Origin of the sequence: Bacteroides gallinarum DSM 18171 = JCM 13658 (genome assembly GCF_000374365.1) — a bacterium.
Lineage (GTDB): Bacteria > Bacteroidota > Bacteroidia > Bacteroidales > Bacteroidaceae > Bacteroides > Bacteroides gallinarum.
On sequence record NZ_KB894121.1, the window covers coordinates 57672 to 115342 of the forward strand.

The 57671-nt window shown below is 51.9% G+C and carries 42 protein-coding genes, 1 pseudogene and 4 riboswitches (2 of these 47 cut by a window edge); of the genes and pseudogenes, 20 read left to right on the top strand and 23 right to left on the bottom strand.

Going from position 1 to position 57671, the window contains the following annotated elements; all coding sequences use genetic code 11:
- Positions 1-146: the final stretch of an MFS transporter gene (locus tag C233_RS0105550; protein ID WP_026314745.1), read on the top strand. It extends 832 nt beyond the left edge of the window; the window shows 146 of its 978 coding nt (coding positions 833-978); its start codon lies off the left edge, out of view; its stop codon occupies positions 144-146.
- Between the two features lie 4 nt (positions 147-150).
- Here the strand turns inward: C233_RS0105550 and C233_RS0105555 are convergent, their stop codons facing one another.
- On the bottom strand, positions 151-528 hold the full coding sequence (locus C233_RS0105555) for a diacylglycerol kinase family protein (RefSeq protein ID WP_018666576.1): 378 nt from the start codon (positions 526-528) through the stop codon (positions 151-153).
- A 27-nt stretch (positions 529-555) separates the two neighbouring features.
- Positions 556-2778 (bottom strand): RelA/SpoT family protein, encoded by a 2223-nt coding sequence (locus tag C233_RS0105560; protein ID WP_018666578.1) that lies wholly within the window; start codon positions 2776-2778, stop codon positions 556-558.
- A gap of 105 nt (positions 2779-2883) precedes the next feature.
- On the opposite strand from C233_RS0105560, the gene C233_RS0105565 reads away from it, so the two are divergent.
- Positions 2884-4401: a DUF4301 family protein gene (locus C233_RS0105565; protein WP_018666580.1), complete on the top strand. Its 1518-nt coding sequence runs from the start codon at positions 2884-2886 to the stop codon at positions 4399-4401.
- Positions 4402-4584: 183 nt separating this feature from the next.
- Positions 4585-5751, top strand: a complete 1167-nt coding sequence (purT, locus tag C233_RS0105570; protein ID WP_018666582.1) for a formate-dependent phosphoribosylglycinamide formyltransferase — start codon at positions 4585-4587, stop codon at positions 5749-5751.
- A 225-nt stretch (positions 5752-5976) separates the two neighbouring features.
- On the opposite strand, the gene C233_RS0105575 is transcribed toward purT, so the two are convergent.
- From C233_RS0105575 to ispE, 3 genes are all read right to left on the bottom strand, one after another.
- Positions 5977-6462, bottom strand: a complete 486-nt coding sequence (locus C233_RS0105575) for a PepSY-like domain-containing protein (RefSeq protein WP_025068656.1) — start codon at positions 6460-6462, stop codon at positions 5977-5979.
- An 89-nt stretch (positions 6463-6551) separates the two neighbouring features.
- Positions 6552-7472: a DUF5694 domain-containing protein gene (locus C233_RS0105580; protein WP_241217420.1), complete on the bottom strand. Its 921-nt coding sequence runs from the start codon at positions 7470-7472 to the stop codon at positions 6552-6554.
- Positions 7473-7519: 47 nt separating this feature from the next.
- Positions 7520-8350, bottom strand: coding sequence for a 4-(cytidine 5'-diphospho)-2-C-methyl-D-erythritol kinase (gene ispE / locus C233_RS0105585; protein ID WP_018666588.1), 831 nt, complete (start codon positions 8348-8350; stop codon positions 7520-7522).
- Positions 8351-8564: 214 nt separating this feature from the next.
- Between ispE and dnaB the strand changes: the two genes are divergently transcribed.
- Positions 8565-10139, top strand: a complete 1575-nt coding sequence (gene dnaB / locus C233_RS0105590) for a replicative DNA helicase (protein ID WP_018666590.1) — start codon at positions 8565-8567, stop codon at positions 10137-10139.
- 21 nt (positions 10140-10160) lie between these two features.
- Here dnaB and C233_RS0105595 read toward each other — a convergent pair whose 3' ends face one another.
- From C233_RS0105595 to C233_RS23485, 7 genes and pseudogenes are all read right to left on the bottom strand, one after another.
- Positions 10161-10982 carry an N-acetylmuramoyl-L-alanine amidase-like domain-containing protein gene (locus tag C233_RS0105595; RefSeq protein WP_018666592.1) on the bottom strand — a complete coding sequence of 274 codons (822 nt, stop codon included), beginning with the start codon at positions 10980-10982 and terminating at the stop codon, positions 10161-10163.
- 11 nt (positions 10983-10993) lie between these two features.
- Positions 10994-14209 carry a beta-galactosidase, LacZ type gene (gene lacZ, locus C233_RS0105600; RefSeq protein ID WP_018666594.1) on the bottom strand — a complete coding sequence of 1072 codons (3216 nt, stop codon included), beginning with the start codon at positions 14207-14209 and terminating at the stop codon, positions 10994-10996.
- Positions 14210-14236: 27 nt separating this feature from the next.
- Complete coding sequence (locus C233_RS0105605; RefSeq protein ID WP_018666596.1) at positions 14237-15106, bottom strand: alpha/beta hydrolase; 870 nt, start codon at positions 15104-15106, stop codon at positions 14237-14239.
- Between the two features lie 196 nt (positions 15107-15302).
- Complete coding sequence (locus C233_RS0105610) at positions 15303-17288, bottom strand: OPT family oligopeptide transporter (protein ID WP_026314747.1); 1986 nt, start codon at positions 17286-17288, stop codon at positions 15303-15305.
- A 244-nt stretch (positions 17289-17532) separates the two neighbouring features.
- Positions 17533-17928, bottom strand: coding sequence for a DUF1573 domain-containing protein (locus C233_RS0105615; protein WP_018666600.1), 396 nt, complete (start codon positions 17926-17928; stop codon positions 17533-17535).
- An 89-nt stretch (positions 17929-18017) separates the two neighbouring features.
- The gene (locus tag C233_RS0105620; RefSeq protein WP_373278730.1) at positions 18018-18740 is read right to left on the bottom strand and encodes a precorrin-2 C(20)-methyltransferase; all 723 of its coding nucleotides are present in this window, start codon (positions 18738-18740) and stop codon (positions 18018-18020) included.
- A 354-nt stretch (positions 18741-19094) separates the two neighbouring features.
- Positions 19095-19478, bottom strand: a pseudogene (locus C233_RS23485) (GNAT family N-acetyltransferase); the annotation flags it as partial.
- Positions 19479-19647: 169 nt separating this feature from the next.
- Here C233_RS23485 and C233_RS0105625 point away from each other — a divergent pair.
- The 6 genes from C233_RS0105625 (at position 19648) to C233_RS0105650 (ending at position 26555) form a co-directional block, all read left to right on the top strand.
- Positions 19648-20505, top strand: a complete 858-nt coding sequence (locus C233_RS0105625; RefSeq protein ID WP_018666604.1) for a helix-turn-helix domain-containing protein — start codon at positions 19648-19650, stop codon at positions 20503-20505.
- Between the two features lie 510 nt (positions 20506-21015).
- Positions 21016-21606 carry a DUF417 family protein gene (locus C233_RS0105630; protein ID WP_018666606.1) on the top strand — a complete coding sequence of 197 codons (591 nt, stop codon included), beginning with the start codon at positions 21016-21018 and terminating at the stop codon, positions 21604-21606.
- A 4-nt stretch (positions 21607-21610) separates the two neighbouring features.
- Positions 21611-22966, top strand: a complete 1356-nt coding sequence (locus C233_RS0105635) for an FAD-dependent oxidoreductase (RefSeq protein ID WP_018666608.1) — start codon at positions 21611-21613, stop codon at positions 22964-22966.
- 155 nt (positions 22967-23121) lie between these two features.
- Positions 23122-24291: an ABC transporter substrate-binding protein gene (locus C233_RS0105640; protein WP_018666610.1), complete on the top strand. Its 1170-nt coding sequence runs from the start codon at positions 23122-23124 to the stop codon at positions 24289-24291.
- The gene (locus tag C233_RS0105645; protein WP_025068658.1) at positions 24291-25355 is read left to right on the top strand and encodes an iron ABC transporter permease; all 1065 of its coding nucleotides are present in this window, start codon (positions 24291-24293) and stop codon (positions 25353-25355) included. The genes C233_RS0105640 and C233_RS0105645 overlap by 1 nt, the downstream gene beginning before the upstream one ends.
- A gap of 180 nt (positions 25356-25535) precedes the next feature.
- Positions 25536-26555, top strand: a complete 1020-nt coding sequence (locus C233_RS0105650) for an ABC transporter ATP-binding protein (RefSeq protein ID WP_018666614.1) — start codon at positions 25536-25538, stop codon at positions 26553-26555.
- A gap of 332 nt (positions 26556-26887) precedes the next feature.
- Here the strand turns inward: C233_RS0105650 and C233_RS0105655 are convergent, their stop codons facing one another.
- The 6 genes from C233_RS0105655 to C233_RS0105680 form a co-directional block, all read right to left on the bottom strand.
- Positions 26888-27565 (bottom strand): outer membrane beta-barrel protein, encoded by a 678-nt coding sequence (locus C233_RS0105655; RefSeq protein ID WP_018666615.1) that lies wholly within the window; start codon positions 27563-27565, stop codon positions 26888-26890.
- Positions 27562-29451, bottom strand: a complete 1890-nt coding sequence (gene cbiD, locus C233_RS0105660) for a cobalt-precorrin-5B (C(1))-methyltransferase CbiD (protein ID WP_018666616.1) — start codon at positions 29449-29451, stop codon at positions 27562-27564. Before cbiD ends, C233_RS0105655 begins: the two co-directional genes overlap by 4 nt.
- A gap of 23 nt (positions 29452-29474) precedes the next feature.
- Positions 29475-31328, bottom strand: a complete 1854-nt coding sequence (gene cobM / locus C233_RS0105665) for a precorrin-4 C(11)-methyltransferase (protein WP_026314749.1) — start codon at positions 31326-31328, stop codon at positions 29475-29477.
- A gap of 266 nt (positions 31329-31594) precedes the next feature.
- Positions 31595-33052, bottom strand: coding sequence for a bifunctional cobalt-precorrin-7 (C(5))-methyltransferase/cobalt-precorrin-6B (C(15))-methyltransferase (locus C233_RS0105670; protein ID WP_025068659.1), 1458 nt, complete (start codon positions 33050-33052; stop codon positions 31595-31597).
- Positions 33053-33085: 33 nt separating this feature from the next.
- Complete coding sequence (gene cobJ, locus C233_RS0105675) at positions 33086-34522, bottom strand: precorrin-3B C(17)-methyltransferase (protein WP_025068660.1); 1437 nt, start codon at positions 34520-34522, stop codon at positions 33086-33088.
- Positions 34523-34687: 165 nt separating this feature from the next.
- Positions 34688-35632, bottom strand: coding sequence for a sirohydrochlorin cobaltochelatase (locus tag C233_RS0105680; protein ID WP_025068661.1), 945 nt, complete (start codon positions 35630-35632; stop codon positions 34688-34690).
- A gap of 76 nt (positions 35633-35708) precedes the next feature.
- Positions 35709-35942: riboswitch (cobalamin riboswitch) on the bottom strand.
- A 180-nt stretch (positions 35943-36122) separates the two neighbouring features.
- A riboswitch (cobalamin riboswitch) is annotated at positions 36123-36318 on the top strand.
- A gap of 110 nt (positions 36319-36428) precedes the next feature.
- Between C233_RS0105680 and C233_RS0105685 the strand changes: the two genes are divergently transcribed.
- The 3 genes from C233_RS0105685 to C233_RS0105695 all read left to right on the top strand — a co-directional run bounded on the left by C233_RS0105685 (position 36429) and on the right by C233_RS0105695 (position 41701).
- Complete coding sequence (locus C233_RS0105685; RefSeq protein ID WP_018666628.1) at positions 36429-38810, top strand: TonB-dependent receptor; 2382 nt, start codon at positions 36429-36431, stop codon at positions 38808-38810.
- Between the two features lie 21 nt (positions 38811-38831).
- On the top strand, positions 38832-40142 hold the full coding sequence (locus tag C233_RS0105690; RefSeq protein WP_018666630.1) for a hypothetical protein: 1311 nt from the start codon (positions 38832-38834) through the stop codon (positions 40140-40142).
- Between the two features lie 98 nt (positions 40143-40240).
- Positions 40241-41701 (top strand): PepSY domain-containing protein, encoded by a 1461-nt coding sequence (locus C233_RS0105695; RefSeq protein WP_034777435.1) that lies wholly within the window; start codon positions 40241-40243, stop codon positions 41699-41701.
- Positions 41702-43377: 1676 nt separating this feature from the next.
- On the opposite strand, the gene C233_RS0105710 is transcribed toward C233_RS0105695, so the two are convergent.
- Positions 43378-44577 carry a sirohydrochlorin cobaltochelatase gene (locus tag C233_RS0105710; protein WP_018666635.1) on the bottom strand — a complete coding sequence of 400 codons (1200 nt, stop codon included), beginning with the start codon at positions 44575-44577 and terminating at the stop codon, positions 43378-43380.
- 203 nt (positions 44578-44780) lie between these two features.
- The gene (locus C233_RS0105715; protein WP_018666637.1) at positions 44781-46841 is read right to left on the bottom strand and encodes a TonB-dependent receptor plug domain-containing protein; all 2061 of its coding nucleotides are present in this window, start codon (positions 46839-46841) and stop codon (positions 44781-44783) included.
- Positions 46842-46985: 144 nt separating this feature from the next.
- A riboswitch (cobalamin riboswitch) is annotated at positions 46986-47190 on the bottom strand.
- A 55-nt stretch (positions 47191-47245) separates the two neighbouring features.
- Positions 47246-47455, top strand: a riboswitch (cobalamin riboswitch).
- 62 nt (positions 47456-47517) lie between these two features.
- Between C233_RS0105715 and C233_RS0105725 the strand changes: the two genes are divergently transcribed.
- The 5 genes from C233_RS0105725 to C233_RS0105745 all read left to right on the top strand — a co-directional run bounded on the left by C233_RS0105725 (position 47518) and on the right by C233_RS0105745 (position 53098).
- Positions 47518-47757: a cysteine-rich CWC family protein gene (locus tag C233_RS0105725; RefSeq protein WP_025068662.1), complete on the top strand. Its 240-nt coding sequence runs from the start codon at positions 47518-47520 to the stop codon at positions 47755-47757.
- The gene (gene accC, locus C233_RS0105730; RefSeq protein WP_025068663.1) at positions 47723-49234 is read left to right on the top strand and encodes an acetyl-CoA carboxylase biotin carboxylase subunit; all 1512 of its coding nucleotides are present in this window, start codon (positions 47723-47725) and stop codon (positions 49232-49234) included. The genes C233_RS0105725 and accC overlap by 35 nt, the downstream gene beginning before the upstream one ends.
- A gap of 14 nt (positions 49235-49248) precedes the next feature.
- Entirely contained in the window at positions 49249-49764 is a 516-nt protein-coding gene (locus tag C233_RS0105735; RefSeq protein WP_018666642.1) for an acyl-CoA carboxylase biotin carboxyl carrier protein subunit, read from the top strand.
- 2 nt (positions 49765-49766) lie between these two features.
- The gene (locus C233_RS0105740; protein WP_025068664.1) at positions 49767-51299 is read left to right on the top strand and encodes an acyl-CoA carboxylase subunit beta; all 1533 of its coding nucleotides are present in this window, start codon (positions 49767-49769) and stop codon (positions 51297-51299) included.
- A 110-nt stretch (positions 51300-51409) separates the two neighbouring features.
- Positions 51410-53098, top strand: a complete 1689-nt coding sequence (locus C233_RS0105745) for a putative transporter (protein WP_018666644.1) — start codon at positions 51410-51412, stop codon at positions 53096-53098.
- Positions 53099-53110: 12 nt separating this feature from the next.
- Here C233_RS0105745 and C233_RS0105750 read toward each other — a convergent pair whose 3' ends face one another.
- Together C233_RS0105750 and C233_RS0105755 are read right to left on the bottom strand one after the other, a co-directional pair.
- Complete coding sequence (locus C233_RS0105750) at positions 53111-53854, bottom strand: nucleotidyltransferase family protein (protein WP_018666645.1); 744 nt, start codon at positions 53852-53854, stop codon at positions 53111-53113.
- 30 nt (positions 53855-53884) lie between these two features.
- Positions 53885-55315 (bottom strand): RapZ C-terminal domain-containing protein, encoded by a 1431-nt coding sequence (locus C233_RS0105755; protein WP_025068665.1) that lies wholly within the window; start codon positions 55313-55315, stop codon positions 53885-53887.
- Between the two features lie 130 nt (positions 55316-55445).
- Between C233_RS0105755 and C233_RS0105760 the strand changes: the two genes are divergently transcribed.
- Entirely contained in the window at positions 55446-56897 is a 1452-nt protein-coding gene (locus C233_RS0105760) for a cobyrinic acid a,c-diamide synthase CobB (protein WP_018666647.1), read from the top strand.
- A gap of 17 nt (positions 56898-56914) precedes the next feature.
- The gene (locus C233_RS0105765; RefSeq protein ID WP_018666648.1) at positions 56915-57484 is read left to right on the top strand and encodes a cob(I)yrinic acid a,c-diamide adenosyltransferase; all 570 of its coding nucleotides are present in this window, start codon (positions 56915-56917) and stop codon (positions 57482-57484) included.
- On the opposite strand, the gene C233_RS0105770 is transcribed toward C233_RS0105765, so the two are convergent.
- Positions 57479-57671, bottom strand: partial view of a TapB family protein gene (locus tag C233_RS0105770; protein WP_018666649.1) — the 3' portion only. The gene runs 515 nt beyond the window's last position; the window shows 193 of its 708 coding nt (coding positions 516-708); its start codon lies off the right edge, out of view; it ends in the stop codon at positions 57479-57481. The genes C233_RS0105765 and C233_RS0105770 overlap by 6 nt on opposite strands.

The following is a 57671-nucleotide window of genomic DNA, read 5'->3' on the forward strand; positions in this document are numbered from 1 at the left end:
CCGGGCTTCTGGCAGGTCTGGCAACAGCTTGCCGGCTGGCGGATGCTTATTTGCTCTATCATGCGGCTTGCGTAGCCGCACTGCTTGCCTTGTTCTTTTTCGTCTTGCTCACATACCCTTATTATAAGAGGAAAAGGGTAAGATAAAACCTTAGGAACTTACCATGCTCCCGAAAACGTACGGCATAAAGATAATGATGCCTACGATTATCGCCGCAACAGCGCATACCAGTACTGCTCCGGCAGCGATGTCTTTTACCTGCCCCGCAAGGGGATGTCGCTGGGGAGATACCAAATCTACCAGCCTTTCAATGGCGGTATTGAACAGCTCGGCGGCAATCACTGCGCCGATGCACAGGATAACCGCTATCCACTCGGTACGGGTAATCTCCCAAGTAAATCCCGCCACAACTACTGCTGCCGTGACAATCAGGTGAAAGCTCAGGTTCTGCTCTTTGCCTACACAGTTCCGGATGCCTTTCCAGGCATAGCCGAAACTGCGGAGTTGTTTCTTAAAATCGTACTTCATAGGTCGTCGAATTGGAGATAGGGGATTTCAGTTTCGCGAAACCTGCTTCACCCCCTTCACCGTCCTCAGCTTCTTGATAAGCGCCTCCAGCCGTCCGGTATCACCTACCATGACGGTAAGCGTGCCCGAGAACAAGCCGTCGTGCGAATCGATGCCGATACTTCGCAGCGTGATGCCGGTTTCCTTGGAGATTATGGAAGTGATGTTGGTTACGATGCCTATGTCGTCGTGCCCCACCACACGCAGCGTAATGGGGTATTGCGTGCCTTGCGACTTACCCGCCCAGCGTGCCTTGACGATACGGTATCCGAAGCGTTCGCGCAGGTCGCTTGCGTTCGGACAGTCGCAGCGGTGTATCTTGATACCGCCGCTCACGGTGACGAACCCGAACACCTCGTCGCCGTAAATCGGGTTGCAGCAGCGTGCCAGCTTGAAGTCCAGTCCTTTCAGGTTCTGGTCGATAACGAGCACATCCTCTTTGGCGCCCGTCTCCTCGGGCAGGGCGGCGGTTTGCAGGTTGTAACCCTCGGCACTGCGGTAAACGATGTCGTCGTGCGTGTCGTTCTCGCGCTTCTGCTGTTCCAGGTACTTGTCTATGATGTCGTTTACATCGAGCGTTTCATCGGCGATGCTCTGGTAGAAGTCCGTCACCACTTTGAAGCCGAGACGTTTGATGAGGCGCATCATCGTACCCTCATCGTATTCTATCTTCCGGTTTTTGAACTTGCGCTCCAGCGTCTCTTTGGCGAATGCATGCTGGCGTGCCGCCATTTCCTTGAGCGCCTGCCGTATCTTGGTACGCGCCTTGGAGGTGGTGACGATATTCAGCCAGTCCTGCTTCGGCGTCTGGGTGTTGGAAGTCATGATTTCCACCTGGTCGCCGCTGTTCAGTATTTGCTTCAACTGCGCATTCCTGCCGTTCACTTTCGCGCCGATACATTTGCAGCCCAGTTTGGTGTGAATGTGGAATGCGAAATCGAGCACGGTGGAGCCTTTGCCCAGCTTGAACAAATCCCCCTTGGGGGTGAATACGAATACCTCGTCCTCGTATAAGTCTAGCTTGAACTGGTCCATGGCTTCCAGTCCGTTGCTGTCGGAGTTCTCCAACGCCTCACGTACGGAAGTGAGCCATTCGTCCAGTCCGTTTTCGCCTTTCACGCCTTTGTACCGCCAATGGGCGGCAAGGCCGCGTTCGGCAATCTCGTCCATGCGCTCGGTACGTATCTGTACTTCCACCCATTTGCCCTCGGGACCCATAACGGTGATGTGCAGCGACTCGTAGCCGTTGCTCTTGGGCACGGACAGCCAGTCGCGCAGGCGTTTGGGGTTGGGCTGGTACATATCCGTTACAATGGAGTATGCCTGCCAGCATTCCAGCTTTTCCTTTTCCAGCGGAGAGCTCAGGATTACGCGGATAGCGAACAGGTCGTACACGCCTTCGAAGGGACACTTTTGCTTCTTCATCTTCTGGTAGATAGAATGAATGGACTTGGTACGCCCCTTGATGTGGAAGTGCAGGCCTGCATCTTCCAGCTTCTTCTGTACCGGAGCTATGAAGGCGGCTATATATTTGTCGCGCGCAGCTTTGGTTGCGTTCAGTTTCTCCTTGATATGGTAATATACCTCTTTCTCCGTATATTTCAGCGAAAGGTCTTCCAGTTCCGATTTCAGCTTGTACAGACCCAGCTTGTGGGCGAGGGGGGCGTACAGGTAAGCGGCTTCATTGGCAACCTGCTTGCGTGCCTCGTCGTTCTCGCAATCCTTTATCTGGCGCATGATGTTTACGCGGTCGGCAATCATAATGAGGATAACGCGCATATCCTCCGCAAAGGAAAGCAACAGGTTGCGGAAATTCTCCGACTCGATAGTAGGGCTCTTGGAGTAAAGCTCGTTTACCCGTATCAGCCCGCGTATGATGCCTGCCACGTCCTCGCCATAGTCCTGCTCCACCTCTTCGGAGGTACAAGTACCGCAGCGTACCGAGTCGTGAAGCATCAGCCCCAGGATAGAAGCCCGCTTCATTCCGATTTCCTCCGCAACGATGACGGCGGTCTGCATGTCTTTGATAACCGGGTTCAGCCCGAAGATGTCCCGTTGTATGCGGTTGTTCTGTATAGAGTTTACAAGATGCGTTTTCAGTTTCTTACAGTCTCCCTTGTGGAGCGTTTCTCCGGAAAGCTGCAATAATTTCCGGTAGAGCAGGAAAAGTAGGTACTTCTCTCCGGTAGTGAAAAATTCATCTGTTGCCATAATCGTCCGTATTTTCTGCTGTAAAGGTAGTTTTTTTCTTCCTTTTCTTGACGGCACTTGCGGTTTTTTTGTATTTTTGGGCATCAATTAATAAATTTAGATATTATGATAACACTCCAAGACAAAGAACTGCTTGCCAAGAAAGGCATATCGGAAGAACAGATTGCCGAACAACTGACCTGTTTCGAAAAAGGATTTCCCTATTTGAAGTTATCTGCTGCCGCTTCCGTGGAGCAGGGCATATTGGCTCCGGATGCCGATGAGCAGAAGAAATACCTGAACGCATGGGAGGCATACACCCAGACAGACAAGACGGTCGTGAAGTTTGTTCCGGCATCGGGCGCTGCAAGCCGTATGTTCAAGAACCTGTTCGAATTTCTCGGAGCGGAATACGATGCTCCCCAGTCGGCATTCGAGAAAACGTTCTTCGAGAAAATCGAAAAGTTCGCTTTCTACGACGATTTGAATGCCGCTTGCCGGGAAACGGCGGGCAAGGATATTCCCGCATTGCTTGCCGCCGGCAATTACAAGGCGGTGGTTGCCGCATTGCTCGAGTCGGCAGGGCTGAATTACGGTGCGCTTCCGAAGGGGCTGTTGAAGTTCCACAAATACGAAGAAGGTAGCCGTACCCCCCTGGAAGAACACCTGGTGGAAGGTGCGCTTTATGCAGCCAACAGAAATGGCAAGGTGAATGTACATTTCACCGTGTCTCCCGAACACCGTGCGCTGTTCAAGGCGTTGGTGGACGAGAAGGCGGCAGCTTATGCCAAGCGGTACGGCGTGGATTACAACATCAGCTTCTCCGAACAGAAGCCCAGCACCGACACCATTGCCGCCGATATGGAGAACAAGCCTTTCCGCGACAACGGCAAGCTCCTGTTCCGTCCGGGAGGCCATGGGGCGCTGATTGAGAACCTGAATGACCTCGATGCCGATGTAATCTTCATTAAGAATATAGACAACGTAGTGCCCGATAAGCTGAAAGGCGATACCGTATTATATAAGAAACTGATTGCCGGTGTGCTCATTACATTGCAACAGCAGGCGTTCGCCTACCTGCAACTGCTGGACAGCGGCAAATACACGCACGAGCAGATACTCGACATCCTGCAATTCGTACAGAAACGGCTTTTCTGCAAGAACCCGGAAACGAAGAACCTGGAAGATGCCGAGCTGGTGATTTACCTGAAAGAGAAGCTGAACCGTCCGATGCGCGTTTGCGGTATGGTGAAGAACGTGGGCGAGCCGGGCGGCGGTCCGTTCCTCGCTTATAACAACGACGGTACGATTTCCCTGCAAATCCTCGAAAGCTCGCAGATTGATATGAACGACCCCGAGAAGAAGGATATGTTCGAAAAGGGTACGCACTTCAATCCGGTAGATTTGGTTTGCGCCGTACGCGATTACAAAGGACATAAGTTCGACCTGGTGAAATATGTGGACAAGGCAACGGGCTTTATCTCTTACAAGTCGAAGAACGGCAAAGACCTTAAGGCGCTGGAGCTTCCCGGACTTTGGAACGGTGCGATGAGCGACTGGAACACGGTATTCGTAGAAGTGCCCCTTACCACTTTCAACCCGGTAAAGACCGTCAACGATTTATTGAGAGAACAGCACCAATAATAGCGGCGGCACTAAGTTAACTTCACAGCTTCGATGAAGTTAACTTGAAAGGTGCCGATATGTTAACATCATAATTGCGGGAAGTTAACTTCGTAGAGAGAATGAAGTTAACTTCCCGTATTTCTTTTTATATCGTTTTTTTCTCCCTATCTTTGCCGTAATTCTATAATAACTGATACTGAAATGAAAAAGATTTTACTCTTAGGTTCCGGTGAGCTGGGTAAGGAATTCGTAATTTCCGCCCAGCGTAAAGGTCAATACATCATTGCCTGCGACTCTTATGCCGGAGCGCCCGCCATGCAGGTGGCGGATGAATGCGAGGTGTTCAGTATGCTGGACGGCGACGCATTGGAACGTGTGGTGCGCAAGCACCGGCCGGACATCATCGTACCGGAAATAGAAGCTATCCGTACGGAGCGCTTGTACGATTTCGAGAAAGAAGGTATTCAGGTTGTGCCCAGTGCGCGTGCAGTAAACTTTACCATGAACCGTAAGGCTATCCGCGACCTTGCCGCTAAGGAACTGGGGCTGAAAACCGCCAGATATTTTTATGCCAAATCCCTGGACGAGCTGAAAGCCGCTGCCCAAAAAATCGGTTTCCCCTGTGTGGTGAAGCCGCTGATGTCGTCTTCCGGCAAAGGGCAGTCGCTCGTGAAGAGCGCCGACGAGCTGGAACATGCCTGGGAATACGGTTGCAATGGCAGTCGCGGTGATATCAAGGAGCTTATCATCGAGGAGTTCATCAAGTTCGACAGCGAAATTACCCTGCTGACAGTTACTCAAAAGAATGGCCCCACTTTGTTCTGCCCGCCTATCGGCCACGTACAAAAAGGCGGGGACTATCGCGAGAGCTTCCAGCCTGCCCATATCGACCCTGCCCATTTAAAGGAAGCGCAGGATATGGCAGAGAAAGTAACCCGTGCCCTGACAGGCGCCGGCTTGTGGGGAGTGGAATTTTTCCTGAGCCATGAGAACGGTGTTTACTTCTCCGAACTTTCACCGCGTCCGCACGATACGGGTATGGTAACGTTGGCAGGCACGCAGAACCTGAACGAGTTCGAGTTGCATTGCCGCGCCGTATTGGGTTTGCCCATTCCGGGTATCAAGCAGGAGCGGATAGGGGCGAGCGCCGTTATCCTTTCGCCCATTGCCAGCCAGGAACGTCCCAACTATCGCGGTATGGAGGAGGTAACGAAAGAGGAAGATACTTACCTGCGCATCTTCGGCAAGCCGACCACCCGCGTCAACCGTCGTATGGGCGTTGTATTGTGCTATGCTCCGCTGAACGGCGACCTCGATGCATTGCGCGATAAGGCGAAACGGATTGCCGGAAAGGTGGAGGTGTACTGAAACTGAACATAAACATAAGCATAAGGCATTTTGTATTATGCGTATAATGCTAAGTATAAAGCATAAGGTTTAAGGTATAGGAATGAGGTATGAAGAATGAGGTGTGAGGTATTCTTCGTACCTCATTCTTTAATGTCTCCGATATACTTTAATGTCTCCGATATACTTTAATGTTGCCGACATACTTTAATGTTTTCGATTTACCTTAATATCTCCGATTTACAGCTATTCGAATAGCCCCGGATAAATCTCCCCACCCAGTTCGCTCACATTCAGTTGTTGCCGTAACTTCCCGTCCGGCGAATAGAATAATTGGAATTCTTCATCGGAATTGTAACCTTCTACCTCGATAACGATTACCGTAGGATGTTTGGGGAATGTGATTATCCTCACATCTTTTAGTCTCATGGAAGCCATGATGTTTTTCATAAAAGCGTCTGCAACGGGAGCGGGAATTTTCTCCAACGATTCGACATCATCTTCCGTCATTACCCATTGGGCATTTTCATCGAACCACACATCCGTCTCCCGGTTGTCCGTAACGAACTCTGCCACATAGCAACCCGCCATTTGTTCCCATTCGACATTCATAGCCTGCGGGTATATCTTCTCAAAAGCAGCTTGTACCTTTGCAGGAACTTCTTTTGCAAAGGTGGAAATGGAAAAAAGCAGTAGCATACTTGCTGCGATACAAAATCTAAATCTTTTCATTGCGCCTAAGGATGAAATAAGTGTAAAATATGAAGTATAACAACGCCTTGTCCGCATAGTTCATACCTTATGCCTCTTGTTTTAGATTTTTATCGGTTGGATACGACTGGTTGAGGAGTAGGCTTTAGCGAATTAGTTGAGAGGTAATGGCAATGATTCGACAACCGTTCCTTTTCCGAAGGTATCAGTTGCTTCAAATATTTATTCGTATCCTCTAAACGGTACTCGGGAGAGCACTCAAAAAGATAGTTTAAGATATTCAAGTGTCCCGCCCCGAAAATGACAAGTATCCGGTCGGTCGAACCGGTTTCGATTCGCTGGATATTTCGGAATATACGCAGGTTCCGGTTGAACCAACGCCCCGTTTCGAAGTCGGTTCCGATAAAATCGTATGGAGAGGATTCGTACTTGAAATGGCCTATCAGGTAATTTCCCAAGCTTCGTCGGACGTTTTCCGGATTGTTCAGCGCAATGAGTTCGGCAATGATTCCCTGTTTATTGAAAACGGATTGAGGGGTGAATTCTTTCACCGAGTCCGGATGATTATAGAAACTTTCGTCAAAGCGGGCAAAATCATCGCTGTCTTGATTGTCCAGTAATTCGGCTATATTCTCATAATGCCTGCCCCATTCGTCTGCACAATAAATCCGGTCGATGCCCAGCCGTTTTGCCAGGCGGAAGCCGACCTGCTCGTACTCGCCACGTTGTAGAACGTAACGGCCGGCTCGGTATTCACAAAAAAGGGAATCTATTTCACCCTGCATCCCGACCGGCCGTTCAATCACGATAATTGTCGGAGAAAATGCTGTCAGTGAATTTACCAAAGCTTCAATCTCTGTCTGATAAGCCGGTTCTAAAACATTTATCTGTTCATCATCGCCATATTGCACCCTATCCAAATTGGGAAAATCGAAATGAAACGTTCCCAATGTAAGTACGGGAATGGTATCTTGTGCATATACGAGCGAAACCGCCAGCATGCACCATATTGAAAGGAATATTTTTTTCATTATAGAAACCTTATTGAAAAACTTCGTACTTCACTTTATCCCCGCAATTAAACGGTCAGCCTTCCTTTATATACGAATGCCTTCTCGCCGAAGTCGATATCCGGCAATACGGTATCGGCATCGAACAGCCCGTAGACGGACGAGCCGGAACCGCTCATCGACGCATAAATGGCGCCTTGCCGGTACATTTCATCCTTGATTTCACCGATAGCGGGAAACTGCGGGAAAACACTCTCTTCGAAGTCATTCACCATATATTTTTTCCATTCCCCGACGGGCAACCGTACCGCCTCCTTTAGCGGATACTCCGGACGGTGCGACTTTATCAACGAAAAGGCATCCCGTGTAGAGACGAATATATCCGGCTTTACCAGCCAGAGCTGATACCCTTTCAACGATAGGGCGACGGGGGAGAATATATTGCCGATACCCTCCGCGTAAGTAGGTGCATTCCGGATGAAAAAAGCGCAGTCCGCTCCCAAACGGGCTGCATACTCCTCCAACTTGTCGTAACCTAAGCCGAGGCCGAACTTCTCGTCCAATAGTTTCAGCATGAACGCTGCATCTGCCGAACCGCCGCCCAGCCCTGCCCCCGAGGGGATACGCTTGAACAAATGGATATCCACCGGCGGCAGGTCGAACAATTCGTCCAGCAGCTTATAAGCTTTTACAACCAGGTTGTTTTCCGCTTCTCCCGCTATTTCGATTCCCGCCTGGTGCAGGCAGTACTTTCCGCTGCCCCCGTGCAGCAGATTGATTTCCAGCGCATCTTCAATGGGAATAGGGTAGAAGATAGTCTCCAGGTTGTGGTAACCGTCCGGACGTTTCTCCGTGATGTTCAGTCCCAGGTTTATTTTGGCATTCGGAAAGGTAAGCATCGTTAATTGAGAATTAAGAATTGAAAAATGAAAATTAAAAAATAACCCGTCAAAGTAGGCTTCGGAGACAAAGTTAATGAATTCTGTTTATAGTAGATTGAAAACTTAACAACGATTTATTGATAGCTATCAATAAAATCGTTTATCTTTGCTCTCCCTTTTGAAAGGCGGACTATTATTTCTTGATTTTTTAATTTCAATTTTAATTCCAAAAGTGGCAGAACAAAGACGAACTTCACGCACCTCGAAGGCAAAAGCCCCGCAGCCCGTCAATGACTACGGGCGCATCCAGCCGCAAGCTCCGGAACTGGAAGAAGCCGTGCTCGGCGCATTGATGATTGAGAAAGACGCTTACTCGCTGGTGAGCGAAATTCTCCGTCCGGAATCTTTTTACGAGCACCGGCATCAACTGATATATTCCGCAATCACAGACCTGGCGGTCAACCAGAAACCGGTGGATATCCTCACCGTGAAAGAACAGCTTGCCAAGCGCGGTGATTTGGAAGAAGTGGGCGGCCCGTTTTATATAACCCAGCTCAGCAGCAAGGTCGCATCTTCTGCACACATCGAATACCATGCCCGCATTATCGCCCAAAAGGCGCTGGCGCGCGAGCTGATAACCTTCACCAGCAATATCCAGTCCAAAGCATTCGACGAAACGCTCGATGTGGACGACCTGATGCAGGAAGCCGAAGGCAAGCTGTTCGAGATTTCCCAGCAGAACATGAAGAAGGATTATACGCAAATCAACCCGGTCATTGCCGAGGCGTACGACCTTATTCAGAAAGCCGCCGCCCGTACCGACGGCTTGAGCGGTCTTGAGAGCGGATTTACGAAGCTCGACAAGATGACCTCCGGCTGGCAGAATTCCGACCTTATCATCATAGCCGCCCGTCCTGCCATGGGTAAGACGGCGTTCGTGCTTTCCATGGCAAAGAACATTGCCGTGAACTTCCGCAACCCCGTAGCCCTGTTCTCCCTCGAAATGAGCAACGTACAGTTGGTAAACCGCCTTATCTCCAACGTATGCGAAATACCGAGCGAGAAGATTAAGAGCGGACAGCTTGCCGACTACGAATGGCAGCAGTTGGACTACAAGCTGCGCGACCTGCTGGATGCACCGCTATACGTAGACGATACCCCCTCGCTTTCCGTATTCGAGCTTCGCACGAAGGCGCGCCGCCTGGTGCGCGAACATGGGGTGAGGGTGATAATCATCGACTACCTCCAGTTGATGAATGCCAGCGGCATGTCGTTCGGCAGCCGCCAGGAGGAGGTAAGTACGATTTCGCGTTCGTTGAAGGGGTTGGCAAAGGAGCTGAACATCCCTATCATCGCCCTGTCGCAGTTGAACCGTGGTGTGGAGAACCGTGAAGGCGAGGAAGGCAAGCGCCCGCAGTTGAGCGACCTTCGCGAGTCCGGAGCCATTGAACAGGATGCCGATATGGTATGCTTCATTCACCGTCCCGAATACTACAAGATTTATACCTCAGCCGACGGCAGCGACTTGCGCGGTATGGCGGAAATCATCATAGCCAAGCACCGTAACGGCGCTGTGGGCGATGTGCGCCTGCGTTTTATCGGCCAGTACACCCGTTTCCAGAATCCGGAGGACGATATGATTATTCCACCGCCTACCGAGGGAGTCGGAGGAGCCACGTTCGGTTCGCGTATGAATGCACCTATCGGAAGTCCTTCTACACCGCCTCCACCGTCTGCCACCGACTATACGCCGCAAACGGACAATCCGTTCGGCGGGGTAGGGTCGGACGGGCCGTTGCCGTTCTAAGGGCTCGATGATAAGGAAGGACTATTCCTTTTTCATCCTCAGCACCCTTATCCCCGTAAACCTCTTGTTGTTTTTCAGCATCTGTGCCAACGGTACTTGCGTAATCACCACCATTTTCCGGGTAGAAGAAGCGTGGAGTAGTTTCAACACTCCCTTCTCATAATAGGCAAGCCCCAAATGGGCTACATCCAGCCCCGGGATATTGGTGGTGATAGCTATGATGTCGCCGTTCTTTATCCAGCTAAATCCCTTATCCGGCAATCTGTCCTTGGGGACATAATGGAATACCTGTCCGGACAGCGCCTTTTCTATCTCCTTGATTTTACCGATATTTTGGGGAGACGATGCCAACTGCCGGTATGCTTTGGGGTGCGTAGACATGAAACAGAGGGATAATCTCACCGTATCGGAGCTGTGGATAGCAGCCACATCCTCCATGAAACCGTGCCTGATGCCGTTGTTTACCCAGTCGGCAATGTAATGCAGGCGGGAAGTATAACCGTTGATTTTGCCGTTGCGGTAACGGATGTTTTGCAGCGTCCGTGCATAGTCGGCCTTGTCTATCGTGCCGTTTTTTACAGGAGCGAGCGCCAGGGCAAGCACATACTCTACAAAAGTGGTGCAGTCTACCTCGTCGAAGTTGATTACGAGCTTTTCCTCATCATTCACTTCCAGCGTATGCGCCACGTAAGGAGTTTTGAGGAAACTCAATCCGTACTTCAGCATGGCATTGTCCGTCTCTTGTGCAGAGACGGACGATGCTATTGCCAAAATACAGAATATGCCGGATAAAGCAGAGGGCATACCGGATAAAACACGGGCTTTGCCGGATAAGACTTTCATTGTCGAACGGCTTAGTATTTATATATCAGACTCTTGAAGTCCGTTTTCTTATCGAACGGCACAATCGTGAAACCGTAGTCGATAGCATGCTCCTTGCCGGGACGTATCAGATAAGGCTCGTGTGCCAGGGCTCCCCAGGCATTGTCGCCGCCTACGCCCATCATGCGGTAGTCGATGAAGAAATCTACCAGGCGTTCCGGTTGCGGGTCGGTAAGGTGGCGGTGATTGGTCTTGTCGGTACGCGGAGCGCCGTTCTCCAGGGAGTCGCCGCTATCCAGGCTTTCCAGCGGATAGTTGGATACGTTCATTTCGAAAGTACGGTCGGCTACGAACAGCAGGCCTTCCTTGGACTTGTCGGTGAGCGTACACCAGTATATATCCGTGCGGTGGTTGTTCTCCTGCGGGCGGATGTAAGGCTCGTACATATCCTTGATGCCCGACGTATATTCGCCGATGAACTGCGAGGTGCGGCGGTCGCGGTAATTCTCTTCCGGGCCCCGTCCGTAGTAGGTCAGCGAGGCAATACGGTCGGGGAGCTGCATGCGCAGCCCTACGCGCGGTATCATCGGCACTTGGGTGGCGGCTGCAACGAAATGGTTGTCTACCTTGATAACACCGTTGCTGTACACCTTGTACGTAATGTCCCAGCGGGCATCGGTCTGCGGGAAACGGTAGGTAACTTTTACTGCCGTAGTATCTTTGTCGCACACTACGTTGAAGCTCTCGGCTTTCGGTTCCTGGTAACTTGCCTCTTTCCACGCTTTCAGCCGTACGGGTAGCTTGGCTCCGTAATCGTTGTCGATAGGCGCGCGCCAGAAGAAGGGACGCAGACCCTGCCCGTCACGGATGAACTCTTGTTTCTTGTACTGGTAGGATACCAGCAAACCGCTTTGTTTGTCGAAGGTTGCCTTGAAGTCGGCGCCGGAGAAGGTGAGCTGCCTGCCGTTCTCCTCCGGAACGGCGAATGCCTGCTTCGGGGCATCCTCCTTATGGAAAGTATATACATAAGTCTGCTCGCGGGCGATGACCGTACCTGCCGGCAGGAACGGCTCCGGCTTGCGGATAGCGGCGTAGAACTCTATGCGTACATCTCCCGTGGAATGGTTGACTACGGGGATGCCATGCAGGAACGGGCTGGTAACGGTTTCTCCCGGTTCCGCCTCGATACCCTTGATGCGCCCTTTGTAAATCTCCTCACCATGACGGCGGACAATGTAATAGAAGTCGTACTTGTCGAGGTTGGTGAACGAGAAGTCGTTGCGTATCTTGACGACGAAGGCTATGCGGTCGAAGTCGAAGAACTTGATGTTCTGGTACACCTTTCTCATTTCCTCGGTCTGCGGCTTTACGCTGCGGTCGGGATATACCACGCCATTGATGCAGAAATCGCCGTCGGACGGAGTGCCGTGTTCGCCGTAGTCGCCGCCGTACGTCCAGTATTTGCGTCCGTCGGAGGTCTTGGCTGCAAAACCCTGGTCTACCCAGTCCCAGATGCAGCCGCCCTGTAGGATAGGATACTTCTCGATGATATCCCAGTATTCCTGGAAGTTGCCCAGGCTGTTGCCCATGGCATGGGCGTATTCACAGAGAATGAGCGGGCGGGTCATTTCGGGGTTCTGCGCATATTTCTCGATGTGGTCGGGGCGGTGATACATGGGGCAGTAGATGTCCGTGTTCCATTCCAGTTGGGCGCGTTCGTACTGCACGGGGCGGCTGTCCAGCGTTTTCAGCGTGTTATAGGTAACGTAGAAGTTCAGCCCGTTGCCCGCCTCGTTGCCGAGCGACCAGATGATGACGCTGGGATGATTCTTGTCGCGCTCGTACATGTTCATGGTGCGGTCTATGTGGGCGTTCATGAACAGCGGGTTATTCCCCAGCGTTCCGCCTGCATTCAGGTCGTAGCCCATTCCGTGGCTCTCGATGTTGGCTTCGTCGATAACGTAGAAGCCGTACTGGTCGCACAGCTCGTAGAAGCGCTCCTGCTGCGGGTAGTGGCAGGTACGCACGGTGTTTATGTTATATTGTTTCCACAGCTCGAAGTCTTTCAGCATGAGCTCCTCGGGAACGTAATGCCCGGTGTACTCGTTGTGTTCGTGGTAGTTGACACCTTTTACGAGAATAGGTTTGCCGTTCACCATAAGCTGCTTGTCCTTTATCTCTACGGTGCGGAATCCCACTTTGCAACTGGTGGCTTCGATAACGTCTCCGTTGATGTGTTTCAGGCTGATAACGAGCGTGTAGAGATTCGGTGTTTCTGCCGTCCATTGCTTCGGTTTCCTGATTGTCTTGGGCGTGAATTCGACCTCCTTCTGTCCGTAGCTGACGCGTACCGAGGACTGGGCTACCTGCTTGTCTTTGCTGTTCAGCAGGCGGTAACCTATCACGAAAGGCACTTCCTTGTTGGTTTCGTTGGCAAACTTCACTTTCAGCTTCAGGATGCCGTTGCGGTAATCTTCGTCCAAAGGCGTTTCCGCCTTGAAGTCGGTAATATGTATTTGCGGCTGGGCATACAGGTAGATGTCGCGTTCGATACCGCTGATGCGCCAGAAGTCCTGGCATTCCAGGTAGTTGCCGTCGGAAAAGCGGTGCACCTGTATGGCTATCACGTTCTCGCCTCTGCGGGCAAGGGAGGTGACATTGAATCGGGCAGGGGTCTTGGAGTCCTTGTTCATGCCCACAAACTTGCCGTTGAGGTAGTAGAAAGCCGCTCCGCGCACTCCGTCGGCGCTCAGGAAGATTTCCTTGTTATCCCAGTCGGCAGGCAGGGTGAAGGTACGGCGGTACGTGCCCGTGGGGTTCCACTCTTTGGGAACGTACGGAGGGTTGGGCTTGTCCCAGTAGGGGGCATGGCCGGGGGAGCAGAACTCGTACGGATGGTTAACGTAGATAGGAGTGCCGAAACCTTGCAGCTCCCAGTTGCCGGGTACGTCGATGTCCGGCCACCGGCTGACGTCCGTACGGGTCTCCATAAAGTCGGTGGGGCGGTCGGCGAAGTTCTCTACGTAGTTGAACTTCCACTTCCCGTTGAGGGAGATGCGGAAAGTACCGTTCTGGCGGTCGTTGATAACGGCGTCCGCCTCGTTCGTGTAAGAGGTGAATGTACTGCGGGGCGGTTCTTTATTGATACTTGTCAGCTTGGGGTTGGTGATTTGCCCGTACCGGTCTTCCTCTGCCGCGAGGGCGAGGGGAAGAAGGGCGGCGACAATCAGCAGTCTTTGTATTTTCATAATAGGAAAGTTTAAAGGCTTGTATTATCATTTTTCCGGAAAGACGAGCCCTTCTCTCAACCATTTCTCCAGCTCGCCGGTCCATTGGCGCTTGTACGTGAAGCTGTCGCGGAAGCCCCAGCCGTGCTTGCCGGTGGGGTAGACATGCAGTGTAGCGGGTACTTTCTGCTCGCGCAGGGCGAGGAAGTAGCCGATGCCGTTGGCGGGCGGTACGGCTCCGTCGTCTGCCGACAGCATGATGAATGCCTGCGGAGTGCGGGGAGACACTTGCCGCTCGAGCGAGTACTTCTGTTCCAGCTCGGCGGAGGGAGCTTCTCCGAGGAGGTTCTTACGCGAGCCGCCGTGGGTGATTTTTTTCTGCATGGAGATAACGGGGTAGAACAGGACTTGAAAGTCGGGGCGGGTGGCGTCGCTGCTGTATAGCGTGGCAAGGGAGGCGGCAAGATGTCCTCCTGCGGATGCTCCCATGATGCCGATGCGGTTCGGGTGGATACCCCATTCTTTGGCATGGCTGCGTACCAGGCGGATAGCTTGCTCGGCATCCGACAGGGGTACTTCGTTGTGTCCGTTCGGCATCCGGTACTTCAATACCGCGTAGGTGATACCTTGTGCCGTGAACCAGGCTGCCATGTCGTGCCCCTCGTGATTCATGGCAAGACGGGCGTATCCGCCGCCGGGACACATGATAACTGCCATGCCGTTCGGCTTTGCCGGGCGGTAAACGGTAATGGAAGGATTAACTACGTTGGCTACGCGGCCGCCTTTCAAATCTTCCTGTTTGCCGGTCAGCCCGTTGGTGTTGGGTGCTCCGTCAGGCCATAACGGTAGCTCCACGGGCTTTTGGGCAGACAACATGGTTGTTGCGAGTAAAAGGGATAAAGCTAAAATCTTCTTCATAACGTATTCGTTTTATTTCTTCCGGTTATTTCTTCCGGACTTGCTCCGGTAAGTTTTCCGGTTGTTTCTTCTCCGGTTATTTCTTTTCCGGCCGTTTTTTTTCCGGTTGTTTCTTCTCCGGTCGTTTTTTTCCGGTTATCTCTTCTCCGGTCATTTCTTCTTCAGTCGTTTCTCCGGAAAATTTCTTCTTCGGAATTTATTTGGTTTTCATCGAAGCTTTGACGAAATAGCATATCAGGATAGCGTAAGCACCCAGCGCCAGTACCTCAGACCATGTATTGTTGAGCCATGCGTCGTTCACCAAATTTACGCCGCCGAAGCGCATCGCCGCGCTTACCACGCCCATCAGCGCACCGCCGGCAATGAAACCGGATGCCAGCAGCGTACCTTTCTCGCCGCGCTCGGTGTTGAGGGCTGCATCCTTGCTACGGCTGGTTACATACCAGTTTATAGCGCCGCCCACTACCAGCGGAACGTTCAGCTCCAACGGGATGAACATGCCCAGCGCAAAGGCAAGCGCCGGTATCTTACAGGCATTCAGTATGATAGCCAGCACTGCACCGATGCCGTAAAGCAGCCACGGTGCACCTACGCCGTTCATCAGCGGCTCGATAACCGCTGCCATGGCATTGGCTTGCGGGGCGGCTAATTGCCCGCTGGTAAATCCGTACGTCTTGTTCAGGATAATCATCACACCGCCTACGGTGGCGGCCGAAACAATCGTTCCGAGGAACTTCCACGTTTCCTGCTTCACAGGGGTGCTTCCCAGCCAGTAACCAATCTTCAAGTCGGTGATGAAAGCACCTGCCATAGACAACGCCGTACATACCACACCGCCCATAACCAGTGCTGCCACCATGCCGCCGGGACCTTTCAGCCCTACCGCTACCATTACTACCGAGGCAAGGATAAGCGTCATCAGCGTCATGCCCGAAACCGGGTTAGTACCTACAATGGCAATGGCGTTGGCAGCTACGGTGGTAAAGAGGAACGAGATGCCTGCAACGAGCAGGATAGCCACTACCGTGTGCAGCAGGTTACCCTGCATCACGTCGAAGTAGAAAAACAGTGCAACCAGTATGAGGGTGAAGATAGAGCCGATAGCGATAATCTTCATGGAGAGGTCGCGCTGCGTGCGCTTCACTTCGGCATCGGCCTTGCCGCCCATTTCCTTGGCAGCCAGTCCTACGGCGCTCTTGATGATACTCCACGACTTGATAATGCCTATGATACCCGCCATGGCGATGCCGCCGATGCCGATGCTCTTGGCGTAGTATTTGAAGATTTCTTCCGGGGACATAGCGCCTACGGTGGCGGTGATTTCCGGATTCCACTGGTTCAGCACGCTGTCTCCCCAGATAAGGGACATGCCGGGGATGATAATCCACCATACGGCGAGCGAGCCGGCGCAGATGATAGAGGCGTATTTCAGCCCGACAATGTATCCCAATCCCAGGACGGCGGCGCCGGTATTTACCTTGAACACTAATTTCGCCTTTTCTGCCAGCATCTCGCCGAGGCCGCATACGCGGGTGGTGAAGTTCTCGTTCCACCACCCGAAGGTAGCCACGATGAAGTCGTACAACCCGCCGATGATACCTGCCAGCAGCAGCGGTTTAGCCTGACTGCCGCCTTTCTCGCCCGACACGAGCACTTGTGTCGTTGCAGTGGCTTCGGGGAAGGGGTATTTGCCGTGCATGTCGCTTACGAAATATTTACGGAACGGAATGAGGAAAAGAATGCCTAGTGCGCCTCCCAGCAACGAGCTGATGAATACTTGTGCGAATGTCACGGTGATTTCCTGCGGATAGCTCTCTTGCAGGATATACAGTGCGGGCAGGGTGAAGATAGCGCCTGCAACGATAACGCCGGAGCTGGCGCCTATGGACTGTATGATGACGTTCTCGCCCAGGGCGTTCTTGCGTTTGGCTGCCCCCGACACGCCCACGGCGATAATGGCGATAGGAATGGCTGCCTCGAACACTTGTCCCACTTTCAGCCCCAGGTAGGCTGCTGCTGCCGAGAACAGGATTGCCATGGCGATACCCCACAGCACCGACCAGAGGCTTACCTCGGGGTATTTCCTGTCGGGGCTCATCAGGGGATTGTAGACTTCTCCCGGCTTCAGTTCGCGGAACGCGTTTTCCGGCAGGCCGGTCAGTTTCTCTTCTTCTTGTTTCATAATAGTTGTTTTATTGTTATTGTTATGATTGCGATATGTGTTGAATTCAGGCGGATACATAAGTTCATCCCGTGGGACGAGCCAGGCCGTACCGTAAGACGGAGGGCGTTTATCCCGTGAGATGATTTTCTTCGTTCCGGGGACGGATGTTTTCATCTGGCGGAACGAATCCGTTTAGGCTTCAAAGAAAGCAAAAAAAAAGGAGAATTGAAAAATTCTCCTTTATTCTGTATCATAAAAACGATTATTTAGCGTCTTTGGCGGTCATATCCCCTTCGACGAACAGCCGCATCATTTCGCTCTTGGCGTTGGTGCGCAGCGTAATGGACTTCTTGAAGTGTCCGGGATATTTGCCCGTACCGTTGTAGGTTATCTTGATAGTTCCCGTCTTTCCGGGCATTACGGGCTCCTGCGTGTATTCGGGTACGGTACATCCGCAAGATGCCACGGCTTGGTGGATTACCAGCGGAGCGTCTCCTACGTTGGTGAAGGTGAACGTACAGCTTACCACCGGGCTGTTCTCGGAGAATGTGCCGAAGTTGTGGGTGGTCTTATCGAATTTGATGTCTGCCTGGCCTTGTGCGTAGGCATAACCGATGCCCATAACCAGCATCAGCATATAAAAAGCAAGTCTTTTCATGTCTTTATTTTTTTATTACACAAAGTGCAAAGGTAAAGTTTTTCTGCAAAAATAGCTCGTTCTCTGTGCGAAATTGTATTAAATCGGTGTCAGAACCCGGTGTAGCGGATGATGAGCAGCGAGAAATAGGGGAAGCGGAGGGCTGCAATCTGCTGCCCGTCACTGAGGTACTTCTCTTGCGGAGTACCTACATTCTCGAAATAGCGGTAGTCGTATTCGGGGTGCAGGCGGATGCAGCGGTGTACTTCGCCGGTGCACTGCGACAGTTTCATGATGACGACTGTGTTTCGTGATTGTACCAGCCGTTCTATTTCTTCGGCGGTGGTGATGCCGGGAATTACGGTCAGCCTTTCTTCCTGGCTGGCGATGTGCAGCCCGCCCCGTGCTCCGGCGGCAATAAAGGCGGGGATACCGGCAATCTGCTCTACAGGAGTGCCGCCGGCTTGCAGTTTTTCATATATATAATGTATGGAGGAGTAGAGGCCTGCATCGCCTTCGGCGACGATAGCCACTTTCTTGCCCGTGCGGTGCAGGGAAAGGGTGGTGGCATATACTTGGTCGTAGGCGTGGAGGGCGTCGCTCCGTTGCTTGCTCATGGGCAGGGGGAAACGGCGGATGCGTTCGGCGGGGATGCCGAGTTGGTGCATGATGTCGGCGGCACGTGACAGGAGGCTGCCGTTGCGGGCAGGAGTTTCGGGGCAGAAGATGCAGTCGGCGTTCTGGAGCGCTTTCAGTCCTTTTACGGTAATCAGCTCCGCTTCGCCGGGGCCGAGGGATACGAAGTAGACGGGGCGGGTGTGGCGTACGTACATTCGCATCGTTCCCGGTTGGCGGTTGTCGTGGTTTGTTTCGTTGCTTCCGGTTATTTTGTTATTATCATTTGTTTGGTTTACTTCGTTTGTTTCGTTGTTTTCATTTGCTTCATTTGTTTCGTTTGTCCCATTGCCTTCATTTGCTTCGCTTGTTTCGTTTGCCCCATTGCCTTCATTTATTTCGTTACTTTCATTTGTTTCATTTCTTTCATTTATCTTGTTTCTTTCATTCTCATTCTTTTCATTTGTCCCGTCCTTTTCGTTTACCCCGTTTACCTTATCATCTGTATTTTCTTTACCTTCCTTATTTTCGGCGGGAGCTTCTTCTTGCACGGTACAGAGGAACTGCCAGCCGTAGCGTTCGTAAAAAGAGGTATGTTCCGTTACAAGATAGAGGGTGGGGATGCCTTGCAATGCCATATCGTTGCACACGCGGTTCAACATCGTTCCGGCAATGCCCCGGCAGCGGAATTCCTTCTCCACATACACGGCGCAGAGGTTGGGCGATAAATCTTTCCGGTTATGGAAGTCGTTCTCTATCACACCGAGCCCGCCGATTATACGGTCTTCCGCCAGGGCTACGTACCATTGCGGAATGGCCTGCTGATGTCGGATGCAGTCGTCGATACTGCTGAGGTACGCCTCTGCCGGGATGTTCCATTTGGCGTGGAACCAGGCGGCGGCACGTGTCTTGAGTTCGGGATGTTCTTGTAGCTTTAGTATTTGGTAACCGTTCATATAGCGTTGTTGTTTGTCGTTGCCGGTGTACGGGTTTTCCGCCGTTGTCTGGCTTTGAGGGCATAAAGGTACGAAATAGGAACGAGTCGGCAAATCATCTGTCGCTTTTGTAGGATTATCCGGTTTATATTCCCTATCTTTGGTACTTTTACCAAAACAATGAAAGCTTATGGATTACCAACTGAATACACGTCTGAACGGTAATATTGCGATGACTTCCCGCTTTCACGAAAGCACCCCGTTGCAACGGGACAAGACTTTATATAAGTTTCTGTGGGTGCAGGGCGGCACGCTTACCGTCGAGGTAGACCACGTACCCATGAAGCTGTCTAAAGACGAGATTATCACGCTTACCCCGCTGCATCGCCTGGATATAAAAGAGGTGGAGGGCGAATACCTTACCTTTGTATTCAACAGCAATTTCTACTGCATCTACGGACACGACAATGAGGTGTCCTGCAACGGTTTCCTGTTCTACGGCTCGTCGCGAGCAATGCGGCTGAAGCTCTCGGAGGAGCAGTCGTCCAACCTGCACGATATCGTCCGCATCTTCCGCCAGGAGTCCGCCATTAACGATAATCTCCAGGAAGAGATGTTACGGATTGTACTGAAACGTTTCATCATCACTTGTACGCGCATAGCCCGTGCAAGGTTCGGCATGGGGCAGGAGGACGACAAGGCTTTCGACATTATCCGGCAGTTCTATGTGTTGGTAGACCTGAATTTCCGCGAGAAGAAGCAGGTGCAGGACTACGCCGGCATTCTCTGCCGTTCGCCCAAGACTCTATCTAACTTGTTTTCCGCCTGCGGGTTGCCTTCCCCGCTGCACGTCATTCACGAGCGGATAGAGGCGGAAGCCAAGCGCCTGCTGCTGTACACCCGGAAAAGCGCTAAGGAAATCGGTATCATTCTGGGCTTCGAGGACTTGGCTGCCTTCAGCCGTTTCTTCAAGAAAATAGCGGGGGAGAGCGTATCGGAGTACCGGAAAAGAATACAACGGGAAGAATTGCCAACTCTTACGGAATAATTGCCATTTCACACCTGGCTGAAAACAGGGAACTTTGCAAAAACATAATCACTGCGGCTGGACATAGGGAATACGGGTTATTCCTTTGGAAACGGTATGGAGGTCGGGGTAAGGAACGTGCCCGGATTGAAAGACAGAAGAATAAAGAGACGAAAGAATAAAGAGATGAAAGAATAAAGGGGCGAAAGAATCAAGAAACGAAAGAGTTGGGAGACAGAAGAACAAAAGAATAAAAGAACAAAAACGAAAGAGGGGAGATAAAGAACAAAAGGGTAAAACAAGTAAAAAAGAGTAGAAGAGTAAGAGAGCGAGAAAGGAACGTGAAGAAGAAACGGAATTCCCTCATTTCTTTTCCTCCTTAACAAAAAGCAGAAAGCAACATCCCCTTTCCCTTCTTCCCGAATACGGAAAACAAAGTCCCCCTTTTTTATCATTGAAGAACTCTGAAAAATTCCCGAAGAACTCCGTGAAACTCTGTGTCCTCTGTGGTGAACCTAACAACAATTGTATATGAAAACAAAACTGCAAAACCTGTTTGTCGCAGCCCTGGTACTGGCTGCTTCCTCCCAGAAGCTGGGCATCGACTTAATCCGTGTGGCTATCCTCGTAATCTTTGTATGGATAGGCGGACTGAAATTCTGGAATTACGAAGCCGAGGGCATTGTGCCGTTTGTGGCGAACAGTCCTTTTATGAGCTTCTTCTACAACAAGCCCGCACCGGAGTACAAGGAATATAAACTGAAAGAAGGCGAGTTCAGCGAGGCGAAACACCAGTGGCATGTGGAGAACAACACCTACGGCTTCTCCCACGGTCTGGGCATACTGATTATGTCAATCGGCATCCTTACTTTCCTGGGTATATTTTCTCCTAAAATAGGGCTGGCGGGAGCGGCACTGGCTATCCTTATGACCCTCGGCACGCTTTCTTTCCTCGTTACCACTCCCGAGGTGTGGGTTCCCGACTTGGGAAGCGGGGAACATGGTTTCCCTTTGCTCACCGGAGCGGGACGCCTGGTAATCAAAGATACCGCTATCCTTGCCGGAGCTGTCGTGGTGCTTGCCGACAGTGCCAAAAGAGTATTGAACCAACTAAAGAAATAAGATTATGAAAAAGTACGATGCTATTATTATCGGCTTCGGCAAAGGCGGCAAGACGCTTGCCGTCGAACTGGCAAAACGGAACTTCACCGTTGCCATGGTAGAACGTTCGGACCAGATGTACGGAGGTACGTGCATCAATATCGGATGTATCCCGACTAAGACTTTGGTACACTCGGCAGGACTGGCGGATAAGAATGCGACCTGGGAGCAGAAGCAGGCATATTACAGCCGGGCTATTGCGAGGAAAGAGGAGGTGACCGGGCTCCTGCGCGGAAAGAACTACCACAACCTGGCAGACAACCCCAATATCACGGTATATACGGGTACGGGGGCTTTTGCCGCTCCCGATACGGTAGAGGTACGCACGGCGGAAGAAACGGTGCTGCTCCAGGCTCCGCAGATATTCATCAATACGGGGGCGGAGACTGTCATTCCGCCTATCGAGGGAATAAAGGACAATCCGAACGTCTACACCAGCACATCCATTATGGAGTTGACGGAGCTGCCCGCACACCTCGCCATTGTGGGCGGCGGCTACATCGGCCTGGAGTTTGCCTCCATGTACGCTTCTTTCGGTTCGCAGGTTACGGTGTTGGAGGGTTATTCCGAGCTGATAGCCCGTGAAGACCGCGACATCGCCGCCTCTGTGCAGGAGGTGCTGGAAAAGAAAGGCATCGTTTTCCGCCTGAATGCCCGCGTACAGTCCGTAGACGGCGCTGCGGTTACCTATCGGGATGCGGTGACGGGCGATGTCCTGCGGGTGGAGGCGGATGCCGTTCTGCTGGCTACCGGCCGCCGTCCGAATACTTCCCGGTTGAACCTGGCTGCCGCAGGGGTAGAAGTGGACGAACGCGGCGCTGTCATCGTGAACGGTCATTTGCAAACCACCAATCCCCACATACGCGCTATCGGCGATGTGAAAGGCGGCTTGCAGTTCACTTACATCTCCCTGGACGATTACCGCATTCTGCGTGAAGATTTGTTCGGAGCGGGCGAGCGTAAGGTATCTGACCGCGACCCGGTGAGCTATTCCGTATTTATAGACCCGCCCTTGTCGCGTATCGGCATGAGCGAAGCGGAAGCCCGTCAGAAAGGTCTGAACATCAAAGTGAACAAACTCCCGGTAACCGCCATTCCGCGCGCCCATACATTGGGAAACACGGACGGGCTGTTCAAAGTGATAGTAGATGCCGACACGGACAAGATAATAAGCTGCACCCTGTTCGGAGCGGAGTCGGGTGAAGTAATCAACATAGTGGCAATGGCAATGAAAACCGGACAGGAATATACTTTCTTGCGCGATTTCATCTTTACGCATCCCAGCATGGGCGAGGCGCTGAATGATTTGATGAACTTTTAGGTTGTTTCACCACAGAGGGCGCAGAGTTCCACAGAGTAAAAGATAAAAAACTCTGTGGAACTCTGCGCCCTCTGTGGTGAAATTTGTCCTGCATAGCTTGCGTATTTCCCCAAAATTGCCGAATATTGTGCCTTGAAATATAAACCCGAATAATCATGACCAGATTACCACTCATAGGTATTGCATTCGTGTGTGCATTGTCTGTGACCTCTTGCGGGACGAAGCCCCGGCAATCATCCGGCAATTCCGCTTCGGACACTGTTGCTGCTGTCTCCGCTACGGATACCGCCTCTGTTGTTATCCCCGCCTATGCCAAAGGCTATACAGTGAACTATCTCCCGGGTAACGTACGCCTGGTAGACATACACGACCCTCAGAAGAAAGAGGGGAATACATTCCGGTACGCCTTAGTGCCCAAAGGAACGAAACCTGCCGGTATTCCCGAGGACTATACGGTAATCGAAACACCGGTGAAGCGGGTTATCTGCATGACCTCCCTGCAACTGTCCAATTTTATCCGGCTGGATGCCTGCGACCATGTGGTGGGCATCACCAGCACCCGCCACCTCTTCAATAAAGAGATGAACGGGCGGCTGAAATCGGGCGAAACATCCAAGATAGGGATTGAAGGAAATTTCGATAATGAGGTGATAATGAGCATAAATCCCGATGTTATCTTTATCTCTCCTTTCAAACGGGGCGGATACGACGCCATGCGCGAGATAGGCATCCCGCTGGTTCCGCATCTGGGATATAAGGAGATGAGCCCGCTGGGACAGGCGGAATGGATTAAGTTCATCGGCATGTTCATCGGGCAGGAAGCGGAGGCGAATGCAAAGTTTGCCGAAATAGAGAAGCGCTACAACGAGCTGAAGAAACTGGTGGCGGATGTAGAGAAACGTCCCGTGGTGTTCAGCGGCGAGATACGCGGCGGCAACTGGTATGCGGTAGGCGGAAAGAGTTTTCTTGCCGAACTGTTCCGCGATGCCGGTGCGGACTATTTCCTGAAAGACGACCCGCGTTCGGGCGGTGTAACGCTGGACTTCGAAACGGTGTACAGCCAGGCGGAGAGCGCCGATTACTGGCGCATAGTCAACAGCTACGACGGAACATTCTCCTACGATGCCTTGAAGTCCTTAGACCCCCGTTATGCCGATTTCCGCGCCTTCCGCCAGAAAGGGGTAATCTATTGCAATATGCGCGAGAAACCCTTCTACGAAAGTATGCCCATGCAGCCCGAAATAGTGCTGGCAGATTTGATTCATGCTTTTCATCCCGGCCTGTTGCCCGATTATGAACCTACCTATTACGAACGCCTGAAATGATGAAAAGACCCGTACTGCTGCTGATGATATTGATATCGGCATCCATTTTCCTGCTCTTTCTCCTGAACCTGCTGCTGGGCTCCGTCCATATCCCCTTCGGTAAGATATGGGAAATTCTGTGGGGTACGGGAGCCGCTTCCCCACCCGATATGATGAGCAACCAGGAGGTGATATGGAGCAATATCATCTGGAAAAGCCGTGTGCCGCAGGCGTTGACGGCATTGGTGGCGGGAGCGGGGCTTTCGGTTAGCGGCTTGCAGATGCAGACGGTGTTCCGTAATCCGCTGGCAGGGCCTTCGGTGCTGGGCATCAGCTCGGGGGCGAGCCTGGGAGTTGCCTGCGTGGTGCTGCTGTCCGGCGCAATGGGCGGGGTGGCATTGAGCCGCCTGGGATATATGGGAGAGGTGGCTTTGTCCGTTGCCGCCATTATCGGCGCCTTGTCGGTTATGGCGCTGATTGTCTACGTCTCCCAGAAAGTGAAAGGAAACGTAACACTGCTCATTATCGGCGTGATGATAGGCTATGTGGCGAGCGCCGTTATCGGCGTGCTGAAATATTTCAGTGTGGAAGAAGATATACGTGCTTACGTTATCTGGGGGCTGGGCAGCTTTGCACGCGTATCCGGCGACCAGATGATACTGTTCGTCTGTATCATGGCAGTGCTGCTGCCGTTGTCGTTCCTGCTGATAAAGACCATGAACCTGCTGCTGTTGGGCGACGGCTATGCGCGCAATTTAGGACTGAATATCAAACGGGCGCGCCTGCTCGTCATATCCTGCTCCGGAGTGTTGGTGGCTATTGTAACCGCTTACTGCGGGCCTATTATGTTTATCGGGCTGGCAGTGCCCCACCTATGCCGTGCTATCTTCCATACGTCCGACCACCGCATCCTGATGCCCGCCACCTTGCTGGTAGGCGCTGCACTGGCGCTGGTGTGCAACCTGATAGCCCGTATGCCGGGATTCGAGGGAGCATTGCCCGTCAATTCGGTAACGGCGCTGGTCGGTGCGCCGGTCGTGGCATCCGTACTTTTCAGAAAGAGAAAAGGAGAACTGAACGAATAGCCTGCTAAACAGTAAATGCGACGAACCATATAGCCTTGTAAATTAGATAATCTGTAATGCGATAACCCATAATTAGATAGCACCATAATTAGATAACCCATAACCCTGATAACCCATAACCCCGATAACCTGTAATTAGATAACCCATAATTCGATAACCTATAAACCCGATAACCCGAATTGAATAACGAGACTATACATATCGAAAACCTCTCTATCGGCTATCCCGGTAAGAGCGATGTAAAAGTAGTAGCAGACGGTATCTGCGCCGGCATCAACAGCGGCGAGCTGACCTGCCTGTTAGGAGCCAACGGAGTAGGGAAATCCACGCTGCTCCGTACATTGTCCGCCTTTCAGCCCAAGTTGGGCGGAGAGATACGTATCCAGGGAAAAGAGATTGAATCCTATACCGACAAGCAACTCTCGCGCGTTATCAGCGTGGTGCTGACGGAGAAATGCGATATCCGCAATATGTCCGTTATGGAATTGATAGGATTAGGACGTAGCCCTTATACCGGCTTCTGGGGTACGCTCACCAAAGAAGACAAGCGTGTGGTAGAGCACTCCATTGCTTTGGTCGGCATCCCCCACCTGACACACCGAATGGTGCATACGCTGAGCGACGGCGAGCGCCAGAAGGTAATGATAGCTAAGGCACTTGCCCAGGAAACCCCGGTGATTTACTTGGACGAGCCTACCGCCTTCCTCGACTTCCCCAGTAAGGTAGAGATGATGCAATTGCTGCACCACCTCAGCCGGCAGACGGACAAGACTATTTTCCTCTCCACGCACGACCTCGAACTTGCCTTGCAGATAGCCGACAAAATCTGGCTTATGGACAAGGCGAACGGCGTCACTATCGGCACTCCCGAAGACCTCTCCCTGAACGGTAGCCTTAGCAGCTTCTTCGCCCGCAAAGGCATCGTATTCGACCTGGAAACCGGACTGTTCCGTGTAGACAATGAATATACCTCGCAGATACGTCTGACGGGACACGGGCAGAGATATGCCATGGTGCGCAAGGCTTTGCAGCGCAACGGCATACTCGCTAATCGCAATATCGAGTCGGAAACCTATATCGAGACGGGCGATTTGAAGGGAGACGGCGTTTTTGTTCTGCATCAGCCCGGTAAAGAACCGGTCGTTGTTGCCAGCATCGAGGACTTATTGGCAGTAGTTCAAGCTTCTTTGCCGTCTTGATAAGCCGTAATATGTTTGCCGAAGCAGGGCAGAATGTGACCTAATGTGACAGAGTGCAACATAATAGAGTAGAACGTAACAGAGTAAAACTAATGTCGCAGAATGCAATGTATAGGGCAGGATGTAACAGAATAAACCTAATGTCACAGAGTGCAACATAATAGGGTGAGCGTAACAGAATAAAACCTAATGTTACAGAATGCAACGTAATAGGGTAGAACGTATCAGAATAAACCTAATACCACAGAATACAACGTAATAGAGCAGAATATAACAGAACACAGCACAACACAACAAACCCTGAAAAGCCGTCCCCCCTTGCCGTCCAGTCCTTACCGGAATCGGAACCTATACCCTACGGTAAAGAAAGAAGCGAAATTCCGGGGCAGATAACCGTTGAACTCCTTTTTCATAACCTTGTACAGTTGTTGATTAACCTTTACCAAGCCCACTTGTGCTTCCGCACCGATAATAAACCTGCGGTATTCGAATTCGATTCCCGTTGTGATACCGGCATCCAACCGCCTGTTTCCCGCATTGTCTGCCAATACGCAGCCGAAGGTATCTATCCTGAAATGGCGATAAGCTTTGGTAGAACTGTTGTTGTAATAATACGGAATGCTGCCGGAAGTCTTTCCGCCCGCACCGCAGGCAATGTACGCACCCATGTCCAGCGAAACATGGTAATTCTCCCCCAGAGGCAGACGTACGGCAGCCGTAACGGGAATCTGCAAATACAATTCATGCATCTTGGCATACCTCACATACTTCATGTCTTTGCAGCCGCCTATGGATACGAATTCCAGGGCAGATTGCAATGCCCAAGTACTGTTCAGCATATATTCCACACCTATCCCCGCCTTGTAAGCTATCTGCGTTTCGCTGCCCGAATGCTTCCCGTAAAGGCGGGAAGTCCCTATCCCTGCCTTGGCATGGAAAGAGAAGGGCGATTGGGCATACCCGGCAGATACGGCAAGAGCCAGGCAAATCATCACTATTATCTTTTTCATACGTATATCTTCCCGTCCTCACTGATTAACAATATGGTAAGCTCCCCGTGAGGTAACAAGGAAGCGCAACATCGCCGGCAATATCCAATCAGTAACTTGGCGAACCCCTCCGTCTTTTCAGCAGGAATGATACTCCACAATTCGCGTGCCAGGTTCATCTGCCGTATAGCCGCCGCTACCTCCTCTCCGCATGCCGCTTGCCGGGCTATATCCAGGATAAAATCCCTGTTCATCGTAACCTTCTTGCTGTGAGTGTCGAGATTACCCTCCGCCAGCTTCACCGCCTTGCCTATCATTACGCCTAATGTAACGCGAGGCACTCCCAGCTCATCGGCAATCTTCAAAGTCTCCCCGATGAAATTGCCGTAATGCACGAAAGCCTGTGCCGGCAAATCGGGATAATACGCCTTGATGTAACGCTCGCTCTTTGCCCCGGAGCTGATAACTACCCGCGGGCTGCCTGTGGCGCGCGCCACCTCCATAGACTTGCGGATAGAGCCGATGAAAGCCTCGGTAGAGAACGGCTTCACGATACCCGACGTACCGATGATAGATATCCCCCCCCTTATACCCAGGCGGGGATTGAAAGTACGTCCGGCTATCTCCTCTCCGCTGGGCACGGAGATAGTAACCAGGAACGGGGCGGAACGCCTGGGTATGCCGAGCCGTTCGAGGCACAGCCTTACATTGTCCGCTATCATCTTGCGCGGAGTAGGGTTGATAGCCGGCATACCCGGTTCCAGCCCCAGTCCGGACAAGGTGACGATACCTATGCCTTCCCCTCCGGTGACGACGATATTGTAATCCGCCGCTTCCCCGCCACCCGGTTCATCCGCTTCGTACGGCACGGCTACACTCGCCTTTATCCGCATTCCGTCGGTGATGTCGGGGTCGTCTCCCGCATCCTTTATAACGCAGGCTTCCGCCTTCCGCATCCGGCTGCCGTTTACGAGGCAACTATGCGGAAACCCCTCCCGGTTCTCCACCGGCACGCTTATCTGCTCCCCGTTGGGCAACACTACCGGAAACTCCCCGGGACGCGGCTGTCCGCCGAAGCCGAACAAATCCCACGTGGCAGCTACGGCGGCTGCGGTGGCACAAGTCCCGGTGGTGAGCCCGCTGCGCAAAGGATAGAAATCCGGTACGAACTTCTCCACCATTCTCCGCAACCCATGTTCACCGTTCACCGTTACGAAATCTTCCGGAAGCGGCGGACGCTCTATCGCAAAAATACGGATACCCAGCTCACGGGCAGCCTCCACCTTTTCGGGAAAACCACCGGACACACCGCTTTCCTTAAGCAAGATTGCATCGGGACGAAGCCGGCGCATCGGCAGGCGCTCGTCCTCCCCCGTACGGTAGTAACATAGATATTCCTCGGAGAAACCCTGGCGGCGTGCCAGCTCGCGCGAACTTTCGCGGTCGAGGATGCGGAAATAACAGCGGCAGCCTTCCCGCCAGAGCGTTTCCAGCTTGCCGATAGTCTGTACGCCGGTCAGTGCCAGCAGCACACGGATACCCTCCTCCCTTATCCGGCAGATAGCATCCCCGTAATCCCTGCACCACACGATACCTTCCGCCTCCCTTTTCGGGTAGATGCGCTCGTAGCGTATAACCGGTATCCGGAGCCTGCCAGCCGCTTCACCGACATTCCGGTGCAGCTCCCCCGCAAAGGGATGTGCGGCATCCACCAACAGCGAGATATGGTGGCTGCGGCAGAAACTCTCCAGCCCGCTGCCGTCCATGCCCCCTTGCAGGCGGATGCCGTTGTGCAAGGTAATATCCTGCTCACTGCCCCTGGTGGAGTAATAAAAAGGCTTTCCCGCTTCCTCGAGCGTCCGGACTGCTATGCGTCCTTCGGTTGTGCCGCCTAATACGAGTATCATGGTAATGGAGTGGTAAATGCGGTTTATTGTCTGAATAAATGTTTAAACTCGTGCGCATACAGCCGCGACAGCCCTTCCCGGTTGCCGATAGCCTCGCCTACGACAATCATCGTTGTCAGCGTCAGGCTGTTTTCCTTCACTATCCGGGCGAGGTCTTTCAGCTCACCGGTAAAGATACGTTCGTCTTGCCAGGTCAGATGATAACACACGGCTACGGGAGTCGTTTCCGGGTACTCCTGCAAAAGCTCCGCCTGCACCTGCTCCGCGATGCCTGCGCTTAAGAAGATACACATGGTGCTTTGCGAGCGTGCTAGCAGGTGCAGCTTCTCCCGCTCGGGCATGGGAGTACGCCCCTCGCCGCGGGTAAGAATGATACTCTGCACCTTCTCTGGGATAGTGAACTGCGATTTCAGGGCTGCCGCCGCTGCCTGGAAAGAAGATATGCCAGGGGTGATATGATAACTCATGTTATGCCGGTCGAAGTAATTCATCTGCTCCTGTATCGCCCCGTAGATACACGGGTCGCCCGTGTGCAGGCGTACGATAAACTTGCCTTTGTCGTAGAACTCCTTCATCAGCGCAAACTGCTCCTCCAAGTCCATGGAAGCGGAGCTGCGTACCGTAGCGCCCGGCTTGGCGCACAACGTCAGCTCACGGGGTACAAGGCTGCCCGCATAAAGAATAAGGTCTGCCTTCTCCAACATCTGCCTGCCGCGCACGGAGATAAGGTCGGGACTGCCCGGACCCGCACCCACAATCTCGATATGCCCCCGGCGTACGGCGCGTATATCCATGGCAACGGCTATCGTGTAGTTGCCGCCTTTCCTTTTCGGCATTACCAGTTGCGCGTTGCCGGCAGACAGTATGGCGGCAGCTTCGCATACGCTGGGCGTTCCCATATGCTTCATTACGGTAGGGCTGGGAGTAGGAACCTCTACCTCCGCCAATTCCCCGGCGGTGTAGAAGCGAAGCTCCCATTTCCCCTCGAGCGACTTCACCACCGGCTCCTCGCGTTTGGCGTCGATTGTAGAGAAAGAGGCGATTGCCTGCAAAGGGATGTTGCAGGCTTTCAGCTCGTCTTGGAGAGCTTTCATCACTGTGTTTACCGGCTCAGCCTGGTGTGCAAGCCCGATGCCTGCATGCAGTACGCGCGGCACATAACAGATAAGCGGCTTTCCTTCCAACGGCGGTATTTTCGGAGAAACGCACAGCACCAGTTCGAAGCGGGAAGGGTCGATGTCCTCCAGGCGGTAGAACACCTCCACGTGGGCGGGAAGATGAGCTTCCAGCCAGTCGGTTCCCTCGTCGCGCACCTCGAGCAACAGAGCGGTAGGTTTTCCGGCAACGAAAATCCCGATAGCCTCGTTCATGCACACCCTCATCTTTTCTTCGGAAGTAGAGGCAGGCTCTGCCGGCGACGGGGCGGGAGAGGTTGCCCTGATAACCGGAAACCAGCCGAAACGCCCGGGCAGTCGGTCTAACGCCCACAACCCGGTAAGGTCGCTTTGGGTAGTTACTACCGGTTCGGCGCCTAATATGCCTGCCACCACGACAGCCAGTTCGTTGGCTCCGCCGATGTGTCCGGAAAGGACGGAAATGGCATATTTGCCGGTACTGTCCACGCAGACTACGGCGGGGTCGGTGTACTTGTTCTTCACGCAAGGGGCGATAGAACGGACACAGATACCCATGGCACCGATAAAGATAAAGGCGCCGTAACGGTTGAAGTTGTCGGCGGTGAAACTGCCGGCAGATTCTATATGGGTACATCCTTCCTCATGGCGCGGGGTAAAAATCGTTGCGCCCGGCAACTCTTTAAGCAATAGCCGTGCAGAATTCAGCCCGGCTTCCGAAACAAGGATAATGGCGGTTTTTATGTCGGGTGTATCGGACTTCATGTCAGGCATATCGGTTTTTGTATTTGGTGTATCGGGCTTCGTGTCGGGCATATCGGTTTTTGTATTTAGTGTATCGGACTTCATGTCAGGCATGTCAGCTTTCGTATTTAGTGTATCGGTTTTCATACCGGATATATCAGTTTTCATAAGTGGGTATATTGTTTTTTATAATGGATATATTTGTTTCTGTAACGGATATATCAGTTTCTATAATGTGTATTCATTTCAGAAGATACAGCCTTCTTTTAGGAAGATACAACCTTCATCTCAGGAGATACAGCCTTCATTATCTCAATAGGATTATAATCGTTCAAGGCGATACGCACGGAAGGTTGCAGCTCCATGCCTGCGGCTTCCGCTCCTTCTGCAAATGCCTGCCTGCTTTCTGCCGATACGGAGTTGAATACGACGCAACCGCCGGGCAGCAGTACCTCCTTTATTTTCATCAGCATCTCCGGCAGATGTCCGCCATGCCCGCCTATAAAGACGGCATCGGGGCGGGGGAGCGTTCCCGTTTCCGCTTGCAGGAAATCGCCGATGATTGCCGTGATGCCCGGCGCACCGAAACGGCGGCTGTTGATATTCATCAGTTCTTCACCTTCGGCACGTATCTCGAAAGAAACGACCGTAAGGTGGGGAAATTGCAGCCGGGCTTCTATGGAAACCGAGCCGGTACAGAAACCCACATCCCAAAACACACGCCGGCGGTTCAGCTCCAACGCCTGCAATGTAAGCAGGCGGATAGGGGCTTTGGTTATCATCCGGGCGCGTCCGTCCAGGTGGGCGAACAGCTTGTCGGGTATGCCGAAAGGACGGGCTGGCAACGGGCTGTACACACATTCGTGGCAGGCTTGCCCGTTCGCCTCTCCGGGATAGCAGGCGCAGAGTAACAGGTTGTTGGGATGCTCGAACGTGCCCAATGCCGCTTCTTCCAATGTCATGCGGAGAATGCGTTCTTTTCCGGGATTGCCGAGATGCTCTCCTACATACATCGTGTAATGGCGGTAGCCGTATTCCAGCATCCGGGTGGCGATTGCGGCAGGAGTATGTTCCCGGTCGGTGAGGATGCCGATTTTAGGTGCACGCTCTATTAGGGCGCGGTCGAACTCATGCCAGGGGCGTCCCGTCAGCGAAACGGTACGCATATCGTCGTAAGGCATTACGAGGCGGTGCGCCAATACCTGGAGCGAGTTGAAAGACGGGTAAAGCGTGATTGCCGCATCCGGCAGCTTCCGCCTTACCGTATTGGCAAAGCCGAAGAACAACGGGTCGCCCGAAGCGAAAACTATAATCTGTCCGGCAGGATTATTATCTTCCGTACCATTCCGTACTGTTCCGGAAGTGGTAGATGCTTTTTTATGCTGTGTAGATACGCATTCATTTTGTATAAGTACTTTTTCATCCCGTGTAGATACGCTTTCATTCTGTACAAGTACTTTTTCATCCCGCGTAAATACGCTTTCATCCTGCACAAGAACTTTTTCATTCCGCATAAGCGCTTTTTCATACTGTGCAAACACATTATCCAGCGGCACGGTAATGGAAATCCATATCGCATCGTCCGGTAGCAAGCCGCCTACAATCTCCTTGTGCCGTACCCCTCCCGAAAACACCTTTCCTTGCCGTATATGCTCCAGTACTTCCGGCGGGAAGAAAGGCGTCCGGTTATCATCCATTCCTATAATGATAAATTTCCGTTGCATCGCCGATTTCCAGTCATTATTCATTAGTCTCCCTCATACATCCCTTCCCGGCCTTAGCTGTTCCGCATCGTTGTAGCATAAGATAGCGTTCACTAAGGTGGCGGCGAGATTACTGCCGCCTTTGCGTCCTTCCACGATTATCTTCGGGATATGGGTAAAAGGCTTTATCATATGTTTGGACTCCTGCACGTGCACGAAGCCCACCGGAGCGGCGATAATCCCTGCCGGATACGCTTTCCCTTTACGGATAAGGTCGCAAAGCTCCATTAGGGCGGTCGGAGCGTTGCCGAATACGAAAAGCGCATCGGGACAATCTTCCACAGCCAGGCGCGTGCCTGCCTGCGTCCGGGTGATGCCTTTCTCTGCCGCCATTGCAGCGGTACGCGAATCGCCGAGATAGCATTTCACCTCCACACCCAGACGCTCCAAAGCCCCTTTACGGATACCGCTGGCAGCCATTGTTACATCCGTAACGATTGTCCGTATGCGTCCTTCGATGATGCCCCGGTACAATGTTTCCACAGCTCCTGCGTCCGTATGCAGCAACTTTTCCATTTCAAAATCTGCGGTGGTATGGATAGCGTGCAGCAGCGCCCATTTATGGTCGAGGGGAATGTTATCGTTCTTCAATTCCTTTTCTATGGTACGGAAGCTCCGTATCATGATATCCTGTCCTTTATTGATTTGGAGGTGGCTTGCAGAGGACGGGGAATGCCCCCTTTCATCTTCCCTATAATACCCCCGCGGTGTAATTATCGTCCCGTTCCACTCGTAAGACTGCGAGTTGCCTATCAGCACAACGGTGAACATATCTATATCTTCGGGATTGAACGCTTCCAGCGTGGTTATATGCACCTCTTGTTCGGGGCGTCCCGCCTGGCGCACATACCCCACGGGCGTCTGCGGTGAGCGTCCCTCCTGCAAGAACAGTTCTTTCAGGCGGTAAAGCTGCCAATAGCGCCCCTCGCTTTTGGGGTTGTAGACAGCCGTCACGAAATCGGCGGCGGCAGCGGCTACGATACGCTTCTCGATGCGCTCCCACGGCGTCATCAGGTCTGACAGCGAAATCACGCAGAAATCATGCCCGACGGGAGCGCCCAGCAAGGCGGCAGCCTTTTGGAAAGCGCTGATACCCGGCAGCGAAACAACCTCTATGTCGCTGTACCGTTGGCGCTTCATCTCATAAATAAGGGGAGTCATGCCGTAAATCCCTGCATCGCCCGAGCTGACAACGCATACCGTCTTACCCTGTCCGGCAAGTTCGAAAGCCTGTTCGGCACGGTCGCGTTCCCGCTTCATCCCCGTGTCTATACATTCCGTTCCGGGACGGAGGTGGGGAGTGACGAACCGGAAATAATATTTGTATCCTACCACTACATCCGCTTCCTTCAAAGCGGCGATTACGGCAGGCGTAATATCCTGCTCATTACCCGGACCGATACCGGCAACGATGATTTTGGGCTGTTTCATAAGTTCCATATTTCTATATACAAAGATACGTCAATTTAGCGGATTACAGGCATGAAACGGCAAATTTCCCACTTCGTTTTTGCGGTATTTCCCCACCTCTATTTAATGGCAACGTTTATGCCTCATTCAATAATAAGATGCTCGCCTCATTCCGCAATGACATCCTTACTTCACCTCCTTGCCTGCCGCATACGCCGCTTTCTTCTCCATGATACCCAGCATGCGGTGTTTCAGTCCGAAACGGATGTGCTCTATAAATATATCCTGTATCTCAGGAACTTGTCCCAACCCTTCCAGGCGGGTATTTACGGTGTAACCCTCTTTCTCGAGCGCCTCCTTCCAGTCGCCCGCAATATCGTTCTTGGCATGGTCGCCGGCAACGAACATTAAAGGAACGAGCGTTACGCTTTTGGCTTTGGCAGCTTTCAGTTGTGCAGACATCGTTTCGAAAGTCGGATAACCCTCGATAGTGCCTACGTGGAAGTTAGTCCGGCCGTCGGCTTTCAGCATATAATCAATCTGGCCGTACATGGCAGTACTGGGAGTATAAGTGCCGTGCCCTACGAGAACGATGTGCTCTTTGGCGTTCTTTTTCCCGTTGGCAGGCGTGCCGAAACGTTTTTCCAGGATAGCGGTCACTTCTTCGCAATCTTCTACCGAATAGAACAGGGGCGTGCCTACACGTATCTGCTTGAAGAAAGGCAACACACTTTCCACATCGCGGCGGAGCGATTCCATTTCCACACCGTCGATGATATTAGTGCTCTGTATGATGACATGCGTATAACCCTCGCTGCGCAGCCGGAGCAAAACATCCAGCGGAGTAGCTTTGTCGATGCCCCGTGCCTTGAGGCGGCGTATGATGATGCGCGAGGTATAAGCCTCCCTGAACTCCAGTTCCGGAAAAGCAGCCTTAGCCTTGGCATTAATGGCGTCGATAGTCTGTGCACGGGTATCGTCGTGCGTAGTGCCGAAGTGCACCATGAGCAAGGCAGCCTTATCGCCCGGCTTCATATTTGCCAGCATATCGTCTGCAACGAAATTTTCTCCTTCGTGCGCGGAGCAGAAAAGGGAGAACACGGTTAATATTAAAAACAGGCTCGTTCTCATACTTGTCTTCATAATCATAACAGAATTTTGGTTTTATAATTGATAATTTAGTCTTCCTAATCCCGGGGCGACCATTGTCTTTCTAACGGCATAGGCAGGTTTCCTGGCTTACCCCTGCAAGAAAACGCGTAACCTTCCCGTCCTTGTCGGACAGTGGTATGAATGAGGATGTTTCCTTGCACTTTATCCGCGTATGCACCGGGATAAAATGGAGTTTACAGTAGCGGGCACTGTTCCGGACTTGCACCGGATTCCCTTTTATACGGCAGGCAGGATGCGCTGCCGTATCACCTAAACCGGGACAAAGATATATATAAATTCCATATATCGGAGTAATGAGCCGGTGATTTAATTTATCCGCGATATATATTGCGTAAAAGAAAAAACATTGTACCTTTGCACCCGAAAATCAAACCCTTTAAGGAATAAAAAAGAAACTGTTTATTTCTTAACGGTTTAGACATAAGATTGTTATGTAAATCGGTTCGCATTCATTTCCAAATGTTCGCATGGCATTTTCAAATGAAGGACGATTAAAAGGGAATCAGGTGCAAATCCTGAACAGTCCCGCTGCTGTAAGCTCTCAACAGTGTTACCGGAGAGATACGCCACTGTCTTATTTTTCAGGACGGGAAGGTTCCGGTAATGGAGCAAGTCAGAAGACCTGCCGGTTTATTTGTGTTTTTAAAGCTTTCGTGGGATAAGGCTGAAAACAATATTCACGAGTACTTTTCCGTAACCGGTGGACTTTGTTTGTTTTTTCGTGCCGTTTTCCCCATGAATTAAAATTTGAAGAATGGCATACCGAAGAAACAACAACCGCTTATCCCGTACATTACTGTTCGTATCCCTATTATTGCTTTCCGATTTGCTGGCGGCACAAGGCACATACACCATATCCGGCGTCGTGTCGGACGCAGGCAAGCATCCCCTGCCGGCGGCTATGGTGGCGGTAGAAAGCTCCACTACGGGCACATACACCGACGACAAGGGCGCATACTCCCTGCGGCTTCCTGCCGGAAAACACAAGCTCGTGGTATCGTTGTACGGCTACAACACCATAAAGAAAGAAATCGATGTACGGAAAAACCAGACCTTCGACTTCAGGTTGCAGGAAAACTCGGTAGACCTGCAATCCGTTACGGTGTACGGCAAGAGCCAGACGCAGAAACTGCGCGAGGGAGCCTATACGGTGAACGCCGTCGATGTAAAATCCATAGCCAACTCTACCACCAACCTGAACGACGTCATTAACCGTACCACCGGCATCAAGGTACGTACCGAAGGCGGGCTGGGCTCCGATTTCGAGCTGTCGCTGAACGGAATGTCGGGCAATGCAGTGCGTTATTTTGTAGACGGAGTACCTATGGATACCAAAGGGACGGAAATATCGCTGGCTAACTTTCCGGTAAACACTATCGACCATATCGAGATATATAAAGGCGTCGTTCCCGCCCATTTGGGCGCTGATGCTTTGGGAGGAGCTATCAATATTATCACTAAAAAGGAGAAAAAGAACTTTTTAGACGCCTCATTCAGTATAGGTTCTTTCCATACCTATCTTGCAGATTTGAATGCGCAAGTATATTTCCCCAAGACAGGTATTGTCCTGAAACCGACGATAGGCTTTAATTATTCCAAGAACGATTATACGGTAAAGGATGTAGAGCTGTGGAATGAAGAACAGGGTAAATACATGCTGGCCGATGCCAAGCGTTTCCACGATGATTACCTCTCGGTGCTGGCACAGGTAGAGGTAGGGGTGGAAAACAAGAAATGGGCCGACGCATTCTACGTTTCCGGCTCTTACTCGAAGGTAGATAAGGAACTCCAGACAGGAGCCATGCAAAGCATCGTTTACGGTATGGCAGAGAAGCAGCAGGACGCCTGGAACGTTTCGGCACGCTACCGTAAGAAAGATTTCCTGATAGAAAAGCTGGCGATGAACGCACTTGTTTCCCACACGTGGGACCATGCGCTTACCGTAGATACGGCTTTCCGTAAATACAGTTGGAACCAGTCGTACATTGAAAGTGCACGGAATGAGATAACCGGATACGGCAAGCAACTGCGTCATTACAAACGTCCGCTTACGGTAGTACGCGCCAATCTGAATTATGATTTTAACAAATACCACTCTATCAACCTGAATTACTTGCTGACACGTACGGGAAACAAACGCTACGACGATTTCGATGACGAGTTTGTACCCTCGAATGACGTATTGGCGAAACACATTGTGGGGCTTTCGTACAACCAGTCGTTCATGAATGACAGGTTGGTGAACACTTTCTTCCTGAAAGACTATATCAACCATGTCAAGATAGAACAGACAGACCTGTCCTGGATAACGAACTCCGCCAATATGCCCCGTAGCACTACGAAAAACAATCCGGGCTACGGGTTGGGCACGCGCTACAACTTTTGCGAGCCTTTTGCCCTGAAAGCATCCTATGAGCATACCGTTCGCCTTCCTCTGGCCAGGGAGTTGTTGGGAAACGGTACGACCATATACGCCAACCTCGCCTTGAAGCCCGAACACAGCAATAATTTCAATGTGGGCGCTTTCGGAAATATCCGTCTGGCTCCCAAACACCTGCTTTATTACGAGGCAAATGCCTTTTACCGTAAGGTGGAGGACTATATACATGCCGTGGTATCGGAAGTAGAAGGCATGATGCAGTATGACAACATCTCCAATGTAACAATGAAAGGAGCGGAGGGAGAGCTGCGCTATACCTACGACAACCTGCTGCAACTGACTACTAATTGCAGCTACCAGGAAGCGCGTGACATGAATCCGCTGAAAAAAGACGGAAAGCCTTCCGTAACCTATAAGAACAAGATACCTAACAGGCCGTGGCTGTTTAGCAATACCGAGCTGACCCTGACACAAAGAAATCTTTTCCAGAGAGACGACAAAGTACGTTTCGGCTATCTGTACCAGTACGTCCACTGGTTCTACCTCACCTGGGAAGGATACGGGTCATTGGACAGCAAGTCCAAAATCCCGACGCAGCACCAGCACATCGCCACCCTGACCTACTCGTGGCATAAAGAAAAATACAATATAACGTTGGAGTGCAATAATCTTTTCGACAGTAAGATATACGATAACTATATGCTGCAAAAACCCGGACGCTCCTTCTTATGCAAATTCAGACTATTCATTCATTAATTATTCAAATAAAAAAAGAAAATGAAAAAATTTAAATTCTTAGTATGGGCATTTGCCGCTGTCATGACAACCATGTCTTTCAGTGCTTGTAGTGATGACGATGATAACTCCGGCGATATCGGAGGCGAAATGATTGATAAGGTGCATTATGATATCTGGGTAACTATCGGTTCCAGCGGTATGGGTTCGGATGATGCCCTGCTGGTAAAAAGCGTCAATTCGCTTGAAGGCGACGAAACTATCGACTTTAAGAACTCAGGTTGCGATGTAACAGCCAAACTCTACCAGGAATCCATTATCGACGGACAATACTATTACCAGATTCCGAAGGAAAAAGACCGCTTCGGCAAATACCAGATTTCGAACACAGCCATTACTACGGTTGCCGAGCAAGCTTTCCAGACGAATACCTATAAAGACCGCCGTTACTCGTTTGTATGGATAAGCGACGATACTTTCGTTATAATAGCTGCAAACGGTCCTGCCGACGAGGTAATTTGGACGAAAATCAATGCTAACACCATGAAAATCGAGGCAGAAGGCAATTTGGGATTGGCCGAACTCACCAATTTCACGAAATTCAGCACCTCCGGCCTGGCACGTTACCGTAAGTCCGACGATAAGATTATCTATGCTTTCCAGGACAAAAACGACGAGACAGGTTTCTATGTAGCATTTATCGATGCAGCCACCATGAAGGTCGAAAAATATGTGAGAGAAGAACGTGCGGAGCAAATGGCAGGTACAGCCTATGGTGAATTGTTGCAGAACAAGATGTTCTTCGACAATAACGAAAACCTCTATATCGCCTGCAACAGCCGCATTCCGAACTCGGAGGCAAGCACTTGCCAGTATGGACGTCTGCTCCGCATCAAAAAGGGAGAGATGGAGTTCGACCAATCCTATGAAGGCTTCCGCCAGAATGCGAATAAAGAGGCCGACCAGGGTAAGCTGGTAACCGTAGATTACCTGGGTAACAACAAGGCGCTGATTTACGTGCAAGACCCTAAATACACAGGTTGCGGCGATGATAATGCCAAATACGAAAAGGGTAAAAACTGGGGCGATGCCTATAACTGCTATTATGCTTTGCTCGACTTGACTACGGACGAGGTAACGGAATTTACCTGCGACGGACAGAAACTGCCTTATAGCAGCGGTACTTTCTCGCAACGTTCGTTCATTCTGAACGGAAAGGCATATATCGGTGTCAATCCCGAACACACTGCACCGTGCGTATACGTATACGACATCAAGAGCGGCAGCATGAAGAAGGGAGTCACTATCCAGGAGGGTTACGACTTTAGCCGTATTGTGTACATTGCAGATTAATACTAACTGCCGGTAATTATAAAGACAACCGGAACAAGGGATAATACAGAATGCCCGCTGTTCCGGTTTTGTCTTATTCTGGCTTGTCATCCGTATTTATGAAGAAGATAAACAGATATACCTTTTCCCTCCACCGCATTGCCGGAACAGTTATCGCCCTGTTCTTTTTCATGTGGTTCGTATCGGGGCTTATCCTGATATATCATCCGTACCCCCGGCTGTCGGACAGCAAGGTGTATGCGATGAAAGAAACATTGCCCGACTCACTGCCCGGCATACACCAGTACGTGGAGCGTATGCCCGGAACCGTGAGAAACATCCGTGTCCGCCAGTTCCAGGGGCAGACGCTCGTGGAGCTGAAAACCAAGGACAGCACCGGGCTTTTCTGTGCGGACACCCTGCAAGCGGTAAAGCCGGTAACATATGCCGCGATAGAGCAGATTGCCCGGAGGTGGGTGGATGCCCCCATACGGCGCGTAGACACCCTCTACGAACGTACACAGTGGATTTTGTACAGCCGCTACGAACGCGAGCTTCCTATCTACCGTTTCTATTTCGACGATGCGGAAAAGCACGAACTGTTCGTTGCCAGTCGTACGGGAGAAGTGCAGCAGCTTACGGATGCTTCCCAACGCCTTTGGGCATGGCTGGGCGCTATCCCGCATAAGTTCTATCTGCCTTTTATCAGGAAAGACGTCTCTATATGGAAAACGAGCATCACCGTAGGCGGATTTCTATGCCTGGCAGCCTCCCTTACCGGTTTCTATCTGGGGATATACCTGCTGCTGAAACGGTACAGGAAGAAAAAGCAGTGGGAGGTTCCCTACAAGAGATTCTGGTATCGCTGGCACTTTGTGATAGGGCTTGTATTCGGCATTGCCCTGATTGCGTGGAGCGTAAGCGGTGTCTTGTCCATGCAGCGGGTTCCCAGGTGGATAGTGCCCATGCAGGGCAACTATTTTTTCAGCTACTCCAAGATGTGGGGAAAGCAGCCTTTGCCCGTTACCGCCTACCGGCTGGATTACCGCAAGCTGAAAGAGGCTTATCCGGAGCTGAAAGAGGTGTCGTGGACTCATTATGGAGAGATACCCGTATATGCCATTGTAGAGGGCGATAATGAGCGCCTGATAGACGCTTCCGCAGAAGACGTACGCGAACTGTTCATCCCGGAAGTAACTATCGTAGAGGGGCTGAAACGCCTCCACGGAGACAGCGTGCAGTTCAGCATCTCGCTGATAGACCGCTACGACAACTATTACCTCGACCGCGACCGTTCGCTTCCCTTGCCCGTGTATAAGGTAGAGGTGGACGATGCGGACGGCACGCTTTATTATATCAGTCCGGAAACGGGCTACGTCCGCTTCCTCAACCACAATAAAATAGTGAGGAAATGGCTGTTCAGCGGCATTCATTACCTGAACATACAATGGCTGATAGAACGTCCCGTGTTATGGACTATCGCCATTTGGCTGGTGTGCATAGTGGGTGCTGGTTTCTCCCTTACCGGGGTATGGCTGGGAGTGAGGTATATAAGGCGTACTTTCAGTAGGCGCAGATAGCGTTCCGTCTTGCGAGGCGGTATCTTTTATCCCGCAAGCAAAATCTTTTCATCCCGTGAGCCGGTTTGTTTCGGCTTGCGGGATGATTTTTTTTAGCCCGTGAGGGGAATTAAGATACGGTATGATGTCGGTTGTTTTTACTGTTTTACACTCGTGTTAGGGTTTATTTTTAAGTCCAGGTTCTTATTGACCCCCCTTACCCCGCCCCTCATTTTTTATTCAGTTGATTTATAGTGTATTAGTAAAAACGATAAGTAGGGGGGACAGCCTCGGGGCGGTTTTATACTATTTGGAATGTTGTCATGAAAAGAGAAAGAGTAGGGGGAGGGGATTGCCGTATCGGGAAGGGATATTTATAGGGTATAGTTTATCTGTTGTATATATGGGGGTAGGGATAAATGCGGTTGAAGCAGCGTAAATAAGGTTGGGATATGATTGGGGTTGTTCGGTATATCATTAGGGTGAGTTCGGTATATCATTGTGGGTAGTTTGATATATCGTTGGGGTGATACTGATATATATACCAGGTTAGTTTGATATATAATTCGGTTAAGATTGAGGTATAATCCGGATAAAGTCGTTATGGGGTTCGGGGGAAATCCTGCATGTAGCCACAACTAAGCCGGGCGTACAATCCGCAATAAGCCTTGCATATAATTCGGGGTATGTCTTGTGTATATTCCGAGTAAGCTTTACATATATTCCGGGTAAGCTTTGCATATATTCCGAGTATGCCTTATATATATTCTAGGCAAGCTTTGCATATATTCCGAGTATGCCTTATATATTCCGGGTAAGCTTTACATATATTCCGAGTATGCCTTATATATATTCCGGGTAAGCTTTGCATATATTCCGAGTACACCTTATATATGTTCTGGGTAAGCTTTGCATATATTCCGAGTATGCCTTATATATATTCCGGGCAAGCCTTGCGTATATTCCGGGTAAGTCTTATATATATTCCGGGCAAACCTTATGTGCATTCCGAATGGGTCTATATATTCCTAAGCAAATCTAATGTGTATTCCTAAGATAGAGCTTGCATATAATCCGGGTAGAACGCATGATGCGTACGGCTGTTGATTTACTTCCCTGGCATAGAAAAATATTGTCGTTGGATAGTTTAAGAGAACAGCGGAGGGGGGTAAAAGAGGGTCAATAGGGACCTGAGCTCTAAAATGAACCTTAAAAAATCGGAAATTTTTGTGCTTTTGGAATGCAATGCTTTGATTATAAATAGGTTAAAGCATTGAAACGTCTCCGGGGATAAAAACATGGGTTTTCTCCGGTACGGTATATTCTACCCTTTCTCTCCCTACTGCCTGATTAAGAAATTATTTACCATTTATCCCGATACACCTATGGGCTTCTTTAGGATATAGAAAACGTTTTATCCCGATGCGCCTGTGGGCTTCTTTAGGATATAGAAAAACGTTTTATCCCGATGTGTCTGCGGTTTCTTTTAGGATATAAAAAAACGTTTTATCCCGATGTGCCTGCGGTTTCCTTTAGGATATAGAAAAACGGTAAAGGTGTCCGCTTTATGGGATAACCCTTACCGTTTCTTTATTCTTCATGCAATTATTTCCGGTACTTCATATGTTTCCTTATGTTTCCCTTCCACTTGCTTTATGTTCATTCGGCTTTCTTTTCTGTTTCCTTTCAGCTTTCTCTTATGCCTCCGGTTGGTAGCCTTCGCCATTCTCCCAAGCATCGGCATCCCACTGTTCTTTCAGGTGGTTCACCCAGATAGCGCGGATTTCGGGATAGCTGCCCAGTGCCTTGATGCCGCAACCGTCCTTGATACCGTGGTCGGCGTCTGCCTGGCCTACGGGGTGTGCCTCGAAAGTTCTGTCTACCTTGAAACCGATTTTTTCCAGGCGTTCGCGCCAGCTATATTCGTTGGTGTTAAGCTCTACGTCGTCCAGACTTTTGTTCTCGGCTATGGCTTCGATGCCCCAAAGGTCGTTGTGGGCGTGGTCGCCGGCGATAGACATGAAAGGAGCGAGGTACACGTTCACTTCATTCGGTTGCAGGTTGTTGTCCTGGCAATACTTCATTACCTGCGAATAGATGCAGTCGGGATAGTTGGCAATCATCTGTGCAGCAGAAGTCACCGGTATGCGGTCTGCTGGTAGTTCCTCTTCTTCTTTAGGCCAGAAAAGCATTTCACCGTAGTCCACAGTACCTACGAAGATATTGCCGTTGGTTGCTTTCTCTTGCAGCTTCTCTTGTGTTTCGAGGTACTTTATGTTGGCGTTGTAGTTTACGTCGGGGTTACCGTGTCCCATAAGGAGCACGAGGTTTTTCTTGTCTGCCAGTTTCTCCTTGTAATGATTGTAAAGGACTTTTGCTACGGCTTCCGTATCATCGTCGGTAGAGAGCAGGTTGGCGCCTTTCAGCACGTCGATATGCGGATACCAGTCTATCATGAAATTCTTCTTGATATCGGTATTCATCAGCGAGAGGTATTCTTCGCCCGGAATAACGTGCAGCGACTGTACGGCTACGCGCGTATAGCCGGCATCGCCGATAGCTTTCAGCCATTGGTCTAACTTGTAGCGTGCCTCGCCGGTAGATGCCTCTGCACGGCCGATACAGGTGCGCGAGGTGAAGGACATGTAGATGTCCGTCTCGGGGAACTGCTTCTGGAAGTCGTTGATAATCTCATCGTAAACGTCCAGTGACTCGTTGTAGGTACTTCCGAAAGTACAGAGCAGGATAGCGGTATCGTGCTTCTTGGTTTCAGCAACTACGCGGGTGGCGGGGTTGGCGGTACTTTCTTCATCGTCGTCGTCGCTGCACGAGGCAAAGCCGGTGCAGGTTACGGCTACCACGAGGGCTGCCAGCAGGTAAAACTTGAAATTCTTCATACTTGTAATGAATTAAATAATGAATTGAAATATATAATTAATGTATCGTATTACTTGCGAAATGTATAGTGTTGTATTACTTGATAAATATATGATGATGTATTACTTGTAAAACATATAATAATGTATTGCCTGTGATATATGGTAACGTATTACTTGGCAAATACAATAACGTATTATTTATGAAATATACGATAACGTATTTACTTGTTCTTGAACTTGATAAGCGCCGATGCGTAGAAGTTCCTCCCCGGCGTGCTGGTTGCCCGGTTGCGTCCGAAGGGGGTGCGGTCTACGTAGTCGAACAGGTTGTCCACGCCTACATTCATCGTCAGCGTCCAGAACCGCATTTTCAGCAGGGTGTGGGCGGTGTTGATACGCCATGTCTGGAAGCCGTCGGCATTGTTGTCATTCACGTAGTGGCGGGTGGACTGGTAGCGGCCGTACACTCCCAAGCCCAGGCGGTAGCGCCCCCATGCGTGCTGCCAGGTGGCGTTGAGCGTGGCGTTGTGGCAGGAGGTGGCGTCGATGTAGAGGTACTGCATGTAGTTGTCGCCCTTGTCGGCGGCATACTGCGCTTTAGGGTCGGCATAGCTGTATCCGCCGCCCAGCATGATGTCTTTCGTAGGGCGGTAGTTGAAGGTGAAATCCATGCCGTAGATGCGGGCTTTCGTTAGGTTGGTGTACCGCTTGCTCTTTTCTATCTCGAGGAATTTCTCCTCGGGAGTTACCTTTATCTCTACCAGCTCTATCATGTTGCGGATGAAGTTGGCGTATCCCGTCAGGCTTGCCTGGAACTTGCCTCCCACGTACTCCACGCTTACGGAGCCGTATTGCGAGGTCTGTGCCTTAAGGTCGGTGTTGCCGTGGTAGGCGGTGAGCGAGCCGCCGCCGATGCTGCCCGTATAGTCGTAGTACAGCTCTTTGATAGTGGGCGCCTTGAAGCCCATGGCGTAGGAGGCGCGCAGGTTGAAGTGTCCCGCCTTGTACAGCGCCGAGACTTTGGGGCTGAGGTTAAATCCGGTTTCCTTATGCTGTGTGCCGCGTACGCCGGCGGTCAGGACGAAGTTGTCCGTAGCCGTCCACTCCTCCTGCGCATAGGCGGCGAGGGTGTATACGGAGGCAAGGTCGTCGGCTATGTGGTGGGGAGATTCCAGGCGGTTGTACTGGTATTCGATGCCGGTGTTCAGGATGTGGCGGTCGCCGAGGTAGAAGATGCCCTTTACCTGTGCCAGCACTTGCTGCTGTATGCTCTGCTTGATACGCTGGCCGGGGTAGTAGGTGATGCGGTCGCCGTCCTTGAAGTAGTCGGTGATGTCTTTCAGCTTATAGTCGTAGAAGTAACCGTAGCGGCCGTACGAGAGGTCGGCGGTGAGGTAGTTGCGTCCGTTCAGCTTGTACTTGCCGCCGGCGGCGAAGGTGTAGTTGCGGTAGTAGAAGTCGTTGGGCAGGTATTTCCATGGGCCGTGCGTACGCATCACCCAGCGCTCGTAGTAGGTTCCTTCGGCGGTGAGGTTGAGCCGCTTGTTTACCTGCCATTCCAGGTTCTCGGAGAGCGTGTAGTTGGTGGAGCGGTTCACGGTGAGCATGGTGGAGCCGGATTTCAATTGGTTCTGGTCCCACTGCATGTCTGTGTTGCGCCAGCCGTCGGTGTGTCGGAAGTTGATGCCGGTTACCGATTTCAGCTTGCCGTACTTGAAGCCGAAGCTGGTGCTTTGCCGTACATCGCCATGCTCGCCTACGCGGGTGGTGCTGGTAAGCTCCATTTTCTCCCGGCTCTGCTTGGTGATGATGTTGATAACGCCGGCAATGGCATCGCTGCCGTAGAGCGAAGAGGCGGCGCCTTTCACGATTTCTATGCGCTCTATGTTGGCGGGGTTCAACTGGTTGAGGTCGTTCTGCCCGCCGATGTCGCCGTTCATGCGCTTGCCGTTTATCATGATGAGGATGTAATCGTTGTTCAGCCCGTTGAGCTGGATGTGGCTGCCCATGTCGCCGTCGTGGAAGGTGAGGGAGGGACAGAGGCCGCTCAGGAGGTCGTCGATGCTGCGTGCCTGGTATTGTTCCAGGGCTTTGCCGGTGAGCACTTCCGTCTGTACGGGGGCATCTTTGAGGTAGTGTTCCGTACCTGTGCCCGTTACCACTACTTCATTGAGCAGGAGCGAGAGTTCTTTCTCGTCTTTGTTTTTCAGGATGCTTTGTGCCGTGGCGGATTGCATCGCGCAACACAGCAATGCCGCTCCAAGCCAATACTTGCGCTTCATCGTCTATACCTTTTATAAATTGAATAAGCATAAAAAGGCACGTTGCTTCTGCATACGAATGGTAATGACCCGAAAAGAATAAAATAGGCTGGAAATCCTATCGTATAATGTAGGGGACATCGCTTCTAATCCTGGAAGCTCAGTGCTCACGTTACGGAAGCGGCAGGTATTCTGGCTCTCCTCTGCTTGTACTGCCTTCCCGCCGCGTTGCCGCAGCAGTGGCTTTTGGAGGGTACAAACATCTTTTATAAAGGATTACAGCTGCAGGTACAGCTCCGGTCTTGCACCGGATTCCCTTGCATCGGCAGGCGGATGTGTCTGCCCGATTACCGTTTCCGGTGGCAAAGATAAAGAGTTTTATACATTATTTTGCCTTTTATCCCTAATTAATTTTAGAATTTCTTTATCTTTGTCCCCGAATTGGTTCCGGGCGGACGTTTCTGCCGTCCGGATTAAAAGGGAATCGGGTGCAAATCCCGGACAGTCCCGCTGCTGTGAAGCTCCGCCTTTACGAAGTCTTGATAAAGAACCTTTGCCACTGATAGCTGTTGTATATCGGGAAGGCATCAAGACAAGGAGTCAGTCAGAAGACCTGCCATTCATTGAAGTCTGTCTTTACTCGTGGGATAGGAAGGCAGTACGAACCCAAGTTAACGTTTTTAAATATGAGTGAGAACTGCCTATGAAAAAGGTATGTCCGCGTTGTGGTGCAACATTCGAGTGCATGCACGACGATATTTTGCAGTGCCATTGTGCGTCTGTCCGGCTGGAGCCGGAGCAGCGTGCGTACTTGAAGGCCGTGTATGCGGATTGCTTGTGCAATGCCTGCCTGAAACTGGTGGCGGGCGGCGCTATTCCTTATATAAATAAACCGAGAGAAAATGATAAAGAAAGTATTGATAGCGAACAGAGGTGAGATTGCCCTGCGCGTGATGCGCTCCTGCAAGGAAATGGGCATATTGACCGTTGCCGTGTTTTCCGAAGCCGACCGTGCTTCGCATCATGTGGCGTATGCCGACGAGGCTTACCCGATAGGGGCGGCTGCGGCGAAAGAGAGTTATCTGAATATAGAGAAAGTGATTGCCGTGGCAAAGGGCTGCGGTGCGGATGCCATTCACCCGGGTTATGGCTTCTTGTCGGAGAATGCGGAGTTTGCCCGCCGCTGTAAGGAGGAGGGTATCGTATTCATCGGCCCTTCTGCCGAGACTATGGAGGCTATGGGCGACAAGATAGCCGCCCGCAAGCGGATGATTGCCGCCGGCGTGCCGGTAGTGCCGGGCACGGAGCGGCCTTTGCAGAGTGCGGAGGAGGCTGTGCGCATCTGCAACGGGATTGGGTATCCGGTGATGCTGAAGGCGTCCATGGGTGGCGGAGGTAAGGGTATGCGCCTTATCCGCAGCGAGGAGGAAGTGGCGGAGGCGTACAATACGGCACGTTCGGAGTCCATGTCGTCCTTCGGCGACGATACGGTGTACGTGGAGAAGTTCGTGGAGGAGCCGCATCATATCGAGTTCCAGATTTTGGGCGATAACTACGGCAATGTAATCCACCTTTTCGACCGCGAGTGTTCCGTACAGCGCCGCAATCAGAAGATTGTGGAGGAGAGCCCGTCGCCTTTCCTTACGCCCGAGTTGCGCAGGGAAATGGGAGAGAAAGCCGTTGCCGCTGCCAAAGCGGTGAATTACTCCGGCGCGGGTACTATCGAGTTCTTGGTGGATAAAGACCGTAATTTCTATTTCCTCGAAATGAATACCCGCTTGCAGGTGGAGCATCCCGTTACGGAGGAGGTGGTAGGCGTGGACTTGGTGAAGGAGCAGATTTTCGTGGCGGACGGCAAGCCGTTGCATCTCCGCCAGGAGGATATCTTCCAGCGCGGCCATGCCATAGAGTGCCGCATCTGCGCCGAGGATACGGAGAACAATTTCATGCCTTCGCCGGGTATCATCAGGCAACTGACCGAGCCTAACGGCATCGGTGTGCGCATTGACAGTTATGTGTACGAGGGGTATGAAATTCCCGTGTACTACGACCCGATGATAGGCAAGCTTATCGTGTGGGCTACCACCCGCCAGTATGCTATCGAGCGTATGCGCCGCGTGCTTTACGAGTACAAGATTACGGGGCTGAAAACAAATCTTGCTTACCTGAAACGTATCATGCATGTGCCGGACTTCGTAAAGGGCGAGTACAATACGTTGTTCATCGCCAAGAATGCCCGTATGCTGGTGCGCTCCAACGGCAGCAACGAGGAGATAGAGAATGTTGCCATGATTGCGGCTTATATGGATTACCTGGTGAACCTGGAGGAGAATGCTTCGGCACAGTTGCCCGACGGGCGTCCTATCAGCCGTTGGCGCGAGTTCGGGTTGCAGAAGGGTGTACTGAGAATTTAAAGGAGTTTTGTTTTATGGAAATACATATAGGTAACCGCGTGGCGGATGTTACGCTGGTAAGTAAGGAGGGAAATAAGGTGCAGCTTACCGTAGACGGGAAGCCGTACGAGGTGGATATCGTAATGGCGGAGAACGGGAGCTGTTCCATTCTGCACAACGGGAACTCGTTCAATGCGGGGCTGGTGCGCGGAGAAGGCGGAAAGAGTTACGATGTGAACATGTTTTATCGTTCGTACCATGTGGATATCGTGGATACGCAGGCCAAGTACCTGCACATGAGGAAGGGGGCGGATGAGAAGCAGGGCGACAAGATTATCGCCCCGATGCCGGGTAAGGTCGTGAGTATCCCCGTAAAGCCGGGCGACCGCCTGGCTGCCGGCGACATTGCCGTGGTGCTGGAAGCGATGAAGATGCAGAGTAACTACAAGGTCAGTGCGGACTGCGTCGTGAAAAACATATTGGTGAGCGAGGGCGAGCCGGTAAATGCGAATCAGGTATTGATAGAGTTGGAACTTATTAAGGAGGAATGAATATGAACAGGGAAGAGATATACAGACGTTTCGAGGAATTGGATAAACGTGCCTCGCTGGGCGGCGGCATAGACAAGATTGAGAAACAACATGCCGGCGGGCGCATGACGGCACGCGAGCGTATCGATATGTTGCTCGACAAGGGTACTTTCAATGAGCTGGATAAGTTCGTGGCTCACCGCTGTACGGACTTCGGCATGGAGAAGAAGCAGATAGCCGGCGACGGCATGGTGACGGGTTACGGCAAGATAGACGGGCGGCAGGTGTTTGTTTATGCCTACGACTTTACGGCGCACGGCGGCTCGCTGAGCGAGACGAATGCCGCCAAGATTGTCAAGGTACAGCAGTTGGCGTTGAAGAACGGCGCTCCTGTTATCGCCCTGAACGATTCCGGAGGCGCACGTATCCAGGAGGGTGTGAACAGCCTGGCGGGGTATGCTTCCATTTTCTACCAGAATACGATAGCTTCGGGGGTTATCCCGCAGATTTCGGCTATCCTGGGCCCTTGTGCGGGCGGTGCTTGCTATTCGCCGGCACTGACGGATTTCATCTTCATGGTGAAGGAGCAGAGCCATATGTTTATCACGGGCCCGGATGTGGTAAAGACTGTTACGCACGAGGAGGTGGATAAGGAGGAGCTGGGCGGCGCTTATACGCATAGCAGCAAGAGTGGTGTTACCCATTTTATGTGCAATACGGAGGAGGAGACGCTGATGAGTATCCGTGAGTTGCTGAGTTTCCTGCCGTCCAACAATATGGAGGATGCTCCGTATGTGGCTTGCACGGATGATATTCACCGGCAGACGGAGGATTTGCAGACCGTTATTCCGGAAGACCCCAATATGCCTTACGATATCAAGGATATCGTGGAACCGGTGTTGGATAACCGGTATTTCTTCGAGGTGATGCCTCACTTTGCAAAGAATGTGGTGGTGGGCTTCGGGCGGCTCAACGGGCGCTCGGTGGGCATCGTAGCCAACCAGCCGGCGTACCTGGCGGGTGTGCTGGATATCGACGCTTCGGACAAGGCGGCGCGTTTCATACGTTTCTGCGACTGTTTCAACATCCCGCTGATAACGTTCGAGGATGTTCCGGGATTTTTGCCCGGTACGGTGCAGGAGCATAATGGCATTATCCGCCACGGCGCCAAGATTGTCTATGCGTATGCCGAGGCTACCGTGCCCAAGATTACGCTGATAACCCGCAAGGCTTACGGGGGCGCTTATATCGTGATGTCCAGCAAGCCTACGGGCGCCGATGTGAACCTTGCTTATCCGCAGGCGGAGATTGCCGTAATGGGTGCGGAAGGGGCTGTGAACATCTTGTACCGGAAGGCTTCGCCCGAGGAGAAGAAGGAGATTATAGGGCAGTACGAGGAGAAGTTCTCTAATCCTTACCGTGCTGCCGAACGTGGTTTCATAGATGAGATTATCATGCCTCGCAACACCCGTTATAAGCTGGTGCAGGCTTTGGAAATGGCTCATAACAAGAACCAGAGCAATCCGCCGAAAAAACACGGCAATATGCCTTTATAAATAGTTATTTTTTTAATGTGTGAAAGCTGGTATCCCTGGAGAAGTGATTTCTGTGGGGGTACTTTTTTTACCCGATTACCGATTACCTAATCAATATATACGTTGGAATTATGGAATTATTAAGAAACCTCTTTGAGGGTTACCCCAACCTGTGGGGTGGCGGTGTGGCGCACTCCGTTCTCATTTTGTCGCTTGTCATTGCGTTCGGCATCATGCTTGGCAAGATTAAGATTGCCGGAATATCCCTGGGTGTTACCTGGATATTGTTCGTGGGGATTGTATTCGGACATTTCAACCTGAACCTGGATGAGCATTTGCTTCATTTCCTGAAGGAGTTCGGATTGATTTTGTTTGTATATTCTATCGGCTTGCAGGTGGGGCCGGGCTTTTTCTCTGCCTTTAAGAAGGGGGGATTTACGCTGAATGTACTGGCGGTGCTGGTGGTCTTTGTCAGTGTGCTGATTACCGTGGTGCTGCATTTCACTACGGGGATACCTATCACGACTATGGTGGGTATCTTGTCGGGGGCGGTTACCAATACGCCGGGGCTGGGTGCTGCCCAGCAGGCAAACAGCGACCTGAACGGTATCGATGCTCCGGAGATAGCGCTGGGTTATGCGGTGGCTTATCCTCTGGGTGTTATCGGGTGTATCCTGGCGCTGCTGGCTTTGAAGTATCTGTTGCATGTCAATACCCGGAAAGAGGAAACGGAAGCCGAGCAGGGCTTGGGACATTTGCAGGAGCTGACCGTGCGCCCTGTTTCCGTGGAGATACGCAACGAGGCGGTGGACGGCAAGACGATAAGGGCTATTAAGCCGTTGCTGAACCGTGCGTTCGTTATTTCGCGCATACGCCACCATGACTCCGGGAGCGAGGTGGAGCTGGTGAGTGCCGATACTGTGCTGCATCTGCAAGACCAGATTTTGTTTATCTCCAACCCGAAGGATATGGAGGCTATAATTGCTTTCTTTGGCAAGCAGGTCAATGTGGAGTGGGAGAAAGTGGATAAGAAGTTGATTTCGCGCCGTATCTTGATTACCAAGCCGGAGCTGAACGGGAAGTCGTTGGCGCAACTGAAAATCCGTAATAACTTCGGTGCGAGCATCACCCGTATCAACCGTTCGGGGGTGGATTTGGTGGCGACGCCTCATTTGCAGTTGCAAATGGGCGACCGGGTAACGATTGTGGGCAGCGAACTGGCGGTAAGCCATGCGGAGAAGGTGCTGGGCAACTCTTTGAAGCGCCTGAATCATCCGAACCTGATTCCTATTTTCCTGGGTATCGCGTTGGGGTGTATCCTGGGGAGTTTGCCTTTCATGTTTCCGGGTATTCCGCAACCGGTCAAGCTGGGGCTTGCCGGCGGTCCGCTGATTGTGTCTATTCTTATCAGCCGTTTCGGACCTCAGTATAAGCTGATTACATATACTACGATGAGTGCCAACCTGATGATACGCGAGATTGGTATCTCGCTTTTCCTGGCGTGTGTGGGGCTGGGAGCAGGCAAGGGGTTTGTAGATACCATTATTTATGAAGGCGGTTATGTGTGGATAGCTTACGGTGCGATTATAACGGTGGTTCCGTTGCTGGTGGGCGGACTGGTGGGGCGTTATGTCTGGAAGCTGAACTATTATACGTTGATAGGTGTGCTTTCGGGAACGAATACCAATCCGCCTGCCCTGGCTTATTCTTCGGAGCTGACTGCGTGCGACGCGCCTGCTGTGGGGTATGCCACGGTTTATCCGCTGGCTATGTTCCTGCGGGTGCTCACGGCGCAAATCCTGATATTGGCATTGGCGTAGAGGGGTGTTTGCTTACTTGCCTGCCGAGTAGTATGCTTCTGCCTGAGCCAGCGTTTCGGGCTTGCCGATGTCGAACCAGCGGCAGCCTTGAAGCGGATAGCCTTGTATGCGGGCTGTCTTGCATACGGACAGGTAGAAGGGGATGATAGAGAACTTGCCCGTCCACTGGCTGTTTTCCATATAGCGGAACAGGGAGGGTGAGATGATATGGATGCCTCCGAATGCCATTTCTTCGTACTGCCCTTCGCGGTAGGCGAGTTCTTCCGGCTTGGTTTCGCCTGTGGATTTGTTTATCCAGCCGTGCAGGTAGTGTGCGTCGTCCAGCAGCAGGTAGCGTGAGGTCTGCCGCCGGCTGACGAGCAGCGTAGCTTCGGCATCGCTCTCCCGGTGGTGTTTGTAGACTGCCGCCAGGTCGATGTCGGAGAGTATGTCGGCATTGTGTACCAGGAACGGTTCGTTGCCGTCCAGAAACGGGCGTGCTTTCTTTATCCCTCCGCCGGTGTCGAGGAGCATATCCCGTTCGTCGCTGATGTGTACGGTAACTCCGAAATCGTTATGGGTGCGGAGAAACCGGATTATCTGCTCGCCGAAGTGGTGGATGTTGATTGTAATGTCGTCGAACCCAGCGTCTTTCAGCCGTAGTATTACCCGTTCCAGCATCGGCTTCCCGGCTACCGGGATGAGGGCTTTGGGGGTGTGGTCGGTTAGCGGGCGCAGGCGTGTGCCCAGGCCGGCGGCGAATATCATGGCTTTCATAAAGTATGGGGTTGTGTCTTTTGCGGCTAACTATGCTTTTGCATTGAAGTTTTGTTCTATATTCTGTTCTCTATGTATCAAATGTACCTGTACTCCGAATTTCTTGTGCAGGTGTTCTGCCAGGTGTTGTGCCGAGTAGACGGAGCGGTGTTGCCCGCCGGTGCAGCCGAAGCATACGGAGAGGTTGGTGAACCCGCGTTCCATATACCGCTTTACGGAGGCATCTACCAGGGCGTAGACATGTTCCAGGAAAACGGCTATCTCACCGTCTTCTTCGAGGAAGCGGATAACGGGTTCGTCCAGCCCGGTGAAGGGCTTGTAGCGTTCGTACTTGCCGGGGTTGTTCACGGCACGGCAGTCGAACACGAAGCCGCCGCCGTTGCCGGTGGGGTCTTCGGGAATACCTTTCTTATAGGCGAAGCTGGTGACCTTTACTGTGAGGCGGCGCTTTTGCAGGTCGTCGGTGAACTGTTTCAGCTCGGTGAGCTCGCGCAGCACTTTGCAGAGGTAGGGGTATTCGGGGTAGGGCTCCTGGAGCAGTTGGCGCAGGTTCTCGATAGCGAAGGGTACGCTTTGGATGAAGTGGGGCTTCTTTTCGAAGTAACCGCGGAATCCGTAGCATCCCAGTACTTGCATGGTGCGGAACAGGACGAAGTGGCGGAGCTGGGCGTGGAAGTAGCTCTCGTCTACCGGCTGGTATTTGCGCAGGGCTTCGATGTATTCTTTCAGCAGTTCCCGGCGCAGGCTGTCCGGATAGTTGGCTTTTGCCTGCCACAGGAAGGAGGCTACGTCGTAGTACACCGGGCCTTTGCGTCCGCCCTGGAAGTCGATGAGCCACGGCTCGCCGTCTTTAATCATTACGTTGCGGCTTTGGAAGTCGCGGTACATGAAGGTGGCGGAGCTGCTGCGGAGGAGTACGTCTGCCATTTTCTGGAAGTCGTCTTCCAGGCGGTCTTCCTGGAAGTCCATGCCTGTTGCTTTAAGGAAGCAGTATTTAAAGTAGTTCAGGTCCCAGAGGATGCTGCGGCTGTTGAACTCTGCCTGCGGATAGCAGTAGGAGAAGTCCATGCCGTCCGCCCCGGCAAACTGTACGGCGGGTAGCAGGCGGATAGCTTTGCGCAGCAGTTGCTTTTCTTCTTCGTCGAACACGCTGGTTTTGCGCCCTTTCTCGATAGCGTCGAACAGGAGGGTGTTGCCCAGGTCTTCCTGAAGGTAGTACACGTCGTCCTCCGAACGGATGAATACTTGGGGCACGGGCAGTCCTTTGCGGCGGAAATGTTCTGCCATGTAGAGGAATGCGTGGTTTTCTTCGACGGACTCGCCGCTGACGCCTATCAGCGTGGGTGTACCCGTAAGGCGGAAGTAACGGCGGTTGGAGCCGGAGGAGGGGAGTTCGTCGATTGCTTCGGGTGCGTGCCCGGTATGTGCGATGTAGAGTTTCTTGAGTTCTTCGGTTATCATAGCGGTTTTTTTATATTTGGCAGCTAAGATAAGGTTTTTGTCGGAGATATGTTTACCTTTGCCGTATAAAATCCATACCGGACGGCTTATAATCCGTAATCCGTTCCGTAACTTATAATTCGTAATCGAGATGCGTTCCATTCCTCAGTTTCTGATTGCTGCTCCTACGTCGGGCAGCGGAAAGACTACCGTGAGCCGCGGGTTAATGGCTTTGTTGGCACAGAAGGGGTTGGCGGTACAGCCTTTTAAATGCGGGCCGGATTATATCGATACCAAGTATCATGCGGCGGTGTGCGGGCGTCCTTCCATAAATCTGGATACTTTTATGGCGTCGGACGGGCATGTGCGCAGGCTGTATGCACGCTATGCCGCGTCTGCGGATGCCTGCATCGTAGAGGGGATGATGGGGATGTTCGACGGCTACGACCGCGACCGGGGTTCTTCGGCGGAGATTGCGGGTTTGTTGCAGCTTCCTGTCGTACTGGTGGCGGATGCCAGGTCTGCCGCTTATTCAATGGCTCCTCTGTTGTGGGGCTTCGTGCACTTTCGTCCGGAGGTGCGGGTGGCGGGGGTGATATTCAACCGTGTAGGTTCGCCCCGCCATTACGAGATGTTGCGGGAGGTGTGTGCCGAGGTAGGGATAGATTGCCTGGGGTATCTTCCGAAAACGAAATCGCTGGAGCAGGAGTCGCGTTATCTGGGGCTCGATTTCAGCTTGTCTAAGGGTACGGATGCTATCGGCGGGCTGACGGACTTGCTGGAACAGCATGTGGATTGGAGGCGGCTGTTGGAAAAGACGTCCTTTCCGTTGCAGGAGGTACGGGAGGAGGAAGGTTGTGTGTGCGGGCGGGATATGCGTATGGGAGAGCTGGGGGGGCTTGCACATAAGGCGGATGTATTTACATCTGAGCCGGGTATGCTTGCGCCTGAGTCGGGTACTTTGCGTATATCGGTGGCGCGCAACGAGGAATCTTTCTCTTTTATTTACGAGGAGCATTTGGAGATATTGCGCGGAATGGGGAGTGTTTCTTTCTTCGACCCGGAGGAGGATGTGCCTATGCCGCAGGATACCGATTTGCTTTATTTGCCGGGCGGGTATCCGGAGAAGCATGCCCGGGAACTTGCCGGGGCGTGCAGGGCAAAGGAATCCGTCCGCGAGTATATAGAGCACGGCGGCAGGACGCTTGCCGAATGCGGGGGGCTGATTTACCTTTCGTATGCCGTTAGCCGCGACAGGCGGGAGGGTGAGGGGGCTTGCTGCGGGTTCGACCGAATGGCGGGTGTCTTTCCTTTTTATATCTCCAATGAGGAGGGATGCCGGAAGTTGGCATTGGGGTATCGCAGTTTCTGCTATAACGGGCAGCAGTTGCGGGGGCATGAGTTCCATTATACGCAGTTCGGTAAGACGGGGGCGGCTCCCGATGATGCGGGGAAAGAGCTTTATCTGCCGCCTACCGTGGCACAGGTGTATAATGCCAAGGGGCAGCCGGTGAGCACGCCTGTATTCCGTTACAAGAATGCGATAGCGAGCTATACGCATCTTTACTGGGGGGAGACGGATATAATGCGATTATTCGAATAACCGAAAACAAGACTGATATGAAGAAGGTATATACGCGTACTGGAGATAAGGGTATGACGGGCATTCACGGCGGAGCACGTGTTCCCAAGGATGATATACGTATCGAGGCGAACGGCTGCCTGGATGAGCTGAATGCCGTAATAGGTGTCGTGCGTTCCATGCTTCCGGCAGGGGATAGCTGGCAGGAGCTGTTGCATGCCATTCAAAGGGAGTTAATGACGGTAATGAGCCATGTGGCTACTCCAGGCGGTGTAACGAACCCTAATCCGCTTTCTGCCGCCGGGCTGACCTTGCGCTGCGAGCAGGAAATGGATGCCATGACTGCCACATTGAAGGAGCACGGGTATTTTCTTCTGCCCGGCGGTACGCCCGTTTCTGCGCAACTGCATTTTGCCCGTACGGTGGCGCGGCGTGCGGAACGGCGCTTGTGGACGCTTCACCGCCAGTCGCCGCTCAATGAGGATATTCTGCGTTTCGTAAACCGCTTATCCGACCTTTTCTTTGTCATGGCGCGCATGGAGATGCAACGGCAGGATTGGCCGGAGGAGAAGTGGCAGGAGTTCGCTTATAAGAGGAAAAGGCTATGACGGTTCTTTTATATCGACTAAGGTCTTGATTGTACGGCTTTTTTCTTTGGGGGTGTATTCTTCGCTTTTTACCAAGCCTATGTCTTTGGCGTACCATTCGGTTATGTTGCTCGTTTCGGAGAAGAATAGAAAGAATGTCGCTTTTATGGTATAGGTTATTTTCATGCAGTCGAACTCTCCGGCGGGT

Excerpts from the sequence above, each read along its gene's own strand:
- C233_RS0105555 (WP_018666576.1), bottom strand. The coding sequence starts at position 528 with ATGAAGTACGATTTTAAGAAACAACTCCGCAGTTTCGGCTATGCCTGG.
- C233_RS0105560 (WP_018666578.1), bottom strand. The coding sequence starts at position 2,778 with ATGGCAACAGATGAATTTTTCACTACCGGAGAGAAGTACCTACTTTTC.
- C233_RS0105565 (WP_018666580.1), top strand. The coding sequence starts at position 2,884 with ATGATAACACTCCAAGACAAAGAACTGCTTGCCAAGAAAGGCATATCG.
- purT (WP_018666582.1), top strand. The coding sequence starts at position 4,585 with ATGAAAAAGATTTTACTCTTAGGTTCCGGTGAGCTGGGTAAGGAATTC.
- C233_RS0105575 (WP_025068656.1), bottom strand. The coding sequence starts at position 6,462 with ATGAAAAGATTTAGATTTTGTATCGCAGCAAGTATGCTACTGCTTTTT.
- C233_RS0105580 (WP_241217420.1), bottom strand. The coding sequence starts at position 7,472 with ATGAAAAAAATATTCCTTTCAATATGGTGCATGCTGGCGGTTTCGCTC.
- ispE (WP_018666588.1), bottom strand. The coding sequence starts at position 8,350 with ATGCTTACCTTTCCGAATGCCAAAATAAACCTGGGACTGAACATCACG.
- C233_RS0105595 (WP_018666592.1), bottom strand. The coding sequence starts at position 10,982 with ATGAAAGTCTTATCCGGCAAAGCCCGTGTTTTATCCGGTATGCCCTCT.
- lacZ (WP_018666594.1), bottom strand. The coding sequence starts at position 14,209 with ATGAAAATACAAAGACTGCTGATTGTCGCCGCCCTTCTTCCCCTCGCC.
- C233_RS0105605 (WP_018666596.1), bottom strand. The coding sequence starts at position 15,106 with ATGAAGAAGATTTTAGCTTTATCCCTTTTACTCGCAACAACCATGTTG.
- C233_RS0105610 (WP_026314747.1), bottom strand. The coding sequence starts at position 17,288 with ATGAAACAAGAAGAAGAGAAACTGACCGGCCTGCCGGAAAACGCGTTC.
- C233_RS0105615 (WP_018666600.1), bottom strand. The coding sequence starts at position 17,928 with ATGAAAAGACTTGCTTTTTATATGCTGATGCTGGTTATGGGCATCGGT.
- C233_RS0105620 (WP_373278730.1), bottom strand. The coding sequence starts at position 18,740 with ATGTACGTACGCCACACCCGCCCCGTCTACTTCGTATCCCTCGGCCCC.
- C233_RS0105625 (WP_018666604.1), top strand. The coding sequence starts at position 19,648 with ATGGATTACCAACTGAATACACGTCTGAACGGTAATATTGCGATGACT.
- C233_RS0105630 (WP_018666606.1), top strand. The coding sequence starts at position 21,016 with ATGAAAACAAAACTGCAAAACCTGTTTGTCGCAGCCCTGGTACTGGCT.
- C233_RS0105635 (WP_018666608.1), top strand. The coding sequence starts at position 21,611 with ATGAAAAAGTACGATGCTATTATTATCGGCTTCGGCAAAGGCGGCAAG.
- C233_RS0105640 (WP_018666610.1), top strand. The coding sequence starts at position 23,122 with ATGACCAGATTACCACTCATAGGTATTGCATTCGTGTGTGCATTGTCT.
- C233_RS0105645 (WP_025068658.1), top strand. The coding sequence starts at position 24,291 with ATGAAAAGACCCGTACTGCTGCTGATGATATTGATATCGGCATCCATT.
- C233_RS0105655 (WP_018666615.1), bottom strand. The coding sequence starts at position 27,565 with ATGAAAAAGATAATAGTGATGATTTGCCTGGCTCTTGCCGTATCTGCC.
- cbiD (WP_018666616.1), bottom strand. The coding sequence starts at position 29,451 with ATGATACTCGTATTAGGCGGCACAACCGAAGGACGCATAGCAGTCCGG.
- C233_RS0105670 (WP_025068659.1), bottom strand. The coding sequence starts at position 33,052 with ATGCAACGGAAATTTATCATTATAGGAATGGATGATAACCGGACGCCT.
- cobJ (WP_025068660.1), bottom strand. The coding sequence starts at position 34,522 with ATGAAACAGCCCAAAATCATCGTTGCCGGTATCGGTCCGGGTAATGAG.
- C233_RS0105680 (WP_025068661.1), bottom strand. The coding sequence starts at position 35,632 with ATGAGAACGAGCCTGTTTTTAATATTAACCGTGTTCTCCCTTTTCTGC.
- C233_RS0105685 (WP_018666628.1), top strand. The coding sequence starts at position 36,429 with ATGGCATACCGAAGAAACAACAACCGCTTATCCCGTACATTACTGTTC.
- C233_RS0105690 (WP_018666630.1), top strand. The coding sequence starts at position 38,832 with ATGAAAAAATTTAAATTCTTAGTATGGGCATTTGCCGCTGTCATGACA.
- C233_RS0105695 (WP_034777435.1), top strand. The coding sequence starts at position 40,241 with ATGAAGAAGATAAACAGATATACCTTTTCCCTCCACCGCATTGCCGGA.
- C233_RS0105710 (WP_018666635.1), bottom strand. The coding sequence starts at position 44,577 with ATGAAGAATTTCAAGTTTTACCTGCTGGCAGCCCTCGTGGTAGCCGTA.
- C233_RS0105715 (WP_018666637.1), bottom strand. The coding sequence starts at position 46,841 with ATGAAGCGCAAGTATTGGCTTGGAGCGGCATTGCTGTGTTGCGCGATG.
- accC (WP_025068663.1), top strand. The coding sequence starts at position 47,723 with ATGATAAAGAAAGTATTGATAGCGAACAGAGGTGAGATTGCCCTGCGC.
- C233_RS0105735 (WP_018666642.1), top strand. The coding sequence starts at position 49,249 with ATGGAAATACATATAGGTAACCGCGTGGCGGATGTTACGCTGGTAAGT.
- C233_RS0105740 (WP_025068664.1), top strand. The coding sequence starts at position 49,767 with ATGAACAGGGAAGAGATATACAGACGTTTCGAGGAATTGGATAAACGT.
- C233_RS0105745 (WP_018666644.1), top strand. The coding sequence starts at position 51,410 with ATGGAATTATTAAGAAACCTCTTTGAGGGTTACCCCAACCTGTGGGGT.
- C233_RS0105750 (WP_018666645.1), bottom strand. The coding sequence starts at position 53,854 with ATGAAAGCCATGATATTCGCCGCCGGCCTGGGCACACGCCTGCGCCCG.
- C233_RS0105755 (WP_025068665.1), bottom strand. The coding sequence starts at position 55,315 with ATGATAACCGAAGAACTCAAGAAACTCTACATCGCACATACCGGGCAC.
- C233_RS0105760 (WP_018666647.1), top strand. The coding sequence starts at position 55,446 with ATGCGTTCCATTCCTCAGTTTCTGATTGCTGCTCCTACGTCGGGCAGC.
- C233_RS0105765 (WP_018666648.1), top strand. The coding sequence starts at position 56,915 with ATGAAGAAGGTATATACGCGTACTGGAGATAAGGGTATGACGGGCATT.